Here is a 57,671-nt window from a genome sequence, read left to right as displayed (position 1 = left end):
GTTTCTCTTTATCGTAGTCTGATGTTGCTTCTTCGATTTGTGCTTTAATTTGTGAAACACGACCGCTAATACCCGCTTCTTCACCAGCACCATCAATGATTGTTGTATCATCTTTAGTGATAATTACGCGCTTAGCTGTACCTAGGTCTTCAACTGTTGCTTTTTCAAGCTCTAAGCCGATTTCTTCAGAAATAACAGTACCGCCAGTTAATACAGCGATATCTTGTAGCATTGCTTTACGACGATCGCCAAAGCCAGGTGCTTTAACAGCTGATACTTTAACAATACCGCGCATGTTATTAACTACTAATGTAGCTAGTGCTTCGCCTTCAAGGTCTTCTGCAATGATTAGTAGTGGTTTACTTGCTTTAGCAACCGCTTCTAATGTTGGCAATAATTCACGGATGTTAGATATTTTTTTATCTACAAGTAGAATAAATGGGTTATCTAGTTCAACAGTGCCTTTTTCTGGGCTGTTGATAAAGTAAGGAGATAAGTAACCACGGTCAAACTGCATGCCTTCAACAACATCTAGTTCGTTTTCAAGTGATTGACCTTCTTCTACAGTAATAACACCACTGTTGCGGCCTACTTTTTCCATTGCTTGAGCAATGATATTACCAATCTCTTGATCAGAGTTAGCTGAAATAGTACCTACTTGTGCAATTGCTTTAGTATCAGAACAAGGAACAGATAACGCTTTAAGCTCTGCAACAGCAGCAATAACTGCTTTGTCGATGCCGCGCTTAAGATCCATTGGATTCATGCCTGCTGCAACAGCTTTAAGGCCTTCATTAACAATAGACTGTGCAAGTACTGTAGCGGTAGTTGTACCATCGCCGGCTGCATCATTTGCTTTAGATGCAACTTCTTTAACCATTTGTGCGCCCATGTTCTCAAACTTGTCTTCAAGTTCGATTTCTTTTGCTACAGATACACCATCTTTAGTGATAACTGGAGAGCCAAATGATTTATCTAGTACAACGTTACGGCCTTTAGGACCTAATGTAACTTTTACTGCGTTTGCCAGGATGTTTACGCCAGTTAGCATTTTAGCGCGTGCGTCACCTGCAAAAAGTACTTCTTTTGCTGCCATGTTTTAAATTCCTCTAAATTCTTAAATGTTTATAAACGAAAAGTAGGTTTAGCCTACAATGCCTAAAATATTATCTTCACGCATGATCAGGTACTCTTGACCTTCGATCTTTTCAACTTTTTCAACATATGAGCCAAATAACACAGTGTCACCGGCTTTAACTTCTAACGCTCTCACGTCACCGTTTTCTAAAACGCGACCATTACCTACGGCTACAACTTCTCCGCGAGTTGATTTTTCAGCTGCAGAGCCAGTTAATACAATACCGCCAGCAGATTTTGTTTCTTCTTCTAGACGTTTAACGATTACGCGATCTTGTAAAGGACGAATGTTCATGTTTTTTAGTTCTCCTAACAGTTTCTGAACAGTACAGAAAAAAGCTTTTCTAATTTGCATTCATTAATGGGGGTAGAGTGAAAAATTCCAAGAGAAAAAACGATAAATTTTTAATCTTTTCGCTCATATTCACCATCAATAGTGGTCGGCTGGTCCATTTGCTGCTGTTCACGCGGTGAATGTGGTTGTTGAGCAAACGGTGATGGCCCTTGTTGCATGCCTGCGCTCATTCTAACAGTTGCTTGGCTAGCAAGGCCTGCTGCCAATTTGTTACGAATGGCAGGGGTTAATAATAGTAGCCCAAATACGTCAGTCATAATGCCAGGAGTAAGTAGTAATACACCTGCAATGACCACACATATTCCGGTAAATAATTCTTTAGCTGGCATTTGCCCTTGTGCCATTTGCGTTTGCACATTTTGTAGTGCACTCATACCTTGTTGTTTAACCATTTTGGCACCTAAAATAGCAGTAATAACAACAAGTGCGATTGTTGCAAACCCACCAATTACGTCGCTTACTTGAATTAGTAAGGCGATTTCGATAATAGGCACGATGATAAACAACACAAATAAAAATCTAAACATAACGCTCTCTAAATAATGACACTCAAAAGAGTTGATGAAATATAAATGAGGGTGACGAGGTCTCTTTTCAAGGTTAGGGCATAGGTATCGTCATTTTACTGATATTTAAGCGTCTACACATTGTATCGGCTATCAGATACTATGAAGCTAGACACTGTTAAATAAGTAAAGGTTCACAATGACTACGCAATTTAAACTGATTTTCACGATCTGCAAAGACGAAGACGAAGCACGTATACTTGCAAGGGCATTAGTTGAGCAAAAGCTTGCTGCTTGTGTAAATATTTTACCCAATGTGGAATCTATTTATATGTGGGAAGGCGAAGTGGCTGAAGCGACTGAAACTAAACTACTTATAAAAACGAAATCAGACAAAATGAACGATGTGTTTGTAACAATAAAAGCAATGCATAGTTATGAAGTTCCAGAGATACAAGTTATTGATGTTGCAACTGGAAACTTAGCATATTTTAATTGGATGGATGAGGTACTGAATTAATGCGTTTTTTCTTTTTATTATTGGTAACGCTATTAACTGCGCCTGTAAAGGCTACAACTAATAATGTGCTTGATGATCTACTTGGGCCTCCTCAACAGACTTTTTTACCTGTAGACCAAGCGTTTATGTTTGACTTTGATCAGCAAGGCAGCACCTTGTTTGTAGGTTGGGATATAGCGCCAGACTATTATTTATATAAAAAGAAAATAGAAATTATTGCCAAAGGCGCAAACATTCAAGTGGGTGACTTGGGTACAGGCGAAATTATTGAAGATGAGTTTTTTGGTAAAACAGAAGTCTTTTTTAACGCTGTAAGTGTAATAAGCAAATTAAGTAATGTTACCGACGGTGCCGTAGTTAAAGTGCGTTACCAAGGCTGTGCTAAAGCAGGGCTTTGTTATCCGCCAGAAGTGATTAGCATTCCACTTAGTGTAATTAGTGGCGCACAGATTAAGAATGTAGATCGAAATAGCGCTTCTGGTGAAGCCGCAACAGCGCAAAGTACATTTGCAGCACTCAATGAGCCTGCCACTGAACCTACAACAAATTCTGGTAACACCGAAAAAGAACTTACTTTTACTGAGCAATTAGCAAGTCAGAGCTTAATAACTAATTTACTCATATTTTTTGTCGTTGGTGTTGGCCTTGCTTTTACGCCGTGCGTATTCCCTATGTTCCCTATTTTGTCGAGCTTAATTGCGGGTCAGCAAAACCTTTCAACTAAAAAAGCCTTCGCGTTATCGTTTGTATATATACAAGGCATGGCAGTTACCTATGCAGCGCTTGGTTTAGTTGTTGCTGCTCTTGGTGGGCAAGTGCAGGGATATTTACAGCATCCATTGGTGTTAATCAGCTTTAGTTTATTGTTTGTATTATTGGCTATGTCGATGTTTGGCTGGTACGAAATAAAACTGCCAAGCAGTATGATGAGCAAGCTAACCCAAGTAAGTAATAATCAAAAAGGCGGCAACTACGTTGGCGTATTTTTAATGGGCGTGCTTTCGGGGTTAATTGCATCACCTTGTACTACTGCGCCACTGTCGGCTGCACTATTATTTGTAGCGCAAAGTGGCGATTACCTAGTAGGTGGTTTAACGCTGTACGTGCTCAGTTTAGGTATGGGATTACCACTTTTATTACTTGGTACATCTGGCGGTAAATTACTACCTAAAGCGGGTGGTTGGATGGAGCAAGTTAAAACCTTATTTGGTTTTGTAATGTTAATAGTGCCGCTTATATTACTTGAGCGACTAATCAGCGCAGACATTATATTATTAATGGCAGGTGTGCTTGCATTAGCAACGGCACTTTACCTACATCATTGGCAAAGTAGCCAAACACAAAGCAAGTTAAAAACTGCATTGTGGTTTGCTGCAACGCTATTAGTTATTACAGGCTTTACGTTAACAAAAAACTACTTTTGGCCGGTACAAGCGGTGCAAGTAAGCTCGCAAAGTAATGAGTTTAAAAAGGTGGCTGATTTAGCTGAACTAAAAGAAGCAGTTGCACAAGCAAACGACGAAGGTCGAATGGTTATGGTCGACTTATATGCTGACTGGTGTGTGGCGTGTAAAGAGTTTGAGCATTACACGTTTCCAGATGCCAAAGTGCAAAGTGAATTTAGCCATTACCAGCTAATTCAAGTTGATTTAACTAACAGTGACAATAAAACAATTGAGCTAATGGAAGAGTACACCGTGTTTGGTTTACCTAGTATTTTGTTTTTTAATACTCAAGGGCAAGAGCTTAGTATGCAACGAGTGACTGGCTTTTTAAACGCTGATGATTTTGCTAAACACCTAGCTATAGTGCGCGCCAGCGCACAATAATAGTGCAATAGTGCCACCTATACTGATTAAGTGGCACCTTCTTTATTCTTCTGATACCTGTACCCATCACACTGATAAGACCAGTATTTTGCTGCTATTTACGTCGAAATCACTATAATAGTTGGTTAACGTGAGAAATTGTTGCTACATTGCTTTTTTTACTTACTTAAAAGTGAGAAATTAGTTAGTAACCGCTTAACTCATTACTTATAGGATATATCGCGTATTATGGCTGCAAAATTTAACCTTTTAGTTATAAATGGTCCAAATTTAAACATGCTTGGCAAACGTGAACCGGACAAATACGGTTTTCAGACGCTCAGTGAGATTATGAACGAACTAACCAGTGCTGCTGATAGTCTAGATGTTAAGTTAACGCATTTTCAAAGTAATAGTGAGCAAGTACTCATCGAACGAATTCACGATGCTTGGCAAGCGGTTGATTACATAATTATCAACCCAGCTGCATTTACGCATACTAGCGTCGCATTACGTGATGCACTGTTAAGTGTTGATATTCCGTTTTTTGAGGTGCACTTAAGTAACGTGCACGCACGTGAAGCCTTTCGTCATCATTCGTATTTTTCTGATGTGGCACAAGGCGTGATATGTGGATTAGGTGCAATGGGTTATCACGCAGCATTAAATGCAGCAGTTAACCGGTTGCAAAACGCAATTTAATTTTAAATTAACACACAAACTAACAGGCGGGTCGTGTAATGGATATTCGCAAGATAAAGAAGCTTATCGAATTAGTAGAAGAATCAGGTATTGCTGAGCTAGAAATCACTGAAGGTGAAGAATCAGTACGTATTAACCGTAACAATATGAGCGCAGGCCCAGGTTACCCGCAATTTGCTCCACAGCAATATGCACCAGCGCCAGCAGCACCAGTTGCAGCGGCTCCTGTAGCTGTTGAAGCAGCAGCACCAGCTGAGCCTATGGGTCATCAAGTTAAATCACCAATGGTTGGTTCTTTTTACTCAGCTGCGTCCCCTGAAGCGCCAGCATATGTAGAAGTAGGTCAGCAAGTTAAAGTTGGCGATACACTTTGTATTATCGAAGCTATGAAAATGATGAACCAAATTGAATCAGATAAAGCCGGTACAGTAAGAGCTATCTTAGCTGAAAATGGCGAGCCAATAGAATTTGATCAACCCCTATTCATCATTGAATAATAGCGTAACCTAAAAGGCCAACTCTAATGTTAGATAAAGTAGTCATTGCAAACCGAGGTGAAATTGCACTTCGTATATTGCGCGCCTGCAAAGAGCTTGGGATCAAAACGGTTGCTGTGCATTCAACGGCAGATCGCGATCTTAAGCATGTATTGCTTGCAGATGAAACCATCTGTATTGGTAGACCTTCAGCAACTGAAAGTTATTTAGATATTCCGCGCATTATTGCTGCGGCTGAAATAACTGACGCTGTAGCGATTCATCCTGGTTACGGTTTCCTTGCAGAAAATGCTGATTTTGCCGACCAAGTTGAGCAAAGTGGTTTTGTATTTATTGGCCCTCGTGGCGACACTATTCGTCTTATGGGTGATAAAGTGTCTGCTATCGCAGCAATGCGTAAAGCAGGCGTTCCATGTGTTCCCGGCTCTGACGGCCCAGTATCAGATGATAAAGAACGCAACATGCAAATCGCTAAGCGTATCGGTTACCCGGTAATCATCAAAGCTGCTGGTGGCGGTGGTGGTCGTGGTATGCGTGTTGTTCGCAGCGAAGCTGAACTTATTGATTCAATTGCATTAACACAGCAAGAAGCTAAGCAATTCTTTGGTAATAGCATGGTTTACATGGAAAAATTCCTTGAAAACCCACGCCATATCGAAGTTCAAGTATTAGCAGACGGCCAAGGTAATGCAGTACATTTAGGTGAACGTGATTGTTCTATGCAACGTCGTCACCAAAAAGTAGTTGAAGAAGCGCCAGCACCAGGAATTACTGCTGAAACGCGTAAATTCATTGGCGAGCGCTGTACACGTGCATGTATCGAAATTGGATACCGCGGTGCAGGTACGTTTGAGTTTTTATACGAAAACGGCGAGTTTTACTTCATCGAAATGAATACACGTATTCAGGTTGAACACCCTGTAACTGAAATGGTTACTGGTATCGATTTAGTGAAAGAGCAGTTAAAAATTGCAGCGGGTCAGCCATTATCATTCACTCAAGACGACGTTGTTATTCGTGGTCATGCTATTGAGTGTCGTATTAATGCTGAAGATCCTGAAACGTTTATCCCGTCACCGGGTAAAATTACCCGTTTCCATCCAGCGGGTGGTTTAGGTATTCGTTGGGACAGCCATATTTACGCTGACTACACGGTTCCACCGCATTACGATTCAATGATTGGTAAGTTAATTACTTACGGTGAAAACCGTGACGTAGCTATTGCCCGCGCGCGCAATGCACTTAACGAGCTAGTAATTGACGGAATTAAAACTAATACTCCTTTGCATAAGAGAATACTTGCAGATGAAAACTTCCAAAATGGTGGCACTAACATCCACTATCTTGAGAAGAAATTAGGGTTATAATTCTAGCGTTTTAAAAAACCGGCTTAGGCCGGTTTTTTTATGCCTGAAACTGCAATTTATCGCCTTAAATAAATATTCTGGTATGATTGGCAAACATGCGCTTTTAAGTAAATTTTTGAGGTAGTAATGACGCGTAGTTTTGAATCACACCTAAATGATGAAGTGGCAACCGTTACTATGGGGAACCAAGTTGCAGCTATTATAGAGCAAGGTGCGGTGATTTATTTACATGGCGATTTAGGTGCTGGTAAAACCACGTTTACCCGTGGCGTAGTGCAAGGCTTTGGCCATGCTGGTAAGGTTAAAAGCCCCACATATACGTTAGTAGAACCTTATGAGCTTGAACGAGCAAATGTTTATCATTTTGATTTATACCGTTTAGGCGACCCTGAAGAACTCGAATACATGGGAATACGCGATTATTTTTCAGCAAATGCAATTTGTGTTGTTGAATGGCCTGAAAAAGGTGGCGAATTTATTCCTGTGCCTGATTTAGATATTACCCTAAGCTATGTGGGTAACGAACGTAAAATTGTTATTAATAGTGCGAGTGATCGCGGTGTAGCAATTGTCGAAAAACTAAATAAAAAACAATAAAATAGTGAAGGCAGTAATTATCAAATGAGTCGAGGTGCAGTTAAACTCTTTATTTACCTTATGGTTATTACCATAAGCCTGCCGCTGTGGGCGAAAAATACGATTAATAGCGTACGTGTATGGCCATCACCAGACAGTACGCGTGTGGTGTTTGATTTAAATGACAAGCCCGACTTTAGTTATTTTATGCTAAAAAGCCCTAGCCGCTTAGTGGTCGATTTAGAAAATACTAGCGAGTTAAAAATACTGCCAGGTGTACCACCAAAACATCAAATAGTGAGCAAGCTACGCTACTCAAAGCCTAAAAATAAGTACAGTGTACGGTTAGTGTTTGAATTAAACGCACCAGTAAAACCTGTTGTGTTTGCTTTAGCACCTACTGGTCCTTATAAAAATAGACTCGTTGTTGATTTATATAATAAGAGCCAAGCAAAAACTGTTGTATCACCTGCACAAACAGCGGCTAAAAATCGCCAATTAAGTCAAGAACGCGACATTGTTATTGCAATTGATGCAGGCCATGGCGGCGAAGATCCTGGCTCCATAGGTCCATCAGGCACGTACGAAAAAACAGTCACATTGCAAATAGCAAAGCGATTAGAGCGTATGATCGACGGTGAGCGCGGTATGATTTCACGTATGGTACGAAGCGGTGATTATTTTGTAAAACTCAATACGCGTACTAATCGAGCGCGTGAAAAAAAGGCCGATTTTTTTGTTTCTATTCATGCAGATGCATTTACAAGCCCAGGACCAAATGGTGCCTCTGTTTGGGTGTTATCATTAAGGCGTGCTAATTCAGAAATAGGTAAATGGATAGAAGATAAAGAAAAGCACTCTGAGCTTTTAGGTGGTGCTGCTGATGTAATGAAAGATGCCGCTAATGAAAAATATCTAGCACAAGCATTGCTTGATATGTCGATGGACCACTCGATGAAAACTGGCTTAAGTGTAGCCGACGAGGTGGTTAAAGAGTTGCGTAAAGTTGCCAAACTGCATAAAAAAGATCCGCAACACGCGAGCCTTGCTGTACTTAAGTCACCAGACATTCCATCTATTTTGGTAGAAACGGGGTTTATATCTAACCCGCGAGAAGAAAAATTACTTAAAAGCGCTAATCATCAAGAGCGTTTAGCTAAAGCGATATTTACTTCAATTAAAAATTATTATTTAAAAAATCCACCTGATGATTCTTTATTTGCCAAATTAAAGTCGCAATACCCAACAAAACATAAAGTACGCCCTGGAGAGTCTTTGAGTATGTTGGCAAGTCGTTATGGCATTACGGTCAGTAAATTAAAGCAAGTTAATAAACTAAGCTCTAATACTTTATTTATTGGGCAAGAGCTTGATATACCGCAAAGTTAGTCATTATTATCAGCGCAATGTTTGCTAGGAAGTTCCATGAATATTGAAATATTACCCGCGCGTTTAGCCAACCAAATAGCTGCAGGCGAAGTGGTCGAGCGTCCAGCGTCGGTAGTAAAAGAGCTAGTCGAAAATAGTTTAGATGCTGGTGCTAACCGTATTCAAATAGATATAGAGCGCGGCGGCCATAAGCTTATTCGTATTCGTGATAATGGCGCTGGGATAAGTAAAGATGAGCTAACGCTCGCGCTTTCTCGCCACGCAACAAGTAAATTAAAATCACTTGATGACCTTGAAAACATTTGCTCACTTGGTTTTAGAGGGGAAGCACTTGCGTCAATTAGCTCTGTGTCGCGTTTAACGCTGAGCTCAAAACCAAAAGAGCAAGAAGCAGCTTGGCAAGCTTTTGCAGAAGGCCGCGACATGGCCGTGCAAGTAAAGCCAGTAGCGCACCCCGATGGCACAACCATTGAAGTAAAAGATTTATTTTTTAACACCCCAGCACGTCGTAAATTTTTACGCACCGAAAAAACTGAATTCAGCCATATTGATGAGTTGATAAAGCGTATTGCGCTTAGTCGCTTCGATGTCTCTATTACACTAACTCACAACGAAAAAGTAGTAAGGCAGTATCGTGCCAAAACTGATCCCTCTCAGGCTATAACACGCGTAGCACAAGTTGCAGGCAAGGCCTTTGCCGAGCAAGGTTTGCATATTCAATCAGGAGAAGGCGGTTTACAGTTGCATGGTTGGGTGCTGCCTGTAGGCTCAGCGAATACTACTCAGTACTCTTATGTGAATAATCGCATGATGCGCGATAAGCTTATTTTACATGCGATACGCCAAGCGTTTGAAGAGGTGAGTGGGACGCAAGAGCTACCTGGGTTTGTTATTTATATTGATATTGACCCACGACAGGTCGATGTAAATGTTCACCCTGCTAAGCATGAAGTGCGTTTTCATCAAGGGCGATTAATTCATGATTTTATATTGCAAGCTATTAAGCAAGTTGTAGTACCTTTGCAAGGTGAGTTTGTTAGCGAGTCAGTAAGCACTGAAACTGAATTTTCTTCTGTGTTCACAAGCCCAACACATAGTAGCGGTAATAATATAGAGAGCGATGGAGTATTTGATTACCCTAAATCGCAATTACAGCCCTCTTACTCTGGAAGTGCTGGTAGCTCAAGTTCGTCCTCAGGTACTAGAAGTGTTGGCGGTGCATACCGTGCAGCACCAAGTACGAGCCATCATGACGTAAATGCGTTTTATCAAGGAGTGAGTGAGCAACACGCTGCGCATTTTGACAATACAGTAAACATACCTGCTGTACAACAGCCGTTAGAGCCAGCACAAACGCATAATACTTTACAGATGGTTTCTATCATTAGTGTTAATGAAGGAGTGTGTGTCTTTAGTGAAGAGCAGCAATTGTATTGCTCACATTTTAAATATGCATTAGTTGATGATTGGCATAATCAAATTAAAGAGTTCGGAAGTTTAGAAGGGAAAGCCCTTTTGTTACCTGTGCGGGTAAGCCTAGACAAAGAAGATTGCTTGCTTATAAAGGCTCAGCAATCGTGGTTTACATTACTTGGTTTTGAACTCGTAATAGAAAAACAGTTTGTAATGGTTAAAAAATTACCAGCGTGTTTATATTTACTTGATGTAAGTACAGCAATAGGTGAGCTGCTTGATGCATGTAAAGCGGGACTCGAAAATATAGAGAACTGGTTAGCGTGGCAGATGAAATGTGTACCAACTCGATTTTATTTGAGCAATGTATTTTTAGCGCAACAAATACGCTTACAAAATAATCCGCAAACTATTGAACGCTTACGCGAAAAAGCAGTTAAAATAGAGTTAAATCACTATTTAACGCAATTAGATTAAGGTATCAGTGTTGAGTAATTTACCAGTTATATTTTTAATGGGTCCAACTGCTGCTGGTAAAACAGCATTGGCTATCTCACTGTGCGAGCATTTAAATACAGAAATAATCAGCGTTGATTCAGCGTTAGTGTATAAAGATATGAACATTGGAACTGCAAAACCCGATGCAGAAGAACTTGTTAAAGCTCCACATCATTTAATTGATCTACTTGACCCGAGTGAAACGTATTCAGTTGCAGATTTTAGGCGCGATGCAGTGCAAAAAATTGACGAATTCCATAGACAAGGTAAAGTGCCTGTATTGGTTGGGGGTACAATGTTGTACTTCAAATCTTTAATTGATGGTTTATCGCCTTTGCCTGAAGCAGATGCAGTAATAAGAGCAGAATTAGAAGCACAAGCTAAAGAATTTGGCTGGCCTCATTTATATAAAGAATTAGCTAAAGTTGACCCTAAAGCAGCTGAAAAAATGAGTGAAAATGATTCACAAAGAATTAATCGCGCTTTAGAAGTTTACCGATTAACTGGTAAAACCATGACTGAGTTGCAAAAGCAAAAACAGCCACCTTTACCTTATACTTTTCATCAATTTGCGATTGCACCGCAAGAACGCAGTGAATTACATGCGCGAATTGAAGAAAGGTTTAAAATAATGATTGATCAGGGGTTTGAAAATGAAGTTTCGACCCTATATCTACGTAAGGATTTACACCCCAATATGCCTTCTATTCGTTGTGTAGGTTATAGACAAATGTGGGATTACCTTGCGGGTGAGATAGACCATGATGAAATGGTTTTTCGCGGCATCGCTGCTACACGTCAATTGGCCAAACGTCAATTAACTTGGTTGAGAAGCTGGCCTGATGTTACTTGGTTAACAACAGGTGATGAAGAAAACTTGCATCGTGTAGTAAGTTCGCTAAGCTAGTAGTAGTTGAACAAAATTTAGCTTTGTTAAATAAGTTCAGCCACTTAATTATAATAACACCTAGAACGAAGGAATAATAACATGGCAAAAGGCCAATCGTTACAAGACCCATTTTTGAATGCACTACGTCGTGAGCGCATTCCAGTATCAATCTTTTTGGTAAATGGCATAAAATTACAAGGTAAAATTCAGTCATTTGACCAATTTGTTATTTTACTTGAAAACACTGTAAACCAAATGGTGTATAAACACGCAATTTCAACAGTTGTACCTGCTCGCGCAGTCAACTTCCAAGGTGTTCAAGGGGATGAGAGCACTGAAGAGCCAGAAGCTGGAAACTTTTAATTAGGAGCGTAATGCTTGTTTGACCGCTATGAATCCGGCGAACAGGCAATTTTAGTTCATATCGACTTACCTAAAGAAGGAGATCGTGAAGATCTTCATGAATTAGAAATGTTGGTATCCTCTGCTGGTGTTAGTAGTTTGGCGGTTGTGCAAGGCAGCCGTCAAGCACCACATCCGAAACTATTCGTCGGTACCGGTAAAGCAGAAGAAATAGCTGAAATTGTCAAAATCCACAATGCAGATGTCGTTATTTTTAATCATCAACTCAGACCGTCACAAGAGCGTAACTTAGAACGCGTTTGTGAGTGTCGTGTACTTGATAGAACGACGCTAATTCTTGATATTTTTGCCCAACGTGCACGTACCCATGAAGGTAAGCTGCAGGTTGAATTGGCACAACTTCGCCATATGTCAACTCGATTAATTCGAGGCTGGACCCATCTTGAACGTCAAAAAGGCGGGATTGGCTTGCGTGGGCCAGGTGAAACCCAACTTGAAACCGACAGACGATTACTTCGTGCTCGTATTCAAAATATTCGTGCGCGTTTGGCTAAAGTAGCTGTACAGCGCGAACAAGGTAGGCGAGCTCGTACACGTAATGAAATACCTACTGTATCGTTAGTGGGTTACACGAATGCGGGTAAATCTACGTTATTTAATCGTATTACACACTCAGACGTATATGCGGCCGATCAGTTGTTTGCAACGCTTGATCCAACTTTACGCAAGCTTGAATTAGGTGATGTTGGCCCCGTTATTTTAGCGGATACGGTTGGTTTTATTCGTCATTTACCGCATGACTTAGTCGCGGCTTTTAAAGCAACGCTTACTGAAACTCGTGAAGCTGATTTACAGCTACATGTAATTGACGCAGCAGACTCTCGTCTTCAAGAAAATATTGAACAAGTACAATCGGTGCTTAAAGAAATTGAAGCCGATGAAGTACCACAGCTATTAATTTATAATAAAATTGATGCGCTAGATAACGTAGCTCCCCGTATTGATCGCGATGACGAAGGACAACCTATAAGGGTGTGGCTTAGCGCCCAGACTGGTGAAGGCTGTGAATTACTTAGTGAGGCCATTAGTGAGTTACTTGCTAAGAAAATGTTTAACGAAACCTTATTTCTTACGCCATTGTATGGTCGCCTAAGGGCTGCATTATTTAGTTTAAATGCAGTGCATGAAGAGCGATTTGATGATCAAGGTAATTGGCTGTTAGATGTTAGAATGCCTATGGTTGAGTGGAATCGTTTAATTAAAGAATTTGGTCCTGAAATTGCTGGTTTTATCAGCCGTAATTAAAAATTGACGTTTAAATGTCGGTTTTTGTATGAGAAACGCGGTAGATTTGTTAGATTTAACACAATTTCCTAATTTATTTAGATAACAATGGAGTATAGCTATGGCCTGGAATGAACCGGGTAATAATGGCAATGACAAAGATCCGTGGAATAATAAAGGCGGACGTGATCAAGGCCCACCTGATTTAGACGAGGTGTTCCGTAAATTTAGTAACAAGTTCGGCGGCTTATTTGGCGGGAAAAAATCCGGCAATGGTAGCGGTGGTGGACTTGGCGGAGCCGGTATTTCATTTATACTTATTATCGCTGTTATTGTATGGGCGTTAAGTGGTATTTACACGGTAAAAGAAGCCGAGCGTGGTGTGGTTCTTCAATTTGGCAAATATGACCGAATTGCAGATCCAGGTCTGCGTTGGAAAATGACGTTTATTGAAACAGTGATCCCAGTCGATATTGAAGCAGTTCGTTCACTATCAGCTACTGGCTTTATGTTAACTGAAGACGAAAATGTAGTAAGCGTTGAGTTTCAGGTGCAATACCGAGTTATTGACCCATACCTTTACAAATTTAGTGTAACTAATGCTGATAGCAGTTTAGAAGAAGCTTTAGATAGTGCACTGCGCTATGTTGTGGGCCATGCCAAAATGGACCAAGTTTTGACTAATGGCCGTGAGGTTGTTCGTCAAAATACATGGGATGAGCTTAATAAGATTATCGAACCATATAACTTGGGTTTAATTGTAACTGACGTTAACTTTAAAGATTCTCGTCCGCCAACTGAAGTTAAAGATGCATTTGATGATGCAATTGCTGCACAAGAAGATGAAGAACGTTTCATTCGTGAAGCAGAGGCCTACGCCCGTGAAATTGAGCCTCGTGCACGTGGTCAAGTAACACGTATGACGCAGGAAGCTGAAGGTTACCAAGAGCGTATAACTTTAGAAGCACAGGGTGAAGTGGCTCGGTTTGAAAAGTTATTACCTGAATATCAAGCAGCTAAAGAAGTTACTCGTGAGCGCTTATACATTGATGCAATGGAAGAAGTGTTAGGGAGTAGTTCTAAAGTATTGGTTGATGTGAAAGGTGGTAATAACATGATTTATTTACCGCTTGATAAGATCATGGATAAGCAAGGCACAGCAACACGTGTTGCTCTACCAAGCTCAAGTGATATTCAAGATTTACGTAATAAAGTGAATACATCACGCAATAGCACTGTTAATGGTGGTAATGACCGCTTTAACAATGATCGCTTTAATGAAGGGAGATAAGCATAATGAAAAACTTTAGTTTAGTAATACTATTAGCTGCCATTGTGATGTCTTTCTCGTCAGTCTTTGTTGTACCTGAAGGGCAAAAAGCAATTGTTTTGCTATTTAGCAAAGTACAAAAAGACAGTGAAGACAGTGCTGTTGTTTACAGCCCTGGTTTACACTTTAAAGTACCGTTTTTTAGCCAAGTACGACGTATTGATGCGCGTATTCAAACATTAGATGGTACGCCAGACCGCTTTGTTACAAGTGAAAAGAAAGACTTAATTGTTGATTCATTTGTAAAATGGCGTGTAAACGATTTTAGCACTTTTTACTTACGTGCTCGTGGCGATAAGCAATATGCTGAAACGTTACTTGAACAAAAAGTAAATAATGGCTTGCGTACTAACTTTGGTACGCGAACTATTCGCGAAATTGTATCAGGTGAGCGTAGCGAGTTAATGGAAGAGGCGTTAGTACAAGCTTCTGAAAGTGCACGCGAGTTAGGTATTGAAGTACTTGATGTGCGTGTTAAGCAAATCAACTTACCTCAAGAAGTCAGTAGCTCTATTTATCAACGTATGCGCGCTGAGCGTACTGCCGTTGCAAAAGAGCATCGTTCTGAAGGTCAAGAAAAAGCAGAAACTATTCGTGCCGGTGTCGATCGCCGTGTAACGGTTATGCTTGCTGATGCAGAGCGTAATTCTCGTTCTGTACGTGGTCAAGGTGATGCAGACGCTGCTGGGATTTATGCAAATGCATATAATAAAGACCCTGAGTTCTTTAGTTTTGTACGCTCGCTAGAAGCATATAAAAAGACTTTTAAAAATAAGCAAGACGTTATGGTGCTTTCACCAGATAGCGACTTCTTCCAATATATGAAAGGTGCTAAAGCTCAATAAGCTTTACATTAAGTATTTAAAAGTTAAAAGCCTCGCATTTGCGGGGCTTTTTGTTAATGGGTATTTAATAGTTTAAATTACTGTTATTTATGTGGTTATTAGCTATCGTTTAGGTTTAAAAAAAACTACGCGGAAAAAATAAGCTGAACAGGGGTGATCTTTACTTTAGTTTTCTGGTAAAATCTCGTCCTAATTTTCTCTAAGTGAATTTACAATGGGTAAAAACGTTGTTGTATTAGGCACCCAATGGGGTGACGAAGGTAAGGGTAAGGTAGTTGACCTCCTTACGGACAAAGCATCTTTAGTAGTTCGTTATCAAGGTGGCCACAATGCGGGTCATACTTTAGTTATCGAAGGTGAAAAGACGGTTCTACACCTTATTCCATCGGGTGTATTACGTGACAATGTTAAATGTGTGATTGGTAATGGTGTAGTTTTATCACCAGAAGCGCTAATGAGAGAAATTGGCATGCTTGAAGAGCGCGGCGTACCAGTACGCGAGCGTCTTTTAATAAGCGAAGCATGTCCACTAATCTTGCCTTTCCATGTTGCATTAGATGTAGCCCGCGAAACTGCTCGTGGCGATAAGCCAATTGGAACTACCGGTCGTGGTATCGGTCCAGCGTACGAAGATAAAGTGGCGCGCCGTGGTTTACGTGTAGGTGACTTGTTTAATCCGGAATTATTTGCAACTAAATTAAAAGAAGTTCTTGAATACCATAACTTCACTTTAGTTAACTACTACAAAGTAGATGCTGTAGATTTCCAAAAAACGTTTGATGATGCAATGGCTGTTGCTGATATCTTAAAAGCAATGGTTGTAGATGTAACTGAGCTTTTAGATCAAACGCGTTTAGCAGGCGAAAACATTTTATTTGAAGGTGCACAAGGTACGTTACTTGATATCGATCACGGTACTTACCCTTATGTAACGTCTTCAAATACTACCGCTGGTGGCGTTGCGACGGGTGCAGGTTTTGGTCCATTAAACCTTGATTACGTTCTAGGTATTATTAAAGCGTACACGACACGTGTTGGTTCAGGTCCTTTCCCTACAGAGCTTTACGATGGTCTTGATAAACAAGATCCAGTTGGTAAGCATTTAGGCGATAAAGGCCATGAGTTTGGCGCAACAACAGGTCGACTTCGTCGTACTGGTTGGTTAGATGCAGTGGCTATGCGCCGTGCAGTTCAAATCAACAGTATTTCAGGTTTTTGTTTAACTAAGCTTGACGTTTTAGATGGTTTAGAAACACTTAAAATCTGTATTGGTTACAAGCTCGAAGATGGTACAGTTACTAACGTAACGCCATTAGCAGCTGAAGGTTACGATAAAGTAACACCAGTATACGAAGAGATGCCAGGTTGGTCAGAGAACACAGTTGGTGTAACAAGTCTTGACGGTTTACCAAAAGCTGCAATTGACTACATCAAGCGTATTGAAGAAATTACGGGTGTTCCAATTGATATTATTTCTACAGGTCCTGATCGTGTAGAGACTATGGTACTTCGCAACCCGTTTGCGTAATTACTATTAGATTAAAAAAAGCTGCCTAGTGCAGCTTTTTTTGTGCCTAAAATTCACTTTGGAACGATCTTTGTATAGTATTTTGTAGATATCATTTTTATATGTGGCGAATATGCGTTTATTATTTTGTAATTCAATGTTGGCAATATCGCTAACATCACTCTCTTTACTCATAAGTGGCAATAGCTTAGCTGAGGAAACATCTGCTGCTGTGCCGTTGTACACTGAGCCTGAGTTGATTGCATTGATAAATAAAAATGTCCATTTACAGCGCGTAAAGGCTGATGATTGCCAGTTAGTGCAAGATATAGAAGCACGAGCCAATAAAATGGCGTTACCGTCTTATCAGTTTTTATATGGCGATATGCTGGCTTATAACGTATGCGTTGATCGAAATGTAGAGTTAGGTGTGTATTATATGCGTAAAGCTGCTCAGCAGGGCTTAGCGGCAGCATTAGAGCAACTAGGACGTTACTACGACACTGGCCGATTAGTGCAACAAGATAAAGCGATGGCAATTACGTATTTACGTGAAGCTTCATCGCAAGGCAATTTAAAAGCTCAGTTGCGCTTGGTTAAATTATTTAATGATGGCTTTGGTAGTCCACGAGACTTTGAAGATGCGTATCGATGGTTGTTTAACTCTATGGTAGCAGATAAAGCAACCCATCAAAAAATTGAACAATCACTTACTCAATTAGCTGAAAAAATGCCAGCAAGTGTGGTTGCTCGAGCTCGTCTTCCTATTTAATGGCTTTAAAAAACAAAACCCTAACTTTTTAAGTTAGGGTTTTTTAGTTTTTACAGACTGTAAAAGTATTTAACTGTCTTCTTTAGCCTTTGTTTGCGGGTCTTTTAAAACTGACATTTTAGGCGGCTGTAATGCAACAACGCGTTCGCCTTCTTGCGGCGGTTTTTCCATGTTGATTGTAAACGGTCTGAGCTTAATTGGTGTATCCTCATCACTGTCTTTATCACCAATGAGAATAAACAGTGGTATAGCCTCAGGGTTCATTTCTAGATATTGCTCCCAGCTAAATTCATCAGAAATACGTGTTGAACTAACTTTACCACCTTTAGCTATAATGCTGCTTAAGCGTGCATATGACCCTTCGTCACCAAAAAGTATTTGTCGTGATAAAAACGTTGCGCTGTCTTTATTTGCTTTTGCGTGCGACGTTGAAGAGCGCAATGAGAATACATTTTTCTCATTAAGTAAGTGAGAAAAATATTGGACGCCCAACGCGTTGTGATGACGATTAGGTGAGAGTGCTAGTACACTGCGAATAGTAGTTAGTGGTAAATAGCGTTCGGCGTGCTCCGATTGCGGGTTACCGTAATAACACGCTAAGCCATCCATACGTGCCATTCTACAGTTTTCCCATGCTGGGTCTGATAAATGAACAGGAATATTTTGATCTTTTAAGCCTCGGCCAATGGCACGTGCAACATGGTTTGCACCAATAATCAAAATCGTATTAGGCGACGGTTGGCGTACACCTAAAAGTTTAGCAACAGGAATCGCAGTTAAGCTCTGTAGTACAACGGTAATTATAATTACTGTAAATATAAGAGGTACCATTTTTTCAGCATCAGCAACACCAGACTCCATCATACTAAGCGCAAATACCGATCCAACGGCAGCGGCGACTATACCGCGTGGAGCTATCCAAGCAAGTACCAAGCGAGACTTCATTGGTAGGTCAGTACCAAAGGTCGAAATAGCAATACATAATGGGCGTGCAACAAAAAGTACGATGGCTAAAAATATAAATACATCGCTGTCGAGCATCATTAAATCAGAGAGCTGTAAGCGTGCTGCAAGTAAAATAAACAGCGTTGATATTAATATCATCGACAAGTCTTCTTTGAACTCCAGTACAGAATCTATTTCTAAATCGTCTTGGTTAGCAAGCCAAATACCAAATACTGTCACAGCTAAAAGACCCGATTCATGGCTTAAATAGTTTGATACAGAAAAACTAATGAGTACTAACGCTAAAATTCCAAACTTATGTAATTCAAATGGTAGCCATTCGCGGCGCATTAATAGTGTTGTTAGCCAGCCTGCAGCAACACCAATACTTAAACCAACGCCGAGGGTTTTAACTAAAGCAATAATAGTGTGGCTAAATACTTCGCCTTGGCCTACAAGCATTACGGCTTCAAATACTAATACAGCAAACAATGCGCCGATTGGGTCTATTACAATACCTTCCCAGCGTAGTATGCGGTCAATGTCTTGTGTTGGGCGCATTGAGTTTAATAGCGGTGCTATCACAGTAGGGCCTGTTACAACTAACACTGCACCTAAGACTGCAGCTACACGCCAATTAAGCTCAAGTAACCAATAGGCGCTTAGGCTAATAATAATACAGGTAGTAAGCATGCCGATTGAGCAAAGGTTTCTTACAACTTTTCCAATCCCTTTTAATTCTCTGAAATGCAGAGTAAGAGAACCTTCAAATAAAATGATTGCAACGCTTAGTGATACAACTGGAAACAGTAAATCACCTAACAATGCATCAGGGTCTAAAACACCACTAAATGGCCCAAGTAAAAGACCAGTAAGCAATAAAAAAAGAATAGCGGGTACTCTAAATGCCCACGCGACCCACTGGGCAAGTACAGAGCAAAGTGCGATACCGGCTATATAAATTGCTGACATAGATTAAGAATTCCTTATTTATGACGATATATTTTAAAAGTATAACTTTTGTTAATTATTAATACAGGGGTATACACGGGAAATTCAAATATTACTAATCAATTTTAGCTGCTAATAAAAGATTAGTGATCTTTAATTTTGGTTCTTGGATGCAAAGACTTTATAAAAGCACATTAACTACTATTATCTTGTTGATTTATAATGAAAATATATATTTTATTATTAATGTGTAATAGCTCTGTTTGAATTTTAGCCTTGATCTTACTGTGTAATTTAGCGTATTATACTTCGAGTTCGAATTATTAGTTATCTAATTAAGATTGTTGGTTGAAATAGTTGAGCGTTAATACTACGGTCATTTTTACTGCTTATAATCATGTTTTGGATACTAAATTAGTATCTGAACGTTAAAATTTTATTTTCCGAATTCTTAAGTATGGTTTTACTGGACAAGTTTGTTTATTTTATTTAACAAATAAAGGTTTGAGTTGAACTATTACTTTTCAATATTTAATCCCCATCGTGGCGATTAAATCTCGGTCCTTGAGTCTTCACCCTATCTGTTGGTGTATCAGACTCTAGAGGCTCTATGTATGTTGTTAATAGAAAAGCCACACACAGCTTTTTACAGCGATGCATAAACAATACTTTTAAACTTTCTTATTGGTACTGCTCATAACACTGGGTGGGTGCTACTTTATATCTGAGCTTAAATTTAAAACAACGTTTTAGATTTGGCCTTTTTGTGTGCGTTTAAAAGTGCTGTCAAACGATAAATAAATTCGAAGCAAGGTTTTATACCTAGCTACTTAGTTTTAGCTCACGAGTAGTGAGCGCAAATAAAATGAAAAGTTGAGCATTTATGCAAAAGTTAAATTGGCGACGCATTGTACTTAAAGTAGGCAGCGCTTTAATTGCACCGGATCACGATGGCTGCCGTTCACGTTATATATTAACCATCGCACAGTTTATTGTTCGTTGCCGTGCGCGTGGTATTGAGGTGATCCTGGTTTCGTCTGGTTCGGTAGCGGCTGGCGCGCACTTGTTTCCATCAGATAAACCACGTTCAGTTGTAATGAAAAAGGCAATGGCGGCAGCAGGCCAAACAGAAATGATTGCCATGTGGGACCGTTTTTTCGACTTTCCATCTGCGCAATTACTACTAACTCATGGTGACTTACGTGATCATGAGCGTTATCAAAGTATTCGGGAAACCGTATTTACGTTACTTGAGCACGGTGTGCTACCAATCATCAATGAAAATGATGCTGTGACAACAGACGATTTACGAGTAGGTGATAACGATAATTTATCCGCTATGGTTGCCGCTGCAGCAGATGCAGATGCTTTACTGATTTTTTCGGATGTTGATGGGTTATATGATAAAAATCCTAATTTGCACGACGATGCTGTTTTATTACCTGAAATAAAATCAATTGATGAATCTATTTATGCTATGGCAGGATGTGCTACGAGTGCTGTAGGCACCGGTGGTATGAAAACCAAAATAGAGGCTGCGGAAAAGGCAACATCACACGGTATAGCCACTTATATTATTAATGGCTTTAAAGAAGAAACATTTACTCGATTATTAGCTGGAGAAAATCCAGGTACTATTTTTTCGCCATACGAAAAGCCAATGCAAGATTCTGTACATTGGATGACACATACAGCAAACGAGCAAGGTGAAGTTGTTGTTGATGGGTCGTTTGATGAGTCATTAGAAGGTGAAACTGGGTGTATTCGCGGCGATGAGATCGTTGAAGTACACGGTGAATTTGCTATCGGTGATACCATTTTAGTACGAAGTGAAGACGGTACGCGTCTAGCTAAAGCGACCGCAAATTACAGTAGCTGTTTGTTAAACTTTATTGCAGACAACGAACAGAGTGAATTCAGCGAAAAAATGCAGGATTCAATTGGACCAGTTATATCTGAAAAACATATCGCATTATTGGAGAAGTCATGAGTTTAATTACGGACATTTCACGTCAGGCAGCTAAAGCTGCACATACACTTGCTTTACTCGATACCGAGACTAAAAACCAAGTATTAGTTGAAATGGCAGCGGCATTAAGAGAGCAAAAAGCATTTATAATAAAAGAAAATGAAAGTGATTTAAGCGCAGCACGCGACAATAACTTAGCTGCCTCAATGATCGACCGCTTAACGTTAAACGATGAGCGTATTGAATCAATGGCACAAGGCATTGAAGTTATAGTAAGCCTTGATGATCCTGTTGGTCAGCTACGAGATATTACCGAGCGTCCAAACGGTATCAAAATTCGTAAAATGCGCGTACCTCTTGGCGTTGTATGTATGATTTACGAAGCACGCCCGAATGTGACAGCAGACGCTGGTGCATTATGTTTTAAATCAGGTAATGGCGTAATTTTACGTGGCGGTAAAGAAGCACTTAGAAGTTCACAAGCTATCGCAAGTGTGATGCATAGCGTACTTGAAAAGCATAACTTACCAGTATCACTTATTTCAGTGATTCCAGATCCAGATCGTGCGCTATTAATGGAGTTAATGCAGCAACGCGAAAGTATTGATTTAATTATTCCACGTGGCGGCGAAGGCTTAATCAACTTTGTTACTGAAAACAGTACGATTCCTGTAATTCAGCATTACAAAGGTGTTTGTCATCTATATGTGGATAAAGATGCAGATCTAGAAGTAGCCCTTAACTTACTACTTAATGGTAAAACGCAGCGTACCGGTGTTTGTAATGCACTAGAGGGCTTAGTTGTTCATCAAGATGTGGCAGATGAGTTTTTAAATCTGTGTGCAGTCGTATTACGCCAAGAAGGTGTGAAAATAAATGCAGACAGTTTTGCAGCTAAATATTTTGATAACGCAACCGTTTTAGCTGATGATGAATTTGGTGAAGAGTATCTAGATTTAGAAATTGCTATTCGCGTTGTTCCAAGCTTTACGGCAGCAGTTGAGCATATTGCACAGTTCGGTTCAAACCACACCGAAGTGATTTGTACTAAAAATCAAACTGCCGCAGAGTTATTTCAACGCAGTGTTGATGCTTCTGTAGTAATGGTTAACGCGTCATCTCGCTTTTCTGATGGCTCACAATTGGGTCTAGGTGCGGAGATTGGTATAGCGACCTCCAAGCTTCATGCATACGGTCCAATGGGGCTTGAATCACTCACTACTGAGAAGTACTTAGTAAATGGCGAAGGCCAAGTTCGTGAATAAATTAACGATGTAAGTAATAAAGCCGAGCATTGCTCGGCTTTGCTGTATTTGTGGTTTATTTTAATTTTTTTATCCAATCACTTGCTGGTTCTGGCTTATGCAAATGATAGCCTTGCATAATTACTTCAGGGTACTCTTGGAATAAATCAAAGTGGGACTGATTCTCTACTCCTTCGGCAACAACTTTCAACTGAAATAGCTTTCCTAAGCTAACAATCATATCAATAATTAATTTATCGTTGTTATCAGTCGGCGCATCAAACACAAATGAGCGGTCTATCTTCAATTCTTGAATAGGCAATTGTTTGAGGTAGGTAAGGCTTGAATAACCCGTACCAAAGTCATCAATGGATACACGAACACCTAAGTTTTTTAGGTATTGTACCGCCTCAATGGCGGACTCTATGTGATTGAGTAAGGTGCCTTCAATAATTTCGATAGTTAACTGGTTTGGTTTTATTTCGTAAAACTCTATTTTAGTTTTTAATAATGATAGGAAACGTGCTTCATGAAAGTGTCTACCACTAATATTTACCGATAAGCTCAGTGTTGAATGACGATCATCTAACTGTTGAATAAGCGACAAAGAATTTGTAAGTACCCATGAGTCTAGTTCATAAATAATGTCTGACTCTTCAGCAATAGGAATAAACTCAGCGGGGCTAATAAAGCCTTTCTCAGGATGCATCCACCGTAAGAGCACTTCGCCACCTTTTAACTTTTGCTGACTATCAAATTGAGACTGAACATAAAGTGTTAATTCATTTTGCGATATTGCTTTTCGTAAGTCTTGTTCAATTTCAAAGCGGCGCTTTGCCTGTTCACCAAAAGAGTTATCAAAGAAAGTGACTCTATTACCGCCTTTTTCTTTTGCTTTATAACAAGCAGCTTCGCAGTTTCTGATCGTTTCAATCGCATTTTCCCACTGATCTTCTCTAGGGAAAATATAGGTGCCGATGCTAATTGTAATACTTATTTGTTGATCATCAATTATGAAAGGCTCGTTAATAACTCTTAATAGCTCTTGTGCCTTATGTTCTGCAATTTCTTGTGATCTTAGTCGACCAACGCCTTTGTCAACACTACTCAAAGCGGCAAATTCATCGCTGCCTAAGCGTGCAATAACATCTTTTTTATCAAGTTTATTATGGATACGATTGGCAAGTTCTTTAAGAACTTTGTCGCCTGCTAACAAACCAAGGCCATCATTAATTGAGTGAAAGCTGTCTATGTCTATTATATAAATATAAGCATAGTTATTGTCTAAAGAACATCGCTGTAATTGTTGTTCTAGCTGCTTTAGAAAACCGTTTCGGTTAGGTAAAGCGGTTAGTTCGTCATGCCAAGTAAGGTAGTCAATGCGTTCTTGAGTTACTTTCAAACTCGAAATATCACTAAATACACCAATGAAATGAACATTTGAGTCTTGTTCACCTTTTACCATACTTAGTGTCAGTAATTCAGGATATAGCTCACCATTTTTACGACGCGTAACGAGCTCTCCGCTCCAATAGCCGGCTTTGTTTGCGTGGAGCCAAACATTATTAAAACTAATGCCAGGTTGATTATTTTGTTTTAGCTTATGTAACTTAATATCTAGCGCTTCGGCTTCAGTAAAGCCTGTGATACGGCAAAATGAAGGGTTAACGGCAATTATTTTTCCATCGGAATCAGTAATAACAACACCATCGGCAGTACTCACCAACGCCTGATAGAAAAGTTTTTGTTTAGATGATAATTGCTTAAGCTCCTCTTCTCTTTCACTTAATTCTTGTGCTAGAGATTCTATTTCAAGGAGCTTATCGTGCAGGTCAAAGTTCTTCTCTATAAGTCGGTCTAACATACCTTGCGATGTTATGTGAGTACGAATTCTGGCTCTTACTAAAGCAAGTTTATAAGGCTTGTGGATATAATCAATAGCACCTAATTCAAACCCATGTTCTTCTGAGTCTTCAGTGGTCAGTGCTGTCACAAAAATAATGGGGATTCCTTTGGTATTTTGGCGTGATTTTAATATTTCACATACTTCATAGCCATCCATACCCGGCATCATTATATCAAGCAGAATTAAATCAGGGCGTGTTGATTCTATAAAAGTTAGGGCTTGTTCGCCGCTAATAGATACTCTTACGTCATAGTCAGCAAGTAACCCTTCAACTAATACATGAAGATTATTTGGCTCATCATCAACAATTAACACTAAGGGTTTGTGTTTTTTATCTTGAGCTTCACTAATATTTTTAGCCGGATACATCGAATGCACATTCAATCCTTTTGAGTCTTTAATATCTAATCTAGCTTAGTTTTTTACGCTTGGCTAATTTAAATTGTCATCACGAAATTGGCTTATCAACTCTAATACTAATTGATAGTCAAATTGATTTATTGCCGACTTAAGTCCGAGTAAAGGATGGGGAGATTTCAAAGTGAAGCCATTTAAGCTTCTTACTAAGCTGCTAGGAATTGGCTTTGAGTTAATTGTTAATTCATAAATTTTATCAATAAGGGTTGTAAGTTCGCTTGCATTTTCATTGCCCTCTAAATTGACATCTTCGCTAAGGCGTTGAGTTGTTAGATACTGTTTAATTGCATGCAAAGTAATTACAAATTGCTCACTAAACAGTGAAAATGAAACAACTTCTTTATTGCGTATTTGAGATTCAATTTTTTTAGCTAGCTGCTCTAAAACTTCTAATCCTAAAGTGCCCGCTAAACCCTTTATTGCATGAACATGGCGAGCAAGTTCAATATTATTATTAGTTTCTTGTAGCTTTTGAAACTTTACAATAAAGTTTTCATAGTCTATCGCGAACTGTGTAATCAATTTATTTAGCAAACGTTCATTATTATCTAAGTTATCAAGTGCTAGAGGGATATTAATGAGTAAACCACTTTGGGGCGTTGATAAATTCTTTTCAAGGCTTTGAAATAGCATATCAAAAATGAGGGGCTTGGTTAAAAAGTCATTCATACCTGCATCAATAGCTGCCTTTTTATCCTCAGGAAGTACTGCCGCGGTTAATGCAACTATTGGTAGCGTTTCACCATTTTCTCTAATTTTACTGGTGGCTAAAATACCATCCATTACTGGCATTTGAATATCCATAAAAATAATGTCGAATATATTGTTTTTAACACACTCAACGGCTTCCAGCCCGTTCATTGCCGTTACAATGTCTAGATCTAATTTTTTTAACATTGCAGAGGTGATTTCTATATTCAGAGGGTTATCGTCAACAATGAGTGCTTTTATACCAGTAAATTTAATCAAGTTATCAGGCTTTGGGGTGATGCTTGCTTTGCTTTCAGATGCAAGTAATTTTAAGATATCCGACTGTTTGTAACTGTTATTTATAATATGTACATTTTTTTGTGTTGGCTGGGGGTGAGGCTGATCGGTATCCGTAATTATTATGATGATTTTTAAATTGTTTTTAGATAGCTGACTGCTTTCAGTGAGTTTTTGAAGAATAATACTGTTTTGGGCTTCTTCTTGTGTCAATGACAAAATGACAATATCAAAAGGAGAGCTTGGTTGAGATATTTTAGCGAGAGCGCGTAGCGGCTCTTCTGTTGTTTCGGGTGTTATTCCAACACTGCTGAGTAAAGACACAAGTTGGGCAGCTTGTTCTTTTTGTGGCGTAATGAGTAAGGCTCGTTTTTTTTGTCTGTGTTGTGGTGAAAGTTTAAATGGTAAGGTGAAATAAAACTCACTGCCTTTATCTTTTTCGCTTCGAATTTGAATTTTTCCACCGAGTACTTTTGTAAATTGTTGGCTAATAGTTAACCCAAGCCCCGTGCCACCGTATTTGCGAGTAATAGAAGCATCACCTTGATAAAAAGAGTTAAATACTTTCTCGACCTGTTCAGGTTCAATTCCTACGCCTGTATCTTTAATACAAAACCTTAAATCAATTATGTTTTTTTGTTGGGATATTGTTTCTACAATTAACTGAATTTTCCCATGTTCAGTGAATTTTATTGCGTTTCCGACGCAATTATTGATGATTTGGTTCAGATGAAATGGATCCCCTATCAGCTCTAAATGTGGGTCAGCATGTAGATTAAATTCAAGTGCTAAGCCTTTTTGATTCGCGGTATCTTTAAATAAATTGCCCGTGTTTTTTACAATAGAGTCGAGAGTAAATGGTATTTCTTCTATTTTTATTTTTTTTGATTCAAGTTTAGAAAAATCTAAAATATTATTCAGGATATGCAGTAAATTATGTGCACTTGAATATGCTTTGTCTGCGTAATGTTGCTGTTTAGTAGGTAAAGTACTGTCTCTTAAAAGCTGTAGCATACCTAATACGCCATTCATTGGTGTTCGCAGCTCGTGACTCATATTTGCCACAAAGTCACTTTTTGTTTTGTTAGCACTTTTGGCTTGTGCTATCGCAACTGTAAGCTCTTTGTTCATAGTCTCCATTTGGATATTTAACGCCTGCGTTTCAATCAGTAACTCTTTGGTTTGCTGATTTTTTTGATACAACATATTTGCTGCTTTTATTACTGCGGATATCTCGCTTTGATTATGATGGTTTTTATTGAGCGTAACTTGTTTTTCATTACTCATATCGTTTAGTAAAGTGGTTAACTGAGTAATTGGTTTAATGACCGATCTAAAAATAAAGTAGCCGACTGATATAACAATAATCGTAATTAATAAAGCGAATAAATTCGCTTGTTCTGTGTAGCTTATTAGGTGGGAGCTGAGCTGTTTTTCAGTTTCATTAAATTTCAGTTTTTCAGTTTTTTTGACTTGATTAGCTAAATAGAGTAATTCGTTTTCAATACCAGTAAGCACAACATTAATCGAAAAAGTGTAGCTACGTGTCAGCAGCATTAATTGGCTGTAAGCTTTCTTTAAGTTTGTAATCGTGTTCATGGAGACACTGCTTATGCTAGGTGCTTTCGCTAATTTTGAGTGTAAATGCTCAAGGTTTTTATTAACATTTTGTGCTTCGTCAAAATTAGGTTTATACAGGTAACTTACTACCGCGTGCTCTAGGTTGCTTATAGTAAGCAATATATCGCTAAAAATAGCTTTGCTTTTAGGGGAAGCTTGCGTTTCTAATTTCGTTATCTGTATTTTTAGATCTGTAATAGGTTGTTTAAATTGCGTTATGTAAAGTTGCTCTCGTTTAGTTCGATTCATCACAATTTGATTGAACGTGTCTTGATAGTTACTTAGGTAGTCACCAAGTCTGTTTAGTGCACTTTGATACTCTAAAGAATGCTCTACAGAATTGCTTTTTAAGAGATTGAGGTTTTTATTTGCTTCATTTAAATAAAGGTCGAATTTTTCGATTGTATTTTGATTTGCTTTATCAACATAAGCAATCGCCTGACTTTGCAGTGAAATAACATCGTTTTCTAAACGCGTTACACTTTCATTTTGCATCAGTGCATTGTGTTGTGCTTTTTGTAAGTTTAATAATGATTTTTGTGAATAATTAAATAAATAGCTTTGCAGTACTAATAAGCTCATAAGTAAGCACAAAGCTAAAATTATTTTTGATTTTATCGAACGAATTTTCATTAGCGACTAATTAACTCATGCCATTTTTGCAAACTGTAATCGTAGGTTGGCATAACACTGTTCCATACTGCAACATTACTGAAACGTTTGAGATAACTACCTCCATTTCGTTCCTCTCCTGCTTTTATCGTTATATCACCGTTGGTATTTCGTAAGTCTATTTCAGTTGCTTTACCATCGTACCAGTAGTCCCATTCAGAAGAACTCAGTAGTGGCTTTGAGCGTTCAGGGTTGCTAATGTAATAACCTTGACGAGCTATAAAAGCCCCCGGCCAACCTGATAACCACCAATTCATATAATCGTAAGCAGCATCTTTAACGCTATTTTGTGTTTGTGACGATAAGCACATCACACCGTGCCAGCCTCTGTAACCCTCTTTTGGAGCGGCAAAGCGCACATTAACACCTTGGCTATTAAGCGCGGCTACTGCTGGTGAGAACATGCTCTCTATATGCGCACGTTTGCTCTTCATAAACTCGATTGATTCTGGCACAGAGTTCCAGTACCCACTAAAGTGACCTTGGCGTTTAAAATCAAGTAATATACTAAAGAGTCGATCCATTTCTGAACGCGTTATTGAACCGATCTTATTAAATTTTATGAGGCCTTTGCTTTGTGCAGCTAAGGCCAAATCGAATAATCCGATAGTAGGGGCATTTACAATGGCTACTTTTCCTCGGTTCGTATCATCTAATAGCCAACTCCAGCTTTCTGTTTCGTAAGCTATACCTGGTTTGATGAAATCAGTGTTGTAACCAAAAGAGTCAACATTGTGCACATAAGGCAAAAAGCTTATGTGATCGCTTTCGTGCTCGCTTAATGTACCATCGGGTTGGACATTTAATAATTTATACGGAGCATCGCCTGCACCAATATTTGCATTTTCGGTGAGCTTTCCTGTTTTAGTAAGGTTGTTAATTTCATTAAAGTAAGTGAGTCGTTTTTTTTCTATTGGCTGTATAGAGCCTGCATTCCACAGCACATTTATGCTATTTGACCATTGTTCGTATAGATCAAAGGAGCTTGGGGCCATTGACGCTCTTTGTAAAACGGCTGCACTGCCTGCGGGTGTAAATTCGATATTAATACCCAAGTCGCTCATCGCTTGTTTTCGAATAGCATCTTGTAATGTGACATGTGTACCAAGGACTCTTAAAGTGACTTTTTTTCGGGCAAAAACATAAGGAGCTTGCGTAATCGCGCCAGCAGTCAAACCAATAACAGCAAGTTTTTTTAACGTTGAGCGCTTAGGGGTGTCCATGATAAGCCTAAAGCATTAATACATATGACATTATATATAGCTAATAAGTTGTAAAGACTCAAGTTGAAAGTTATAAAAATTAGTTAGAAAAGAAAGTAATTAACACTACGAAAAAATAGTTTTTGTTTTTTGATGAGGAGTTAGGAAAGTGGTGGAGCTAAGCAGGATCGAACTGCTGACCTCCTGCGTGCAAGGCAGGCGCTCTCCCAGCTGAGCTATAGCCCCACATTCCTAAATTACGATTTACGTAATTACTTGGCTGCTGAGTTCCAAGCGGGACGAACTTTAAATTTTTTTATAAATTTGGTCAAGTATTTTTTCGCTAATTTTTACTGTTTATGACAAATTTTGATAGACTCGGCTTAATTACAAACTAAAACGACAAAAAACATGAAAAAAAGTGTTCTAGTGATGATGGTTTTACTCGCAGGTTGTGCGTCAAGTGACGGGCCTCCTTTTGAAATAAACAACAAACAGTTTCATGAAAAAAAAGATGCGCAAGGTAATAAAATTTTTGCTTATGTTGTTTCAGTAAAAGCTAAGCATCGTGAAAACTTTAATCTTGACCGTGGTCCTAATAACAGACCAAGTCGTGGTGAGGTTAAGCAATATATTGAGCAAGAGCATTTTGAAGAGTCGAGTGTTTTAAAGTTGCAGCTAGAAGACCAAGCTGTTGAGTTATTAAATCAAGAGCTAAAAGAGCGTCAGTATTGCGATAACGAACACGAAGTCAATGACGTTATATGGCGAGATTTGAGTGTGCAATTAAGAGGACGTTGTTTGTAATATGTTGGCTGATAAAACTAAGTTAGCAGAGCTTTTAGCGCACCTAGATATTAATTACGATGTAATAGAGCATCCGCCGCTGCATACTAGCTTAGCGGCTGATGAGTTTATGATTGAGCGCCCAGGTACACGTCTTAAAAATTTATTTTTACGTGACAATGAGGGTAAGCGACATTTTTTAGTTATTACAGCGCACGATAAACAACTCGACTTAAAGGTATTGTCAAAGCAGCAAGGTCTTTCACGCTTAGGGTTTGCATCAAGTGAGCGGCTAGCTAAATATTTAAAAGTGGCTCCTGGGTGTGTATCTATGTTGGCTCTTTTAAATGATAAGCAAAACGAAGTGAGCTTATGGGTTGACCAAGATATTTGGGGTGGCGATTTGTTCCATTGTCATCCATTTGAAAATACCCAAACATGGTTGCTTAGCAAGGCTGACTTAGAAACTTTTTTTAATTACACAAAGCATCAACCGCGAGTTGTATTTTTACCCTCAAAATAAGCCCACACAATTAACGATAAACCGCATAAGCAAACCGCAAGCAGCGTAAACATAAACGCTGTTTGCCCATAATGTTGGTATACCACACCGGGTAATAACGACCCTAATGCACCACCACTGTAATAAAATGATACATACCCGCCATTGGTTACGCTTGGTGGGGCTTTACTTATTTTGTTAACGAGCGGCGCTGCAGTTGAATGGATTACAAACATTGCCCCACAAAACAAAGTAAATGCGATTAAAAATAAGCTAAGTTGGTGGCTCATTAATAAAATGATACTCACACTATAAAAACTAAATACAGCGACTAAAAGATGCCAAGCTGAAGGTGTTTTTTTAAGCAACCAAGGTGCAGTAATAGAGGCGAGTGCACCAATTAAATAACCACTGTAAACTAAACCTATGTCACGAGTATTGGTAATTAAAAACGTGTTTTGTAATATAAACGGTAAGTAATTAAGTAGTGCAGCGAAACAAAAAAACATACAAAAAACGGCGCCATACACTTTAAGTACAGCACCTTCTTTAAGTTGTTTAAGGTAATCTAGAGGGGAGAGCTGCGACGGTGTAGCTGGGTTTGAAAAGCGAGAATGCTTAATTGTTAAAGCAAAAAAAATAAGCATAAAAGCAATAACATAATAAAAACTTTGCCAATGCCACAAATCGCTAAACAAAGCGGCGAGTACGCGGCCAAAGTAACCTCCAACTATACTGCTACCAATATACAGAGTCATATTTTTTTGAAGGGCATCTGCGCTGTAGCTCATGCCTATATAGCTGGTCATTGCTGTTAAAGCTGCTGGAAGCGTTAAACCTTGTAGAAATCTAACCAAGAGCAAAAGTTCAAAGCTCGGTACATAAATGAAAAGCAGGCTACTAAGTCCTAAAAATACCATTGCAATACGCAATACGAGTAATGGGTTGCGTTTTGCTAAAAGTACACCATAAACAAGTGGTGCAATGGCCAAGGGCAGCATAGTTGCGGTCATTAAGCTGCCAGCTACCGCAGGGGCTACATTAAACTCATTCGCAAAAAGACTGAGTAAGGGCTGTGGCGCATAAAGTACAAAAAATATAAATACCGAGCAAACGAGTAGGTGAGGTAAACGCATTTATGCCTTGTACATTTGCTGATTGGTTAGGCGGCATTGTATTAAAAATTGCTTTTAATTCATAATTAAAAGCACGCTCTTTGCGCTATATCATGGTTTGTTTTAACTAGTTTGTTAGATTAATGTCGATAGCGCTGTTATTTAGACTCGTTGGTGATTAAAATAACCTTAATATTAGTTTTTAGTGGAACAAAGCCATGGGTTCATTACAAGACCAATTGCTTCAAGCAGGATTAACAACATCGCATAATGCTAAAGTTGCTAAATCAGAAAAACGTAAGCAACAAAAAAAGCAAAAGAAAGGGGCTACTAGTAACCCAAGTGATCTGCAAAAGCACATCCAACAAACCAAGCTAGAGCAGCAAAAAAAGGCTGAAGAGCTTAACCAAACACGCCAAGTTAGCTTAAAGCAGCGCGAACAAGAAGCGCGTGTTAAACAAATTTTAGAGCATCACAACCAAGACGCTATTCGTGGTGAGCGCACGTTTAATTTTACTTATCAAAACAAAGTAAAAAATATCGATGTGAACGAGAAAACGCAAAAAGCGTTATCGGGTGGTCGTTTAGCTATCTGTGTACTAGAAGGGCAATTTTACGTTTTAGACGATGAACCTGCGCGTAAAGTGGCTGAAGTTGACGAAAAGTATATTGTTTTTCATGTAGAGCCTGAAAACAAGCCAAAAGATGAAGACGACCCATATGCAGACTTTGAAGTACCAGATGATATAGTTTGGTAATAAGTTATTAAGGGGAAGCTCATTTTTGTTTGTTAAGATAGATAACGAGTAGAAACGGGTTAGCAGTTTTTGGTTAAGTTGATCGTCTAGCGTCGTTTCGTACGTATGCTTTTTATTTGATTGTTTACTACAATCAATAGAACAGTTTTTTCTAACCGTCAAAAAAGAAGAGTAAATACAATGAGCAAGATGAAAACACTACTATTAGGTGCAGGTATTACTTTAGCTGCAAGCTTTTCGTTTAATGCAGCTGCTGCTGATGGCGCTGCACTTTATACCGCTAAAAATTGTCAAACCTGTCATGGCGCTGAAGGTAAAGCACCAATTATGGGTATGTACCCTAAGCTAAATGGTCAAAATAAAGACTACTTAGTAGCGCAAATGAAAGACATTAAATCAGGTGCACGTAACAACGGTATGACCATGGCCATGAAAGCCATGGTTGCAACAGTAACAGATGAAGAGTTTGACGCAATTGCAGATTACCTCGCTAACGTAAAATAATTTACGCAGTTATACCATTTGAATGCAATTGGTATTTTAGCTTTATAAACAGCCACACAATAGTGTGGCTGTTTTGTTTGGTGTTTGCTATAAAATAGAGACTGCTTTAGACTTCTAAACATCTGTTCGTACAGATTGATAATGTACGTTTTAAAAGGCTTATTATGTTTGATTTACCCCAACTCGATTTAAAAAATAAAGTATCAGCACAAGAGTGGCAACTTCGTGTTGATTTAGCCGCATGTTATAGACTGGTAGAGCACTTTCGTTGGGGGGATTTAATCTATACGCATTTATCAGCACGTTTGCCTGGCACCGACCACTACTTAGTGAATGCCTTTGGTTTAACCTTTGATGAAGTAACTGCCTCTAATTTAGTGAAGGTCGACTTAGACGGCAACATTATTGACGATACGCCATTTAGTATTAATCCAGCTGGTTTTACTATTCACAGTGCGATTCACGAGGTACGCGAAGACGCTCATTGTGTTATTCACCTTCATACTAAAGAAACAATCGCAGTCGCTACACAAAAAAATGGTTTATTACCGCTTAGCCAATATTCAATGTTTTCACTGCCATCGCTTTCTTATCATGGCTACGAAGGGCTTGCAGTAAACGACGACGAGCGAAAAGTGCTGCAAGATGATTTGGGCAGCACTAACCATATGTTATTGGTAAATCACGGTGGCTTAACAGTAGGCCCAACGGTAGGCGATGCGTTTATGCGCTTTTATGATTTACAGCGAGCGTGTGAAATTCAACTAGCGCTACAATCAAGCTCGCAAGAGGTGATTGAAGTACCGCAACCTATAATCGACAATATTTATAATCAAGCAAACGTAGTACACAGTGGCAGCACCGGCGGGCAACTTGCGTGGCCTGCAATGTTACGAAAAGCGTATCGACTTGACCCTAGTTTTGCAAAATAACCCATAGCGGTTAATAAGGAATTTTAATGAAAGTAAATCGCGTTGAAGTATTTGATATTCACTGTCCTGATAGGCCTTCTTGGACACCTGTGTTTGTACGAATTCATACTGACGAAGGTATTAGTGGTGTTGGCGAAGCCGGCCTTGCTTACGATTTAGGCCACAGTGCTGCAGCGGCTATGATTAAAGAAATGGCCGACGCCTTTTTAATCGGCCACGACCCATTTCAAACAGAAAAACTATGGTCACGTATGTTACGTGAAAGCTTTTGGGGTTTAGGCGGCGGACCTGTTGTATATGCTGCAATGAGCGCAATTGATACCGCACTTTGGGATATAAAAGGTAAAGCGCTTGGTTTACCTGTATACCAGTTATTAGGCGGTAAAGTTAACGACAAACTACGCACTTACGCATCGCAATTACAGTTTGACTGGGATAGCGAATTTAAAGCGCTAGTACAACCGCAAGAATATGCAGAAGCGGCTTTAAAGGCGATGGCCGAAGGTTACGATGCAGTAAAAGTAGATCCAATTCAGTACGATAAAGACGGTAATACTTATTATGACCGTACAAAAATAATTTCACGTACTGAAATGAAGCTATACCGTGCGCGCATGCAAGCTATTCGCGAAGCAGTAGGCGACGAAGTAGACATTATTTTTGAATGCCACAGTTTACCAGGCGTGACAACAGCCATTCAGTTGGGTGAAATTGCAGAAGAATTTGACTGTATGTACTTTGAAGAGCCAGTTAACTACCTAAACCATTCATTGCATGCAAAAGTAGCAGATAAAGTTAATGTGCCAATTGCTGGTGGTGAACGTTTGTATAATCGCTGGGGTGTGCGCCCGTATTTAGAAGATCAAAGTATTGATGTTCTGCAACCTGATATTGGTTTATGTGGTGGCTTTACCGAAACTAAAAAAGTATGTGATTACGCAGATATCTTTGATGTGCGTATTCAGGCTCACGTATGTGGCGGGCCTGTTGCAACAGCAGCATCACTGCACTTAGAAACGGCTATCCCTAACTTTTTGATTCATGAGCACCACACTTATGCGATTAAAAAGTGGAACCGCGAGTTATGTTTACAAGACCCACAACCTAAAAATGGTTTCTTTGAAGTGTCAGAAGAGCCAGGGTTGGGTATTGAGCTAAATGACGAGATTGTTATGCGCTCTCAGCGAGTTGAAATTAAGTAGCCAATGCGTTGAGATTGATAATATTACACTTTAAAAAATAAACTATTAAAAATAAGTTAGACCGACTATTTCAGCCGGTCTAATTTATTACTAAAAATGTCACTAGTGCTTTTTATTGTATGATCTGCTGCTCACTCTACATTGTCTTCTAAATTTGAAGACTCTATTTTTTTTCCTTTATAAATAGTAAACGTTTTTCCGCCAAAGCGGACTTTTCCGCGTTTACGTTCTATCAATGCACTGGGTATTATTTCATTATTAAGTATTTCAACAAATTGCTTTCGTGCGCGATGGATTTGAATATTAACGTGACTTTCACTAATACCTAAATCTTTTGCTAGTTTTTTTACTTGCACCCAACCCTGTACATCAGCCTCAAAATTATTTTGCATGTCATTTAATTTATATCGTGCTAATAGCAAGGTTAAATAATGATGAGAACGCACATCAAAGTCTAATGTAACTTTATTTTTTTTGATTTTTAGTTCGGCTAATTCTTCATCGAGGCTTAGGCTAAAAATGAACTCTAAATTATTATTAGGCTGTCTTTTGAGTTCAACTGTTTTTTCTTGCATGGTGGATTCAGCCTGAAATAAGTACCAACTTTGTCCGCCAATATATAAATTTTGACCATCACTCATTAGGGTCAGAAGGTGATCTTGCATAGTTTCATAATACCAACAGTGCTGCTGTGAGTCGAAAAAGACAATCACTTCAGGTTGCTTATTGTCAGGTAAAAAATGGTATTGCTCTAGAAAAATGACGTCTTCATGCGAGGCATTTTCTGGTAACAATAAGTCTCTTGGTGGGTCGACGCAAATAACTTGATACACCGCATTATTTACTTCAGAAAAACGGATATTATCGCCTTTTTTTAAAGGTATATTTTGATTTTTACTGATTTTTTTATCGTTTAACCAAACGCCATTTTTGCTTAAATCATTTATACACCATTGCTCATTTAGCCATTCAATTACGGCATGAATACGTGTAATTTCAGGAAAATCAAGCAAAGTATCTACAGAGTGTACTAATCTACCAAAGCGGTGGAAAGCACGTAAATAGAATTTACTCTGGGATTCTATATGTTTTAAAACAGCCATGGTTCATCCGTTTTTTCTTATTGATATAATTTATTATACTTAAATAATATCAATAGATTGTAATTATTTAATCTTTGAAGTTACACTAACCATTAAAATGTAAATATTATTGAGTTGCAGTGTGTTTAAATTAGAAGAGCATTACCATAAGCTAAACGTTTTAGCACAAGGAGGTATGAGCAAAGTCTACCTTGCTACTGATTTAAAGTTAGATCGCCAAGTTGCGCTCAAAGTAATCGATTTATCATCTTCAGTTACAGATCAAATACTATTAGAGGCTAAATTATTAGCTTGTTTTAATCATCCAAACATAGTCCAGATTTATAAGACCATCCAGTATGGTGAGCAATTGGTTCTTGAAATGGAATATGTTAAAGGTACAACACTTGAACGTTTGTTAAAAAAACAAGTATTAACTGCACAAGAAAAGCTAGCATTATTAATTGATATAAGTGAAGGGTTGTTAACCATTCACCAGCAAAATATTTTGCACCTTGATTTGAAGCCAAGCAACGTTTTGGTCAATGAAAGTGGTTCAGCTAAAATCGCTGATTTTGGTATTTCACAGATAAAAGATACTTTGCAATCGGAAGAAAACATGAGCTTTGGCAGTTTAACAGCAATGTCTCCAGAGCAGCTAAATGATCAACCGTTAGACTTTAGAAGTGATTTGTTTTCATTTGGATTAATTGCTTATCAATTATTCGCTAATCAACATCCATATAGTGCGCAGTCTTCTGACCTTACTAATAAGTCTATAGCAGAGCAAATAAAAAATAATAAATGCAGCGCTAATGCATGCGCTATTACGGGTATCCCAGAACCATTGGGGCTACTTATAAACCGTCTTCTTTCTTATAATGTAAAACACCGACCGTCATCTTGCGTAGAAGTTACTGATGAATTAAAACGTATTTTATTGTCGTTAAATGGTAATAGTGAAACTATTTCTATGGCAGACATTCATTTAGCTAGCAAACACAAACAAAGGAATAAGTGGGGCATTTTTGCATTATTGTCATGTATTACCATCAGTTTACTCAGTGTGAGCATTTGGTATTGGCAAGCAAATAAACCCAAAACTTACGTTGCAGTGTTACCTGTCGAATTTAGTAAAACAACCAAACTCTTAGATGCTCAAAAGCAAGTGCTTAACTTGGCAATTAATGATGCTATAGCGCATTACTTATTAAATCACTCTGATTATGCATTAATCTCAAAAACTGAAATACGACAAACTCAAAAATTATTAGGCAAAGACACAAATTTAGCCACTTTAGGCCAAGCACTTAATTCGGATCAATTACTTGTTACGCACTTAGATTGCACTCCACTTTCTTGTGATATCAACTTAAGCCTACTGAATGGGGGAAATGCGACGCTAATTCGTGAAGAAAGAAGTGCAAGTGATACTGAAAATTACATGGGAATTTATAATTTAGCGAGTAGTTTTGTTGAAAAATTATACACAGGTAATGTTGCGAGTAGGCAAACACTAAAAAAAGAGAGTGAGTTTTTAGATCAATATGTGAATTTAGTACGCGTAGTGTCAAATAATTCACGTGATGCGGAATCTTTAATGGCAGATGCTGAGAATTTGATTTTACACAGTCCCGAGTTTACACCTCTATATCCACTGTATCGTAAAATCGTACTTCGTCAGTATGATAAAACACATGATCCCGAAATTATAAAAAAATTAAAACAAACCTTAAATACTTTACCTCGTACTTATCGTAATAGTGCTGCTTACTTAATTGATATGTTAGAAGTTCATCAGCATGTTAAAGATAAGTATAATGCGGAAATTGTGATACAAAAAATTCAGGAGTCAGATCTTGAAGAGTTTCAAAAACAAACATTACTAGCAATTTACTATAAAAGAAATGGTGATTTAGCGCGTTCCTTAACGCATGCAAAGCTCGCTTATAAAATAAGGCCAACACTTGTTGCAACACGGAATCTAGCTATTGCCCACCTTATGCAAGGCAATAATCAAAAAGCAGCAGAGTATTTATCAAAAATACTTACCTACACACCTAATGATTTTATTACGCTACAAACGCTCGCAGATATTTCATTGTTATCAGGTGACCTAGCGGAAGCTGAAATTAACTACCAGCGATTAATTTCAGCAGGGACTGCTATTTCATCAACATATTCAAATTACTCTATTGTGTTGTCTTTAAAAGGGGAGTTAAAAGATGCATTACACCATGCCCAAAAGGCAGCAGAACTCTCCTCTATAAATAGTACGCAACAGCTCAATCTAGCTGATATTTTATATATGTTAGATAAAAAGGAACTGGCTTTTGATATTTATAAAAAGATAGATCGACAGATAGCAGACGATACACAAGTTGTTGAGTTATTATTAGAAAAAGCGCAAGCCCAGGTTCATTTGAATAAAGGGCAAGAAGCGATGATCAGTATCGATCGTGCTTTAGCTCAAAGTTCTGAATTAAGCGAAGTATACTTTGTGAAAGCTATGATTCAGGCCATTTTAGGAGAGAAGTACTCAGCGGTTGCATCTGTAGAGCAAAGTATTAAAAAGGGATGGAGCCCCACTTTTTATCGACTTGGTTGGTTTAAACCGTTATGTACAGAGAGTAAGTTTCAAAAACTCTTAGGCAAAGAGAATTATGATTCTCTCTGTACATAAAATTCCTAGTGTGGTTCCATGTCTTGAAGAATCACTCGCGGATCTTGAGAAAAATAACGCATTGTTGGTTCTTGATTAGCTGTGTTTTTAGCGACAAGACGGAAGTTTACTTCATAGTCTGCGCTCTCACTTAGCATACCTGAAACAGCTTCGTCTGGATTGTTAGCAAGTTCTGTTGCTAGCTGAGCAGGTAATGCGTGGGCAGGAATGATACTTGAGATAGACACTATAAGTGATTGACCGCTATTGGCCACTATACTTGTTAATTGATAATTAAAATTATCTTTAGCATCAGAGAAATAGGTGCCATTTTCAGCGAATTCCCATCCTAGACAATCAACCAATTCATAATATAAATTGACGGCTTGGCCTGCCTTTAATGCTTTATAATCAATACAAATATTTTCACTCTCTCCGCCCGTAGGGCTAAAAATGTTCCATTGTCCATTTTCTGTAGGAATAACTCGAAAGCTAAGATTATTCATTTTAATATCCTGTTTTAGGGTTAATAAATGTCATTATAGTTGTTTTACAGGTTAAATAACCTGCGCTTAGGTAAAACATATACTCCAGTGAGCATAGCGTTTTTTATACATAAATTGCCATTGAGCAAACTAGTTATTTACTCGGCAATTAACATCATTTATGACTTTGGTTGCCTTACTATCAAGGTGACGTACAAAACATTGCTCGTTTTTAATCATTAACTCAAATTGATCGGGCATGTTGAGTTGCTTGCCTATAATCGGGTTACCCAAAGTGTCTTTTTGATTAAGTCTATCGAGCGTTACCGTACTACTTGTTAAAAATACGTCATCAGCTAATTGTATCTGCTGACTATGAAGTAGTAGAGCTATAACCTCGGCTACAGCCTCACTATTTGGCTCTACCAATAATGCATGTTGCAGCTTAGGTGTCGACTCAGAGCTTTGTGCTGAGCACCCAGTAAGCGTACACATTATGATAGCTGTGATTATTAGTAAACGCATTTGCATAGCCTACCTTATGTTATCGCTGAGAATAATATTTTGATTAAGCATGGTTTGCACTCGGGTATCTTCTACCTTTGGTGAATCATCTACAATTGATGGAGCAAAACCCTGCTTGCTACTGGTAGAGCTTGGCGCAGGACAGCTTTCTGTTGTGCGATAGCTAAGTGCCGTTTTGAGTAGTGCTTCATTAGCATCACCTAAGGAAGTAGTAAAATCATCTGCAACGGCACAGCCTGCTATTAATACAGGCTGGAGTGCGTTATCTAATGTATTTTGTGGTGCAAAACCATCTGAAAATTCACCAAAGCCTTTATTGTTCTCGCCGGTAAATTGAATGGTGAAATAAGTTGTATCGCAATTATCTGTTGGGTAAAAGCCATATGGTTTTCCACAAGTACCTGAACCCACTTGAATCACCTCTACATCTGCGCCGCGTAGACCATTAATAATGGCTTCACTGGCAGAGCAAGTGCTGCTGGTTGTAAGCACAAATACACGATTTAAGTTAAGTGTTGGCAAAGGTGTACCCGGTGTAATACTTGGGTTGCTCTCAAATCCCACAAATTGATTGGTAAAAGACATTGGGGTAAGTGCTTGCCCTGTTATTGGGTTGGTATTTGGGTTTTTATCGTTAAAAATAGTACGTTCAAAAACCTTACCTTGTGTATTACTATTACCTGCAATCATATAAGCAATTTGGCTTGCCATTTGTAAAAGCCCACCACCGTTATAGCGTATATCGATGACTAAGTCTTTAATGTCGCTTGCAGCAAGTTGGTTAAATGCGTTGTATAGTTGCTCTTCAGCAATTGCATTATGGCTATTAAATTGAAAATATCCAACCTCTCCATTTGCTAAGTCAGTCCGTACATTACTTACCGGTTGCGAGGTTATATTTTGCGACGTGAGGGTAACAGTACGGTTTTCGTTGGTGTTGATATCTTTAAATACAAACTCAGTTACTTTACCTGTTTGCGTAGGGAATAAACCTGCATTAATAACACTAACATCATTTGATGAGTTGGTATTTACAAAATCAATACCATCTACTTCAACTAACTCAAATCCACGTGTTAGGTTTTGGTTACTTGCCGGAGTATTGGGCTGCGTATAACTTATTATGGCTTGGCGAGGTGCGCTAGACGCTAGAATTTTTATATTGAAACCGTAGCCATAACTTACGCCTGCTTGATTTTGGCGTTCCCACTCATCGGTAGGTAAATTAAAATGAAAGTTATCCTTTTTTGCACCCGATTCGGTGAGTTCATTGGTTTTTAGTTGTTCAAAGTAATCAAGGACTCCACTCGTAAGAGCTGGGTCAGTGTCGATAATTTCATCATACCAAAGGTATGTTTCGTTACTCCATGAACGTAGCCAGTTCTTCTCATCACTTGCTTGGCACTGGCCTTTAAATTGACTAGCGCGAGCAAATTCATTGGCGGTCCAAGTTGTTGTATTTGAGCCAATAGGAGTGACACTATTACTGTCATTTAAACTTCCGCCACCGCCACATGCGCTTAAGATGCTAATAAGTGTTAAAGGCAGAATGGTTTTTGCAATATTTAACTTCGTAGGAATGAACATGTGAAGGCTCGCTTTTTATACTATTACGTAAATATAGCGGTTTTTATTTATACTAGATAGAGATGTTTGGCATTTTTGTAGCTTAAATGGTGCCAGATGTGATCGCTGTTACACAACCCCAAATGAGCATGCCATAAATTGTTATAGCTGGAGTTAATTTGGCAAACGGGGAAATTACTGGCAAACATAATCCGTTGCTCACCAAAATGCTGAAAAATAATATCAAAACACGTAATTTGCTGTTGGTTATTTAGCGACAGAAGCTCAAACCCTGAAAACTTAATTGCAACGTTACAATTTTTGGCTAATAGTTCAATACCTTGTTGCCAAAGTATTATATTGCTTGGTAATCCAGCATGATTAATTACAATCTGTAGATGTGGGAGTTGCTTCGCGTAATACGCTAATTTTTTTACTATTGGTATATTTTCAAGCTCAAGCTGCGCTTCAAAATGCAGATTCAAGTGGCTTAATATTTTAAGATTATCTAAGCAAAAACTGTTTAATAAGCGTGCTGCATCATTGCCTTCGGTAATATCTCGGATCCCGGCTAACGTTGGGTGTATAAGGTTTTTTAGCGTACGTTCAAATGACTCACTGTCTTGATCAATTTGTATAAAGCTAATCGCTTTATAGGCAATATTACTTAAGTGTTTATCAAGCCATTTTAACTCATTAATAGGTGCGCTGTTATCAAATCCAGCTTCTATATGCACTAAGCCAGAAAGTTCGAAATCAGTGCTTTCAATAAGTTGTTCTGCGCTAATTTGCTGTTTTATTTTATCTAAATTTGTCCATGTTGGCGGATTGGCGCCCTGCAACCATAAATACTGACCCTCAATTAAATTAAAGAAATGGACATGCGGGTCAATTATTTTTTTACTCATTGGGCAGTATAGCCACCGTCAATACTTTGTAGGCTGCCAGTAATAAAGCTGGCATCGTCGCTTGCTAAAAAGCTCACAAGAGCGGCAACTTCGTCGGCTTGCCCCAATCGGTTAAGCGGTTGAAGGCTTGCTTCTTCGGCAACTATCTCGGCCTTGTTTGCACCACTTTTTTTACAGTACGCATCTATTGCGTTATGAAATAGCGGGGTCTCTATCGTGCCAGGGCATACGGCATTTGCTCTAATATTGAAACTCGCGTAATCAAGCGCTGTTGTTTTTGCCATAGAGGCAAGGGCGTGTTTGGTCAGGTTATACGCAAAAGAGTTTTGCTTACCTATAAGCGCCTGATCGGAAGCGACTAATATAATAACGCCGTTATTTTGCGCTTTCATGCTAGGCAATACACTTTGTACTGCCGCATAAGCGCCTTTAACATTAAGCGCAAACAGTGCATCGAGAGTTTGCTCGTCGGTGCTTTGTATATTTGCGCTTAAATGCTTTCCTGCATTAGAAACAAGTACGTCTATTCGTTGCGATTGCTCGTATATAATATTAATACAGCTACGTACGGCTGTTACATCACTGACATCGCACTGATGGAATATACCGTATTCACTAGGCTCTATATCGAGGTTATGAACTTGGTAACCACTGTTTAGCAAGCGTTTAATTACTGCTAAACCAATGCCTTTTGTTCCGCCAGTAACAATAGCAACTTTAGCCATATTTGATCCTAATTAGTAAAGGTGATTAGTGAGAGTGGCCACAGCCGCCTTCAGCGTGCACATGTCCGTGAGAAACTTCTTCACTTGTTGCTTCACGTACAGAGATGATTTCCACATCAAATGTTAGCGTTTTACCCGCAAATGGGTGGTTTAAATCACAATCTGCGTTAAAGCGACCTACTTTAACAATAGTCACTTGATGACGACCTTGGTTAGAACTTACCATTGCTGTCATACCTGGTTTCCATACTTTAACGTCGCCTTGTAAGTGCTTAAGCGGGATGCGTTGAATTAAGTCATCAACACGCTCGCCGTACGATTCACTTGGCTCTAGCGTTACACTAAACTTCTCACCAGCTTGTTTGCCTTCAAGTGCTTTTTCTAAACCAGGAAGCATGCCTTCGCTACCATGAATGTAAGTGAGTGGTGCTTCGTTTGTGCTGCTTTCTACTTGTTCAGTGCCTTCACTGAGTGTGTAGTGAAATTCAACAGCTGAATTTTTACTGATTTGCATGCTTATCTCTTTAAATTTGACTATGTTGAGGCTGATTTTACGCGAAATATACTTGTTTATAAACTTAACGTGGCTGATTTAGTGTTTTTTGTAAATCTAGCAGTAAATCTTTTTTTATTGGTGCTGCTTTTTGCTTTTCAGCCTGGGGTATAAACAGCACTAATTGAGTGCCTGGCTTTAAAATGCTTGATGCAGAGAGCTTATTCCATTTTGCCAAGTCGCTATGAGGGACATCATAAAGCTGACTTATACTCCAAAGGCTATCGCCTGACTTAACTTCGTAATCTATTTCAATGGTGGGAATCGCAATCTCTTGGTGCTCTAAATAAGGGCTAATTTTGTAATCAACAGTTAATGTGCTTGGCAGAGTTTTAGGTTGTCCAACTAATAACTTTTCTCCAACGCCGATTAAATTATTATTTTTATTATTAAGTTGTTTTAGAGCTTTTACCGACATACTAAAACGCTTAGCGATACCATAAAGCGTGTCGTTTTGTTTAACGATGTACTCTCCAGCAAAGTTTGATTTAAAAAACTGACTTTTTAATAATGCCTCTTGCCCTATAGGAAGCAGTAAAGTGTGCGGCCCGTTAGGTGAGCTTTGATTTTTTAAGTACCCCTGATTGATTGCATGTAACTGCTTGGAGCCTATACCAGAGAGCTTAGCAATAACTGAAAAGTCAAACTGCTGGCCTATATTCATCTGTGTTGTAAATGGCTTATATGCAAGCTTTGGGCGCTTAATGCCTTTTTGTGGGTGTTTAACTAAATAGCTTAAAGCGAGTAACTTGGGGACGTAGTCAGCGGTTTCTTTTGGTAGGCTTAGCGACCAGTAATCGGTGCTTTTACCGCGCTTTTTGTTTTTTTCGATTGCGCGTTTAACACGGCCCTCACCACTGTTATAAGCGGCCAAAGCGTGTAGCCAATTACCATCAAAGCGTTTATGTAAGTAACTTAAGTAATCAAGTGCAGCATCGGTTGAAGCAAGTACGTCTTGGCGGCCGTCGTACCATTGGTCTGACTTAACACCAAAGTGATGCGCCGTTGCGCCAACTAACTGCCAAACACCAACAGCTTGCTGTGATGAGGCTATCGTTGGTCTAAAATCGCTTTCTACAAATGGTAGTAAAGCGAGCTCCATAGGTAGTTGCTTTTGCTCAATTTTTTTTACGATGTGATACAGGTACGGCGCTGCGCGTTTGTTTACAGCACGTAAGTAATTGGGTTGCTTTAAATACCAATTTATACGTTGCTTTAAAGCTCGGTTTTGATCAATTTTAAAATGCAGGTTCTCGGCAATGTGAACCCATAAGTCAGTTGCTTTGGGAGATGGCTTTTTAATGTTTACTTTTTTATGTAGTAATACTGTGTTCTGAGGCTTTACTTGAGCATCTTCAATTATGCGTTGATCCGATTTGTCTAAAAAAGTGTGTTTTGGCTCAAAGTGAGTAAATATTTTTGGCGTTTCTTGAATTTCTGATTCAGTTGTTTCACAACCGAATAGAAATAAAACTAAAAAACAGAGAGACAAGCTGCGCATAATATTCACTTTTGTAAATTCCTTTTACTATTTTAACACAGTCCATTGTGTTGGGTTATTTTGCGTTTTTCGCGCGAGCTAATCCTGATTGCAAAAACAAATTGCTCGATTTTGCATTTAAAGATTCTTCTGTGTAAGGTTTCATTACTTTTTCAGGAAACGATAACACAAGTTGTTCTATCGTTTGATCGTTGTTTTTGTTCACATGCTCAGTAATAGCGGTTAGAAATGCTAACGGCTGTTTGAGTTGAGCTCTATCAAGTATACCACCATGCCCTGGTATAATCAGCGCAAGATTTTCATCGTCAATGTATTGTTTAAGCAGCGTTTGCCAGCTTTTAAATTCGCCGTGCCCAGGATAAGGGAGCCAGTCAACAATGTCGCCACCAATTAAAACACGACCGCTATTAGTTGTGAGTGTTAAGTCACCACTTGTGTGGGCTTTATGGGCGTTTAAGGTTACTTTAAAACCCCCTAAATCAAGTGTTTTATTTTCATCAATAATAATTTCTGGCGACTTTAGTTGATATTCTTGCCAGCGAAAAAGGCGTTTTTTTGCAAGCTCCAACTTTTCACGCCATTGTGCTTGTTCTGCTTTTGAAATACCGGCTAAGCGTTGGTAACTCAGCTCTATACTTTTTTCGTAACTATCGAGTTGGTCATTAAATGCTTTTTGATAGCGATTAAAATCGCTATTTACTTGCTGATGCACAATTAGTTTTGCATCAGGGTAGAAGTGTTGCATAACCGCCATACCGAGTAAATGATCATCGTGGTAATGCGAAGCAACTAAGTAGCATAATGGTGTTTTTAGGTGTTTTTTTAGGTCATTAGCTAGCTGTTCCACAGCAGCAAAATTACCGCTTGCATCAACAAGTAGTGCACACTTGTCACCTTCGATAAGTACTTGGTTAGAGTCGTAAAAACGCAGCTTTTTTTCTTGTTCTAAAAATTGGATATTAGCATTAATAGTTACCCAATTGACTGCGCCATAAGTTGTTGGCGCTACGAGTAATAAAGAACATGCTAGTAGTAAGTATTTACATGAAGCGATTATATAAGATAGGTTTAACTTCATCCTGTGTCTCTACGCTATTATTTAATTATGCTAATAATAAACAAAAAGCGCAGTTTGCGCTTTTTATTTTTGATGTGTGGGGTCACTTGCCAAATGCTGACTTAGTTTGTCAACGAGTTGGTCTTGTTGCTGCTGCTCAACTGTAGCCTGTGTTTTTGCTTCTAGCAATTCGTGGCTTAAGTTTAACGCTGCCATAAGTAAGGCTTTTTGATCATTTCGAACTGAAGAGCGTTGTTTCATTTGCTCCACCAAATCATTAAGGTTTTTAGCTGCTGCTATTAGTGCCTCTTCTTGTCCTTCAGGACAAGCAAATTGCTGCTCTTGACCTAGCAACTCAACAGTGACCCGCTGGTTTTGCAGCTCAGACATTAGCTAGCCTGTTGTGCACTTTGTAATTTATCAAGAAGACCAGATAAAGTTGTGCTGGCATCTTTTTGTTTTTCTTCGTTTTCAATAGCTTCTAGCTGTAATAGTTCGTTTTCATCTGCTAGTTTGCTATTTTGTTCTTTTAAGTTTGAAACATCAGTTAGCAATTGATTATTACGATCAATTAGTGAATCGATCAGTTGTTCGAGTTGTTGAAGAGTATTGTTATTCATAAAGGCGCTCATATAACTGTAATTAATGTCATGCAAATGTAAAGCAAAGTGTATTGATTTGCCAGCATTTACGGTGGTTTTAGCTGATTTTTCTTCTGCGTTAAGGGATAATTCAGCGTGAAGGCTTTTTCATTCATAAATGGTTCACTCTCAGTTGCCAAAGTATAGTGCTTATGGTTCACTGTTTTTTATTAAATAGCGTATGGCGAAAATAAATAATGCTTAGTTATAGACACTCATTTCATGCTGGTAACCCTGCCGATGTACTCAAACATTTAGTGTTAGCGCAAGTACTAGGTTATCAAACAATTAAAGATAAACCACTTGATTACATAGACACACACTCAGGCGCAGGTTTTTTTGAATTAGCCGCAGCTGATTCGCAAAAAACACAAGAATATCAAGATGGTATAGAAAAGTTGTGGCAGCATAAAAGTGAACACGCTGCGCTTAATGAATATATAGCGTTAATTAAATCGTTTAATGAAACAGATGAACTTGCATTTTATCCGGGCTCACCAAAGATTGCTGAGCACTTTTTACGTCGTCACGATAAAGGATGGTTTTTTGAGCTGCATCCGCGCGATTTGTTATTACTTGAAGAGAATATGCAAGGTAAACGATCTATTCGTGTACGTGGTGAGAATGGATTTACTGGATTGGTAGGCCTTTTGCCACCTGCTTCACGCAGAGCATGTGTATTGATCGACCCACCATATGAAATTAAGGATGATTATGAAACGGTTGTTACTACTTTAATCAAAGCGTACCAGCGTTTTTCGACAGGTACTTATATGATTTGGTATCCTGTAGTGGATAGGGAACGTATTGATAATATGGAGCAAGGTTTAATAGATTCAGGTATGCGTAATATTCAATTATTTGAATTGGGCACTGAAGATGACACCGATGTACACGGCATGACCGCATCTGGCATGATAGTCATTAATCCGCCATGGAAACTAAAGCAAACTATGGATGCAGTGCTACCAGAGCTCATGACTTTATTAAGCAAGCCGAGTGGCTTTTATCGTAGTGAACAATTAGTAAATGAATAGCTGAAATGTTAAATAAAAAGCGCTGTGCAATACAGCGCTTATTTTTATGCCTTATTTTTTAACGTATTTAGTTAAAATAACAATACGTTGACCATCAACTCGCCCTTCAATATGTTCAGGATTACTCGTTAAGCCAATATTGCGTACTGCGGTACCGCGTTTAGCGGTAAGGCTACTGCCTTTAACGTCTAAATCTTTAATAAGTGTAACGGTATCGCCAGCTTGAAGTACCACACCGTTGCTATCAACATGTTTAACATCGTCATCTTCCGCAAGTGCTTTTTTAGCCCAAGCAAGTGTATCTTCTTCAAGGTAAATCATGTCGAGTGCGTCTTGTGCCCAGCCATTATCAGGCGCTAAGCGCGAAAGCATTCTGTAAGCTACAACTTGTACTGCGGGTGTTTGGCTCCACATGCTGTCATTTAAACAGTGCCAATGTGTTGGTGTTAATTCGCTACTGTTTTCGATTTGATCTTTACAGGTTTGACATGTGTAAATACATTTATCTGAATGAGTTTCTGTCACAGGAGGTACTTCGTATACAGAAAGGTTTTCGGTTGCTGCACATAATTCACATTGATTACTACTGCGTTCAATTAAGGCTTTTTCAATACTCATGAAGGTTCTTATTTAAGTGAAGTTTACATTTGGCGTTATTATACCCTAGCAGGGCTGCTGAACGCTATAAGCCCCTTGGTTTTGTAAGGGTATATTATTCATGCGGGGGTTTTTAATTTCTGAACCCTAGGTCTGCTTATCTTTCGAGGTTAAATTTACAGCAGTCAGTTTGGTATTTAGGCGAGGCAGAGCCTATGGTGTGTGGTTATTCTCATAAATAGCCCCACGATTGAACAAATTTCAATCCACAAAGGTCAACAAGCCCAGTTGTTTATTCTTTTTGTAAGGCGTTTATGCAATATGTGTAATGTGTCTGCGGGAGGTTTGATAATAAAAACGATGGCAATAGATCGCTATTTTATATTTAGTTGAGCATCCTTTTATATGATTTACTTTTAGTTGTTTGCAATGATTAAGATATTTTTACTATACTTTTAATTTGTCACATGTATTAAAGTAACTATATAAGTGCTAATTGCACACATGAACTTACAGGCTAAACCTATTGAAAGTGTCTAATACACCAACTTTAACTCCTACTCTTACGCTTACGCAGTATGTAGCAAGACAACCCATATTTAATGCTGAAAAAGAGGTTTTTGCGTATGAGTTGCTGTATAGGAATTCATCAAATAACGCCTTTCCAGTAGGTACAAGTGATGAACATGCAACGAGCCGTTTATTTTTTAATACGCTTATGTTGGTAGGTGCTGAAAAGCTTACTGCGCATCAACTGGCATTTATTAATTTATCAACGGATGCATTACTCGATGACTTCCCTAAATTATTAAATCCTGAAATGACGGTTATTGAAATTGTAGAACGCACAGTGAATATAGATGAAGTAGCTAAACGTGTTACGTCATTAAAAAAAGAGGGATACACTTTTGCACTTGATGATTATGATGGCGATGCAAAGTGGGAGCCATTATTAGCACTTGTTAGTTATATAAAAATAGAGGCCGATGAGCCCATAATAAAAACTAATATGCACGTAAAAAAGCTTAAGCGTAAATACCCTCACTGTAAAATTATTGTTGAGCGTATAGAGACACACGAGCAGTTTAAAGTACTAAAAACTGCTGGATGTGACTTATTTCAGGGATTCTTTTTTGCTCGTCCAGAAATGCTAACTTACAGTGGTATCGATCCTTCAAAAGTTACTGTGTTTGATTTACTTAAATCAACGTCAAAAGAGTCTTTATGTTTTGAGGAGATACATCAGCGTGTAGCGAGAGATGTTGGTATTACCACGCGTATTTTGAAATTAGCTAATGCACGCTCAGGAAATAGTAATTTAGTAATTACGTCTATTTCGCAAGCTGTAGTGTATCTAGGCGAAGACGTTATTCGCCAGTTTGTCCGCGTACTAGCTCTCAGTGACTTAGGTATAGATAAACCGACGGAGCTCACTAAATTTGCACTTGTGCGAGCAAGGTTAATAGAGTTAATTTTAACTGAAGAAAGTCGTGATTTGGCTCAGCAAGGCTATTTAGTTGGGTTGTTCTCAATGCTTGATGCCATTTTGGATATTGAATTAAATAGTATTGTTAAAGAATTTACACTAAACAAAGATATCACTGATGCCTTATTATATGGCTCTGGGGTGCTAGGCGATTGCTTAATCCTTGCCAAAGCTATTGAAAATAAAAACTGGTCATTAGTTGATACAACCTTAAAAGAAATCAATCCACAGCTCCCAATTGAGAAACTTTATAACTTTGTTTTAGAGTCGATGCTTTATAGTGATGATGTAATAGAGGTTGTGGTTGATTAAATATGCGTAATTGGTTGTCGGTTATAAGTGTAGTGGTTGCTCTTTGTTTATTGTTTCCTGGTATTACAAAACCAGTATTAACAATAGAGGGCAACATAGATAAATCAAAGTTAGCGCAAGCGGGTATTGAAATGCTGGCTGAAGAGGGCGATGGCCGGACTCGCAGCATGCTAATGATGTTCTCGAATATGCTAGGGCTTGATAAGTTAGAGGGCGAGATTAGCGCCTATAACAAAACACAAAGTATTTTAGGTACAGTTAAAGAACTTGCTAATAATAACAATTTACTTGTAGCTGCTTTAGTGGGGTTGTTTTCTATTGTTATTCCAAGCTTGAAGCTGCTATTACAATTGCTTTATTGTTGCCTACCTTTGAATGGGTTTAAGCAAAAGCTCGGTCTGGTTATTTGTGCATTAAGTAAGTGGAGCATGGTTGATGTATTTGTTATTGCATTAATAGTGACTTATCTAGCAGGTAACGCTCATGGTAAAAGTGGTGAGCTACTTGTTATGAATGCACAATTTGGTGAGGGCTTTTGGTATTTTAGCGCATATTGTATATTTGCAATTATAGCGAGTAACTTAATTAAAACACCTGATAAACCGCAGTTTACATAATTAAAGTATTTGTGGTTGCCGTTAGGTTATCTTACAATCATTTTAAAATTTATTAAAAGGCATAATGTTGCAACGTTTTTACTCTAGTTTACTCATGATAACTTTACTGCTCATTTTTGTGGGTCAGGCAGTTGCGTCTGTAGCTATGGTATGCGAAATGCCACATATGCCAACGAAAACAGCAATGCATGCCCAAATGCCAATGACACAAAGTAGTGATACAACAGCTGTCGCTAGCATGTCTGAAAATATGATGCAGATGGATTGTTGCGACGACGAAAGTACGCCACAAAATGATTGCAAATGCCCTATTAGTGGCTGCGCTGCTAATTCAATGGTTAATGTTGATACTTTATTTCGCGTTATTTTACTTGAATCTGAAAAAGTAAATATAAGTGTATTTACTACACAAATTAATATACCTCGTTCACTCTACCGCCCTCCTATGTCTGCTTAATAGCAGGATAGGTGTAATATCAATTTTATTGAAAACATGCTCATTCTCGCGAGTTAAATACCTCTCTAACTGCGTTAAAAATTACTTATATAAAGTAACTATACTGCGTAATTTTTTCCTTGTTATAGAGCTATTTTCCTACCGCAATAATAGATTATTAATTCAATGCAATTGATATAAAAGGTTTTTGTAAAACTCCTAAACACCTTTTTTGCTTCCTAATTTAAGAATTTCTTTTATTTTTAGATGGAGCAGGTGATGAACCACGCTGTAAGTATTAAAGCCGTATTATGTAGTGTTGTGTTATTTAGCACAGCTGTTAATGCGCAAAAAAATTCAAATAACCTAAATATCGATACGCTAAAGCAAGCCCGCAATGAGCAAACGCTTAGCTTAACGCAAGCGCTTAATTATGCACTAACGCATGAGCCATGGCTAAAAGCGAGTGGCTACCAAGAAGATGCCGCAATAGCGCAAAGTATTGCCGCAGGCACCTTACCCGATCCTGTTTTAACGGTTGGCTTACTTAACTTGCCTACTAACGGTTATGCATTTGATCAAGAAGGGATGACGCAGCTTAAAGTCGATTTGAGCCAAAAGTTTAGCCGAGGGAATAGTTTAGCACTTAAACAAAAGGCATTAGCTCAGTCTGCTCAACAATATCCTTGGCAGCGCGCCGATCGCCTAGCACAAGTAAAAGCAATTGTGATTGAGTCGTGGTTAAACGCGTATCGTGCTCAGCGAAGTATTGCTTTAATTGAGCAAGATAAAGGATTATTTACTCAGCTTATTGAAATTACCGAAGCAAGCTACGCAAGTACCTTAGGTAAAACACGCCAGCAAGATATTATTCGTGCGCAATTAGAACTCACTCGCCTTGAAGATAAGCTGGTTATGCTTGAGCAGCAATTTGAAAGTGCTAAAAACCGTTTAGCACAGTGGTTACCTATGAATATGCTTATGCAGCCTTTAAATGCCGAATTTACTAAAACCACAGGGCTGGTTGATTTTGCAAACCTTGAATTTGATAAATTAATACAGTTGCTTATGGCGCATCCCGCAATTATTGCGATAGACAAAACCGTCACCGCAAAGCAAACCGAAGTTGCACTCGCCAAGCAAAGTTACAAACCTCAAATGGGCGTTAATGTGGGTTATGGTTACCGAGATGATACGCCGATGGGGGAGTCGCGAGCTGATTTACTTTCAGTAGGATTTAGCATTGATTTGCCATTGTTTACTGATAACAGACAAGATCAACAGGTTAAATCGGCTATTGCTAGTGCAGAAGCTACTAAAACACAAAAGCTGGTGGCGCTTCAAAAACTCAAAGGCATGTACTTTAAGGAGTTTAGCCAACTCGCTCGTTTGCAAAAACGCGATGCGCTTTATCAAAGTACGTTATTACCGCAAATGTCAGAGCAATCTCAAGCAACACTTAATGCTTATACGCGCGACGATGGGGATTTTTCTGACGTGATGCGCGCGCGTATTAGTGAGCTTAACGCCAAAATAGACGCGCTTAATATTCAAGTAGATCAGCATATTATTACCGCTCGCCTTAATTATTATGCAAGTAGCTTAGACCCCCAAGTAATGAGCGAGCAAACTGGAGAATTACACAATGAATACTAATTTAAAGTTACTTGTTGCTGCCTTAGTTGGTGCGGGCGCATTTGCGTTAATTGGCGCCTTAGTAATGCAGTTTTTACCTAGTAACTCGGCAATGCATGAACAGCAAAGTGCTGAAAAACAGCCCTTATATTGGGTAGCCCCTATGGATAGTAATTACAGGCGTGACGCGCCAGGGCTGTCGCCAATGGGAATGGATTTAGTCCCTGTATATGAAAACGATAGCAATGCTCAGGATGGACCAGGTGCAGTAACTATTTCGCCTGCAGTAGTTAATAACTTGGGGGTAAGAACCGCCAAAGTGCAGCTTAAAACACTTCACAGCGATATAAATACTGTAGGGTATGTGCAATATAACCAAGACCAACTTATTCACATTCATCCGCGTGTAGAGGGCTGGATTGAAAGCTTGTACGTTAAAGCGCAAGGAGCACAAGTTAAAGCCGGTGAGCCTTTATATACTTTGTATTCACCACAATTGGTGAATGCACAGGAAGAGTTTTTATTGGCGGTGAATCGTAATAATACCGTGTTAATTCGCGCAGCAAAGGCACGTTTAGAGTCGTTAAATGTGTCTGATGGATTTATCGAGCGCTTACAAAAAAATAAAAAGATAATGCAAAACATTACTTTTTACGCAAAGCAAAGTGGTGTGGTAGATGAGCTAACAGTACGAGAAGGCTTTTACGTTAAACCAGGCACATCAATGATGAGTATTGCTCAGCTTGATGAAATTTGGGTAGAGGCAGAAGTATTCGAGCGCCAATCAGAACAGGTTAGCGTGGGCTTGCCCGTTACAATGACGCTTGATTACTTAAAAGGTCAAAAGTGGGAAGGCAAGGTTGATTACATTTACCCCGCGCTTGATGCTAAAAACCGAACGCTGCGTGTAAGGCTTAGGTTTGAAAATGCAGATCATCGGTTAAAACCAAATATGTTTGCACAAGTGAGCATTCACGCTAAAGCGAGTAAGGCGCAATTTACAGTACCAAAAGAAGCGGTAATTCGCACGCAGCATCAAAACCGTGTAGTTATTGCATTAGGTGGGGGTCGTTTTAAATCGGTAGAAGTCGAAGTTGGGCAAATTAATAGTAATGAAGCGGTCATTTTGTCAGGCGTGACGACAGGTGACACGGTAGTGACCTCAGCGCAATTTTTAATAGATTCTGAGTCGAGTAAAAGCTCCGACTTTAAACGAATGGAAATACCTAGTTCTGGTATTAGCTCAGGTATGGGGTCGGATTCTGGTTCAGGCTCTAATATGAACATGGATATGCAGCCACAAAGCGCCACGGTTAACGGCACTATTAATGCCATAGATATACAAAATCGCATTATAAATATTAGTCGAGAAGCCATTGAAAAATGGAATCGAGAACCCGCCACAATGGACTTTGTATTAGCGCCAGATATTGATATTAGTCAGTTTGAAAATGCCCAGTATATTAATTTTACTTTTAGCATTATTAACGATGAATTTGTAATTACTAAAGCGCAAAACGCAGAGCTGATTGATCATTCTACTATGCAACCTATGCAACCTATGCAACCTATGCAACCTATGCAACCTATGCAACCTATGCAACACAGTTCTCACTAGGAGCCATTATGATAACTGCCATTATTCGCTGGTCTGTTGGCAATCGCTTTTTTGTGTTGTTGCTTACATTAATTTTACTAGGTGGAGGGTTGTTTGCGATAAAAAATACGCCCGTGGATGCCTTGCCTGACTTATCTGATGTTCAGGTCATTATAAAAACTACTTACCCGGGGCAAGCGCCGCAAGTAGTGCAAGACCAAGTCACATTTCCGCTCACCACTGCAATGCTTTCTGTGCCGGGTGCACAAACTGTAAGGGGTTTTTCGTTTTTTGGTGACTCGTACGTTTACGTTATTTTTGATGAAAAAACTGATTTGTATTGGGCGCGTAGCCGAGTACAAGAATACCTAAGCCAAGCAGCAAACCGATTACCCGATAGCGCTACGCCAGAGCTTGGCCCTGATGCAACAGGCGTAGGTTGGATTTACTTATACGCACTAATTGATAAAACAAATAAACACGATATTAGTCAGCTACGAAGCTTACAAGATTGGTTTTTAAAGTTTGAGCTACAAACCGTATCAGGAGTCTCTGAAGTGGCTGCTGTTGGTGGCATGGTTAAGCAATATCAAGTTAATGTAGAGCCTGATAAATTACGTGCTTATGGTATCCCGCTTAGCCTTATTCAAACGGCGATTCAACAAGGCAACCAAGAGATGGGTGCCTCAGTAGTTGAAATGGCTGAAGCTGAATACATGGTAACAAGCACAGGCTACATTAAAAGTGTTGCCGATTTGGAAGCTATTCCGCTTGGTGTAAACGCTAATGGTACTGCGCTGCAATTGCGTGATGTAGCCGATATTAGAGTCGGGCCGCAAATGCGCCGTGGTATTGCAGAGCTTAATGGCGAAGGCGAAGTAACCGGTGGCATCGTTATTATGCGCTATGGCGAAAATGCACAAAAAACCATTGAGCTGGTAAAAGCAAAATTAGAATCGCTTAAAAAGGGATTGCCAGAGGGCGTTGAAATAGTCCCTGTGTACGATCGCTCCAACTTAATAAATAACGCGGTAGATAATCTAACAAGTAAGCTAATTGAAGAGCTGATTGTAGTTGCTTTAGTGTGTGTGGTGTTTTTGTTTCATGTGCGCTCATCATTGGTGGCAATTATTACGTTACCGCTTGGCATTTTAACGGCATTTATAATTATGTATTGGCAGGGGATTAACGCCAATATTATGTCTTTAGGGGGAATTGCAATAGCGATAGGCGCAATGACCGACGGCGCTATCGTCATGATTGAAAATATGCACAAACATATGGAAAAAACGCCACTTACCAGCGAAAACCGCTGGGAAGTTGTGGCTAAATCGGCGAGTGAAGTGGGTCCTGCATTATTTTTTAGTTTATTAATTATTACCGTCAGCTTTATGCCGGTATTTATTTTAGAAGCGCAAGAAGGACGTATGTTTGCGCCACTGGCTTACACTAAAACCTATGCTATGGCAGCGTCTGCTGGGCTTGCGATTACCTTAGTGCCGGTATTAATGGGTTACTTTATTAGAGGTAAAGTTATTTCGGAGCAAAAAAATCCAGTTAACCGATTACTCGTCGCAGCGTATCGCCCACTACTTAACTGGGTGCTTAAATCTCCAAAAATGACATTGGTACTCGCGGTGGTTGTTTCTGTTATTGGCTTTTACCCGGTAAACAAAATAGGCAGTGAATTTATTCCGCCACTCGATGAGGGCGATTTAATGTATATGCCCACAACGTATCCTGGTTTATCGGTAGGTAAAGCGCGCGAAATACTACAGCAAACCGACAAGCTAATTGCCACAGTACCCGAGGTTAAAACAGTATTTGGTAAAGTTGGGCGAGCAGAAACAGCAACAGATCCTGCACCGCTTACAATGATAGAGACGTTTATTCAGTTAAAACCAAAAAACGAATGGCGCGAGGGTATGACCCTTGAAAAACTAAAAAAAGAACTCGACGGTTTGGTTAAGTTTCCGGGGTTGACGAACGCGTGGGTAATGCCAATTAAAACACGTATTGATATGCTCGCAACCGGTATTAAAACCCCTGTGGGCATTAAAGTTGCGGGACCAAAGTTGAGTGAAATTCAAAAAATTGGTCAACAAATAGAAGTGCTTTTAAAAGATGTGCAAGGCACCGCATCGGTTTACTCAGAGCGAGTAGCAGGTGGGCGTTATATAAAAGTAGATATAAATCGTGAAAAAGCGGCGCGTTATAGTTTAAACATTAGCGACGTACAGCAAGTTGTATCTACAGCAATTGGTGGTACAAACGTAACACAAACCGTAGAAGGGCAAGAGCGCTACCCAGTTAATTTGCGTTACCCGCAAGCATACAGAGACTCGCCAGAAGAACTAATGTTGTTACCCATTGTAACGCCTACAGGGCAGCGTATAGCACTTGGTGATGTAGCCAATGTATTTATTGAAGATGGACCGCCTGGTATAAAAAGCGAAAATGCACGTTTAAACGGTTGGAGCTTTATTGATATAGATGGCGTTGATATTGGTACTTACGTTGAGCACGCTCAGCAAGTGCTCGATAAAGACCTAATACTACCAGCTGGCTACTCAATTACGTGGGCTGGGCAGTATGAATACATGCAGCGCGCTAAAGACAAACTGACTTATGTATTACCACTTACATTAGCAATAATTATTGTGTTGCTTTACCTTAATTTTAGAAGCTTTGCTGAGGTCACTATTATTATGGCTACGTTGCCACTGGCAATGATTGGTGGCGTATGGCTAATGTATTTAGAGGGCTTTAACTTTTCAGT

General features: G+C 39.0%; 51 protein-coding genes and 1 tRNA gene (1 of these 52 running past the window's edge). 31 read left to right on the top strand and 21 right to left on the bottom strand.

Going from position 1 to position 57,671, the window contains the following annotated elements:
- The 3 genes from groL to DC53_RS07540 all read right to left on the bottom strand — a co-directional run.
- Nucleotides 1-1,096, bottom strand: partial view of a chaperonin GroEL gene (gene groL, locus DC53_RS07530; RefSeq protein WP_033030478.1) — the 5' portion only. Its footprint begins 554 nt before the window's first position; only the first 1,096 of its 1,650 coding nucleotides appear in the window; it begins with the start codon at nucleotides 1,094-1,096; the stop codon falls past the left edge of the window.
- A gap of 48 nt (nucleotides 1,097-1,144) precedes the next feature.
- Nucleotides 1,145-1,432, bottom strand: a complete 288-nt coding sequence (locus DC53_RS07535) for a co-chaperone GroES (RefSeq protein ID WP_007580032.1) — start codon at nucleotides 1,430-1,432, stop codon at nucleotides 1,145-1,147.
- A 110-nt stretch (nucleotides 1,433-1,542) separates the two neighbouring features.
- Nucleotides 1,543-2,019, bottom strand: coding sequence for an FxsA family protein (locus DC53_RS07540; RefSeq protein ID WP_008138824.1), 477 nt, complete (start codon nucleotides 2,017-2,019; stop codon nucleotides 1,543-1,545).
- Nucleotides 2,020-2,197: 178 nt separating this feature from the next.
- Here DC53_RS07540 and cutA point away from each other — a divergent pair, with 178 nt between their 5' ends.
- The 15 genes from cutA to DC53_RS07615 all read left to right on the top strand — a co-directional run bounded on the left by cutA (nucleotide 2,198) and on the right by DC53_RS07615 (nucleotide 17,758).
- Nucleotides 2,198-2,518 carry a divalent-cation tolerance protein CutA gene (cutA, locus tag DC53_RS07545; RefSeq protein ID WP_008138826.1) on the top strand — a complete coding sequence of 107 codons (321 nt, stop codon included), beginning with the start codon at nucleotides 2,198-2,200 and terminating at the stop codon, nucleotides 2,516-2,518.
- A complete protein-coding gene (locus DC53_RS07550) occupies nucleotides 2,518-4,347 on the top strand; it encodes a protein-disulfide reductase DsbD (protein ID WP_033030476.1) in 1,830 nt (609 codons plus the stop codon). Before cutA ends, DC53_RS07550 begins: the two co-directional genes overlap by 1 nt.
- Nucleotides 4,348-4,575: 228 nt before the next feature.
- A complete protein-coding gene (gene aroQ, locus DC53_RS07555) occupies nucleotides 4,576-5,028 on the top strand; it encodes a type II 3-dehydroquinate dehydratase (RefSeq protein ID WP_007375932.1) in 453 nt (150 codons plus the stop codon).
- A gap of 38 nt (nucleotides 5,029-5,066) precedes the next feature.
- The gene (gene accB / locus DC53_RS07560) at nucleotides 5,067-5,525 is read left to right on the top strand and encodes an acetyl-CoA carboxylase biotin carboxyl carrier protein (RefSeq protein WP_007375933.1); all 459 of its coding nucleotides are present in this window, start codon (nucleotides 5,067-5,069) and stop codon (nucleotides 5,523-5,525) included.
- A gap of 26 nt (nucleotides 5,526-5,551) precedes the next feature.
- The gene (gene accC / locus DC53_RS07565) at nucleotides 5,552-6,892 is read left to right on the top strand and encodes an acetyl-CoA carboxylase biotin carboxylase subunit (protein WP_007375934.1); all 1,341 of its coding nucleotides are present in this window, start codon (nucleotides 5,552-5,554) and stop codon (nucleotides 6,890-6,892) included.
- A 126-nt stretch (nucleotides 6,893-7,018) separates the two neighbouring features.
- On the top strand, nucleotides 7,019-7,489 hold the full coding sequence (tsaE, locus tag DC53_RS07570; RefSeq protein WP_033030470.1) for a tRNA (adenosine(37)-N6)-threonylcarbamoyltransferase complex ATPase subunit type 1 TsaE: 471 nt from the start codon (nucleotides 7,019-7,021) through the stop codon (nucleotides 7,487-7,489).
- Nucleotides 7,490-7,513: 24 nt separating this feature from the next.
- Nucleotides 7,514-8,857, top strand: a complete 1,344-nt coding sequence (locus DC53_RS07575) for an N-acetylmuramoyl-L-alanine amidase (protein WP_033030468.1) — start codon at nucleotides 7,514-7,516, stop codon at nucleotides 8,855-8,857.
- Nucleotides 8,858-8,893: 36 nt separating this feature from the next.
- A complete protein-coding gene (gene mutL / locus DC53_RS07580) occupies nucleotides 8,894-10,747 on the top strand; it encodes a DNA mismatch repair endonuclease MutL (RefSeq protein ID WP_033030466.1) in 1,854 nt (617 codons plus the stop codon).
- A gap of 10 nt (nucleotides 10,748-10,757) precedes the next feature.
- Entirely contained in the window at nucleotides 10,758-11,675 is a 918-nt protein-coding gene (miaA, locus tag DC53_RS07585) for a tRNA (adenosine(37)-N6)-dimethylallyltransferase MiaA (protein ID WP_007375938.1), read from the top strand.
- A gap of 81 nt (nucleotides 11,676-11,756) precedes the next feature.
- Entirely contained in the window at nucleotides 11,757-12,020 is a 264-nt protein-coding gene (gene hfq, locus DC53_RS07590; protein ID WP_007375939.1) for an RNA chaperone Hfq, read from the top strand.
- A gap of 15 nt (nucleotides 12,021-12,035) precedes the next feature.
- The gene (hflX, locus tag DC53_RS07595) at nucleotides 12,036-13,325 is read left to right on the top strand and encodes a ribosome rescue GTPase HflX (RefSeq protein WP_008138837.1); all 1,290 of its coding nucleotides are present in this window, start codon (nucleotides 12,036-12,038) and stop codon (nucleotides 13,323-13,325) included.
- A 100-nt stretch (nucleotides 13,326-13,425) separates the two neighbouring features.
- On the top strand, nucleotides 13,426-14,595 hold the full coding sequence (hflK, locus tag DC53_RS07600) for an FtsH protease activity modulator HflK (RefSeq protein ID WP_007375941.1): 1,170 nt from the start codon (nucleotides 13,426-13,428) through the stop codon (nucleotides 14,593-14,595).
- A gap of 5 nt (nucleotides 14,596-14,600) precedes the next feature.
- Nucleotides 14,601-15,479: a protease modulator HflC gene (gene hflC, locus DC53_RS07605; RefSeq protein WP_007375942.1), complete on the top strand. Its 879-nt coding sequence runs from the start codon at nucleotides 14,601-14,603 to the stop codon at nucleotides 15,477-15,479.
- Nucleotides 15,480-15,693: 214 nt separating this feature from the next.
- Nucleotides 15,694-17,007, top strand: coding sequence for an adenylosuccinate synthase (locus DC53_RS07610; protein WP_007375943.1), 1,314 nt, complete (start codon nucleotides 15,694-15,696; stop codon nucleotides 17,005-17,007).
- 112 nt (nucleotides 17,008-17,119) lie between these two features.
- Entirely contained in the window at nucleotides 17,120-17,758 is a 639-nt protein-coding gene (locus DC53_RS07615; RefSeq protein ID WP_007375944.1) for a tetratricopeptide repeat protein, read from the top strand.
- 69 nt (nucleotides 17,759-17,827) lie between these two features.
- On the opposite strand, the gene DC53_RS07620 is transcribed toward DC53_RS07615, so the two are convergent.
- Nucleotides 17,828-19,675, bottom strand: coding sequence for a cation:proton antiporter (locus DC53_RS07620; protein WP_007375945.1), 1,848 nt, complete (start codon nucleotides 19,673-19,675; stop codon nucleotides 17,828-17,830).
- A gap of 862 nt (nucleotides 19,676-20,537) precedes the next feature.
- On the opposite strand from DC53_RS07620, the gene proB reads away from it, so the two are divergent.
- Nucleotides 20,538-21,644, top strand: a complete 1,107-nt coding sequence (gene proB, locus DC53_RS07625) for a glutamate 5-kinase (RefSeq protein ID WP_007375946.1) — start codon at nucleotides 20,538-20,540, stop codon at nucleotides 21,642-21,644.
- The gene (locus DC53_RS07630; RefSeq protein WP_007375947.1) at nucleotides 21,641-22,888 is read left to right on the top strand and encodes a glutamate-5-semialdehyde dehydrogenase; all 1,248 of its coding nucleotides are present in this window, start codon (nucleotides 21,641-21,643) and stop codon (nucleotides 22,886-22,888) included. The genes proB and DC53_RS07630 overlap by 4 nt, the downstream gene beginning before the upstream one ends.
- Nucleotides 22,889-22,943: 55 nt before the next feature.
- Here DC53_RS07630 and DC53_RS07635 read toward each other — a convergent pair whose 3' ends face one another.
- The 4 genes from DC53_RS07635 to DC53_RS07650 form a co-directional block, all read right to left on the bottom strand.
- The gene (locus DC53_RS07635) at nucleotides 22,944-25,142 is read right to left on the bottom strand and encodes a two-component system response regulator (RefSeq protein ID WP_033030464.1); all 2,199 of its coding nucleotides are present in this window, start codon (nucleotides 25,140-25,142) and stop codon (nucleotides 22,944-22,946) included.
- Nucleotides 25,143-25,205: 63 nt separating this feature from the next.
- Entirely contained in the window at nucleotides 25,206-28,379 is a 3,174-nt protein-coding gene (locus DC53_RS07640) for a response regulator (protein WP_239462826.1), read from the bottom strand.
- A gap of 50 nt (nucleotides 28,380-28,429) precedes the next feature.
- Entirely contained in the window at nucleotides 28,430-29,692 is a 1,263-nt protein-coding gene (locus DC53_RS07645; protein ID WP_033030459.1) for an ABC transporter substrate-binding protein, read from the bottom strand.
- 149 nt (nucleotides 29,693-29,841) lie between these two features.
- Nucleotides 29,842-29,917 (bottom strand) — tRNA-Ala (locus tag DC53_RS07650).
- 165 nt (nucleotides 29,918-30,082) lie between these two features.
- On the opposite strand from DC53_RS07650, the gene DC53_RS07655 reads away from it, so the two are divergent.
- Nucleotides 30,083-30,478, top strand: coding sequence for a putative periplasmic lipoprotein (locus DC53_RS07655; protein ID WP_033023229.1), 396 nt, complete (start codon nucleotides 30,083-30,085; stop codon nucleotides 30,476-30,478).
- Nucleotide 30,479: 1 nt separating this feature from the next.
- A complete protein-coding gene (locus DC53_RS07660) occupies nucleotides 30,480-30,980 on the top strand; it encodes a prolyl-tRNA synthetase associated domain-containing protein (protein ID WP_008138855.1) in 501 nt (166 codons plus the stop codon).
- Here the strand turns inward: DC53_RS07660 and DC53_RS07665 are convergent.
- The gene (locus DC53_RS07665; protein ID WP_033030457.1) at nucleotides 30,947-32,095 is read right to left on the bottom strand and encodes an MFS transporter; all 1,149 of its coding nucleotides are present in this window, start codon (nucleotides 32,093-32,095) and stop codon (nucleotides 30,947-30,949) included. The genes DC53_RS07660 and DC53_RS07665 overlap by 34 nt on opposite strands.
- A 197-nt stretch (nucleotides 32,096-32,292) precedes the next feature.
- Between DC53_RS07665 and DC53_RS07670 the strand changes: the two genes are divergently transcribed.
- The 4 genes from DC53_RS07670 to DC53_RS07685 all read left to right on the top strand — a co-directional run bounded on the left by DC53_RS07670 (nucleotide 32,293) and on the right by DC53_RS07685 (nucleotide 35,470).
- Nucleotides 32,293-32,832 (top strand): DUF2058 domain-containing protein, encoded by a 540-nt coding sequence (locus DC53_RS07670; RefSeq protein WP_002957867.1) that lies wholly within the window; start codon nucleotides 32,293-32,295, stop codon nucleotides 32,830-32,832.
- Nucleotides 32,833-33,012: 180 nt separating this feature from the next.
- The gene (locus DC53_RS07675) at nucleotides 33,013-33,336 is read left to right on the top strand and encodes a c-type cytochrome (RefSeq protein WP_033016362.1); all 324 of its coding nucleotides are present in this window, start codon (nucleotides 33,013-33,015) and stop codon (nucleotides 33,334-33,336) included.
- A 164-nt stretch (nucleotides 33,337-33,500) separates the two neighbouring features.
- Nucleotides 33,501-34,268 (top strand): class II aldolase/adducin family protein, encoded by a 768-nt coding sequence (locus tag DC53_RS07680; protein WP_010554363.1) that lies wholly within the window; start codon nucleotides 33,501-33,503, stop codon nucleotides 34,266-34,268.
- Between the two features lie 26 nt (nucleotides 34,269-34,294).
- A complete protein-coding gene (locus tag DC53_RS07685; RefSeq protein WP_007375956.1) occupies nucleotides 34,295-35,470 on the top strand; it encodes a mandelate racemase/muconate lactonizing enzyme family protein in 1,176 nt (391 codons plus the stop codon).
- 131 nt (nucleotides 35,471-35,601) lie between these two features.
- Here DC53_RS07685 and DC53_RS07690 read toward each other — a convergent pair whose 3' ends face one another.
- Complete coding sequence (locus DC53_RS07690) at nucleotides 35,602-36,573, bottom strand: FHA domain-containing protein (RefSeq protein ID WP_033030455.1); 972 nt, start codon at nucleotides 36,571-36,573, stop codon at nucleotides 35,602-35,604.
- A 121-nt stretch (nucleotides 36,574-36,694) separates the two neighbouring features.
- On the opposite strand from DC53_RS07690, the gene DC53_RS07695 reads away from it, so the two are divergent.
- Nucleotides 36,695-39,235, top strand: coding sequence for a serine/threonine-protein kinase (locus DC53_RS07695; RefSeq protein ID WP_007375958.1), 2,541 nt, complete (start codon nucleotides 36,695-36,697; stop codon nucleotides 39,233-39,235).
- Between the two features lie 5 nt (nucleotides 39,236-39,240).
- Here DC53_RS07695 and DC53_RS07700 read toward each other — a convergent pair whose 3' ends face one another.
- The 10 genes from DC53_RS07700 to DC53_RS07745 form a co-directional block, all read right to left on the bottom strand.
- Nucleotides 39,241-39,720 carry a hypothetical protein gene (locus DC53_RS07700; RefSeq protein WP_007375959.1) on the bottom strand — a complete coding sequence of 160 codons (480 nt, stop codon included), beginning with the start codon at nucleotides 39,718-39,720 and terminating at the stop codon, nucleotides 39,241-39,243.
- Nucleotides 39,721-39,849: 129 nt separating this feature from the next.
- Entirely contained in the window at nucleotides 39,850-40,230 is a 381-nt protein-coding gene (locus tag DC53_RS07705; RefSeq protein ID WP_007375960.1) for a hypothetical protein, read from the bottom strand.
- Between the two features lie 3 nt (nucleotides 40,231-40,233).
- A complete protein-coding gene (locus DC53_RS07710; RefSeq protein WP_007375961.1) occupies nucleotides 40,234-41,811 on the bottom strand; it encodes a S41 family peptidase in 1,578 nt (525 codons plus the stop codon).
- 47 nt (nucleotides 41,812-41,858) lie between these two features.
- Nucleotides 41,859-42,698: an amidohydrolase family protein gene (locus tag DC53_RS07715; protein ID WP_007375962.1), complete on the bottom strand. Its 840-nt coding sequence runs from the start codon at nucleotides 42,696-42,698 to the stop codon at nucleotides 41,859-41,861.
- Nucleotides 42,695-43,423, bottom strand: a complete 729-nt coding sequence (locus DC53_RS07720) for an SDR family NAD(P)-dependent oxidoreductase (RefSeq protein ID WP_007375963.1) — start codon at nucleotides 43,421-43,423, stop codon at nucleotides 42,695-42,697. Before DC53_RS07720 ends, DC53_RS07715 begins: the two co-directional genes overlap by 4 nt.
- A gap of 25 nt (nucleotides 43,424-43,448) precedes the next feature.
- Nucleotides 43,449-43,937, bottom strand: coding sequence for an FKBP-type peptidyl-prolyl cis-trans isomerase (locus DC53_RS07725; RefSeq protein ID WP_007375964.1), 489 nt, complete (start codon nucleotides 43,935-43,937; stop codon nucleotides 43,449-43,451).
- A gap of 64 nt (nucleotides 43,938-44,001) precedes the next feature.
- Nucleotides 44,002-45,477 carry a LysM peptidoglycan-binding domain-containing protein gene (locus tag DC53_RS07730; RefSeq protein WP_033023267.1) on the bottom strand — a complete coding sequence of 492 codons (1,476 nt, stop codon included), beginning with the start codon at nucleotides 45,475-45,477 and terminating at the stop codon, nucleotides 44,002-44,004.
- A 55-nt stretch (nucleotides 45,478-45,532) separates the two neighbouring features.
- Complete coding sequence (locus DC53_RS07735) at nucleotides 45,533-46,555, bottom strand: MBL fold metallo-hydrolase (protein ID WP_033030452.1); 1,023 nt, start codon at nucleotides 46,553-46,555, stop codon at nucleotides 45,533-45,535.
- Nucleotides 46,556-46,618: 63 nt separating this feature from the next.
- Entirely contained in the window at nucleotides 46,619-46,924 is a 306-nt protein-coding gene (locus tag DC53_RS07740) for a cell division protein ZapA (RefSeq protein WP_007375967.1), read from the bottom strand.
- On the bottom strand, nucleotides 46,924-47,154 hold the full coding sequence (locus tag DC53_RS07745) for a cell division protein ZapB (protein ID WP_007375968.1): 231 nt from the start codon (nucleotides 47,152-47,154) through the stop codon (nucleotides 46,924-46,926). The genes DC53_RS07740 and DC53_RS07745 overlap by 1 nt, the downstream gene beginning before the upstream one ends.
- 218 nt (nucleotides 47,155-47,372) lie before the next feature.
- Between DC53_RS07745 and DC53_RS07750 the strand changes: the two genes are divergently transcribed.
- Entirely contained in the window at nucleotides 47,373-48,212 is an 840-nt protein-coding gene (locus DC53_RS07750; RefSeq protein WP_007375969.1) for a 23S rRNA (adenine(2030)-N(6))-methyltransferase RlmJ, read from the top strand.
- Between the two features lie 51 nt (nucleotides 48,213-48,263).
- On the opposite strand, the gene DC53_RS07755 is transcribed toward DC53_RS07750, so the two are convergent.
- The gene (locus DC53_RS07755) at nucleotides 48,264-48,830 is read right to left on the bottom strand and encodes a PhnA domain-containing protein (RefSeq protein ID WP_007375970.1); all 567 of its coding nucleotides are present in this window, start codon (nucleotides 48,828-48,830) and stop codon (nucleotides 48,264-48,266) included.
- 505 nt (nucleotides 48,831-49,335) lie between these two features.
- Here DC53_RS07755 and DC53_RS07760 point away from each other — a divergent pair.
- The 6 genes from DC53_RS07760 to DC53_RS07780 form a co-directional block, all read left to right on the top strand.
- Nucleotides 49,336-50,607: an EAL and HDOD domain-containing protein gene (locus DC53_RS07760; RefSeq protein WP_081824569.1), complete on the top strand. Its 1,272-nt coding sequence runs from the start codon at nucleotides 49,336-49,338 to the stop codon at nucleotides 50,605-50,607.
- Between the two features lie 2 nt (nucleotides 50,608-50,609).
- Nucleotides 50,610-51,224: a paraquat-inducible protein A gene (locus DC53_RS07765; protein ID WP_033030450.1), complete on the top strand. Its 615-nt coding sequence runs from the start codon at nucleotides 50,610-50,612 to the stop codon at nucleotides 51,222-51,224.
- Nucleotides 51,225-51,318: 94 nt separating this feature from the next.
- The gene (locus tag DC53_RS0120590; RefSeq protein WP_239462827.1) at nucleotides 51,319-51,681 is read left to right on the top strand and encodes a hypothetical protein; all 363 of its coding nucleotides are present in this window, start codon (nucleotides 51,319-51,321) and stop codon (nucleotides 51,679-51,681) included.
- A gap of 258 nt (nucleotides 51,682-51,939) precedes the next feature.
- The gene (locus DC53_RS07770; RefSeq protein ID WP_033030446.1) at nucleotides 51,940-53,316 is read left to right on the top strand and encodes a TolC family protein; all 1,377 of its coding nucleotides are present in this window, start codon (nucleotides 51,940-51,942) and stop codon (nucleotides 53,314-53,316) included.
- Nucleotides 53,306-54,913, top strand: a complete 1,608-nt coding sequence (locus DC53_RS07775) for an efflux RND transporter periplasmic adaptor subunit (RefSeq protein ID WP_033030444.1) — start codon at nucleotides 53,306-53,308, stop codon at nucleotides 54,911-54,913. The genes DC53_RS07770 and DC53_RS07775 overlap by 11 nt, the downstream gene beginning before the upstream one ends.
- 8 nt (nucleotides 54,914-54,921) lie before the next feature.
- Nucleotides 54,922-57,671 (top strand): efflux RND transporter permease subunit (locus DC53_RS07780; RefSeq protein WP_033030442.1); only part of this gene is annotated, 2,750 nt, incomplete at its 3' end.

Origin of the sequence: Pseudoalteromonas fuliginea, from assembly GCF_000690055.1 — a bacterium.
In the GTDB taxonomy this organism is placed as follows: domain Bacteria; phylum Pseudomonadota; class Gammaproteobacteria; order Enterobacterales; family Alteromonadaceae; genus Pseudoalteromonas; species Pseudoalteromonas fuliginea.
Note: the sequence above shows the minus strand (reverse complement) of the source record. Positions and strands in the feature narration are given on the sequence as shown.

Coding starts and splice junctions, on each gene's coding strand:
- DC53_RS07535 (WP_007580032.1), bottom strand. CDS start 1,432: ATGAACATTCGTCCTTTACAAGATCGCGTAATCGTTAAACGTCTAGAA.
- DC53_RS07540 (WP_008138824.1), bottom strand. CDS start 2,019: ATGTTTAGATTTTTATTTGTGTTGTTTATCATCGTGCCTATTATCGAA.
- cutA (WP_008138826.1), top strand. CDS start 2,198: ATGACTACGCAATTTAAACTGATTTTCACGATCTGCAAAGACGAAGAC.
- DC53_RS07550 (WP_033030476.1), top strand. CDS start 2,518: ATGCGTTTTTTCTTTTTATTATTGGTAACGCTATTAACTGCGCCTGTA.
- aroQ (WP_007375932.1), top strand. CDS start 4,576: ATGGCTGCAAAATTTAACCTTTTAGTTATAAATGGTCCAAATTTAAAC.
- accB (WP_007375933.1), top strand. CDS start 5,067: ATGGATATTCGCAAGATAAAGAAGCTTATCGAATTAGTAGAAGAATCA.
- accC (WP_007375934.1), top strand. CDS start 5,552: ATGTTAGATAAAGTAGTCATTGCAAACCGAGGTGAAATTGCACTTCGT.
- tsaE (WP_033030470.1), top strand. CDS start 7,019: ATGACGCGTAGTTTTGAATCACACCTAAATGATGAAGTGGCAACCGTT.
- DC53_RS07575 (WP_033030468.1), top strand. CDS start 7,514: ATGAGTCGAGGTGCAGTTAAACTCTTTATTTACCTTATGGTTATTACC.
- mutL (WP_033030466.1), top strand. CDS start 8,894: ATGAATATTGAAATATTACCCGCGCGTTTAGCCAACCAAATAGCTGCA.
- hfq (WP_007375939.1), top strand. CDS start 11,757: ATGGCAAAAGGCCAATCGTTACAAGACCCATTTTTGAATGCACTACGT.
- hflK (WP_007375941.1), top strand. CDS start 13,426: ATGGCCTGGAATGAACCGGGTAATAATGGCAATGACAAAGATCCGTGG.
- hflC (WP_007375942.1), top strand. CDS start 14,601: ATGAAAAACTTTAGTTTAGTAATACTATTAGCTGCCATTGTGATGTCT.
- DC53_RS07610 (WP_007375943.1), top strand. CDS start 15,694: ATGGGTAAAAACGTTGTTGTATTAGGCACCCAATGGGGTGACGAAGGT.
- DC53_RS07615 (WP_007375944.1), top strand. CDS start 17,120: ATGCGTTTATTATTTTGTAATTCAATGTTGGCAATATCGCTAACATCA.
- DC53_RS07620 (WP_007375945.1), bottom strand. CDS start 19,675: ATGTCAGCAATTTATATAGCCGGTATCGCACTTTGCTCTGTACTTGCC.
- proB (WP_007375946.1), top strand. CDS start 20,538: ATGCAAAAGTTAAATTGGCGACGCATTGTACTTAAAGTAGGCAGCGCT.
- DC53_RS07630 (WP_007375947.1), top strand. CDS start 21,641: ATGAGTTTAATTACGGACATTTCACGTCAGGCAGCTAAAGCTGCACAT.
- DC53_RS07635 (WP_033030464.1), bottom strand. CDS start 25,142: ATGTATCCGGCTAAAAATATTAGTGAAGCTCAAGATAAAAAACACAAA.
- DC53_RS07640 (WP_239462826.1), bottom strand. CDS start 28,379: ATGAGCTTATTAGTACTGCAAAGCTATTTATTTAATTATTCACAAAAA.
- DC53_RS07645 (WP_033030459.1), bottom strand. CDS start 29,692: ATGGACACCCCTAAGCGCTCAACGTTAAAAAAACTTGCTGTTATTGGT.
- DC53_RS07655 (WP_033023229.1), top strand. CDS start 30,083: ATGAAAAAAAGTGTTCTAGTGATGATGGTTTTACTCGCAGGTTGTGCG.
- DC53_RS07660 (WP_008138855.1), top strand. CDS start 30,480: ATGTTGGCTGATAAAACTAAGTTAGCAGAGCTTTTAGCGCACCTAGAT.
- DC53_RS07665 (WP_033030457.1), bottom strand. CDS start 32,095: ATGCGTTTACCTCACCTACTCGTTTGCTCGGTATTTATATTTTTTGTA.
- DC53_RS07670 (WP_002957867.1), top strand. CDS start 32,293: ATGGGTTCATTACAAGACCAATTGCTTCAAGCAGGATTAACAACATCG.
- DC53_RS07675 (WP_033016362.1), top strand. CDS start 33,013: ATGAGCAAGATGAAAACACTACTATTAGGTGCAGGTATTACTTTAGCT.
- DC53_RS07680 (WP_010554363.1), top strand. CDS start 33,501: ATGTTTGATTTACCCCAACTCGATTTAAAAAATAAAGTATCAGCACAA.
- DC53_RS07685 (WP_007375956.1), top strand. CDS start 34,295: ATGAAAGTAAATCGCGTTGAAGTATTTGATATTCACTGTCCTGATAGG.
- DC53_RS07690 (WP_033030455.1), bottom strand. CDS start 36,573: ATGGCTGTTTTAAAACATATAGAATCCCAGAGTAAATTCTATTTACGT.
- DC53_RS07700 (WP_007375959.1), bottom strand. CDS start 39,720: ATGAATAATCTTAGCTTTCGAGTTATTCCTACAGAAAATGGACAATGG.
- DC53_RS07705 (WP_007375960.1), bottom strand. CDS start 40,230: ATGCAAATGCGTTTACTAATAATCACAGCTATCATAATGTGTACGCTT.
- DC53_RS07710 (WP_007375961.1), bottom strand. CDS start 41,811: ATGTTCATTCCTACGAAGTTAAATATTGCAAAAACCATTCTGCCTTTA.
- DC53_RS07715 (WP_007375962.1), bottom strand. CDS start 42,698: ATGAGTAAAAAAATAATTGACCCGCATGTCCATTTCTTTAATTTAATT.
- DC53_RS07720 (WP_007375963.1), bottom strand. CDS start 43,423: ATGGCTAAAGTTGCTATTGTTACTGGCGGAACAAAAGGCATTGGTTTA.
- DC53_RS07725 (WP_007375964.1), bottom strand. CDS start 43,937: ATGCAAATCAGTAAAAATTCAGCTGTTGAATTTCACTACACACTCAGT.
- DC53_RS07730 (WP_033023267.1), bottom strand. CDS start 45,477: ATGCGCAGCTTGTCTCTCTGTTTTTTAGTTTTATTTCTATTCGGTTGT.
- DC53_RS07735 (WP_033030452.1), bottom strand. CDS start 46,555: ATGAAGTTAAACCTATCTTATATAATCGCTTCATGTAAATACTTACTA.
- DC53_RS07740 (WP_007375967.1), bottom strand. CDS start 46,924: ATGTCTGAGCTGCAAAACCAGCGGGTCACTGTTGAGTTGCTAGGTCAA.
- DC53_RS07745 (WP_007375968.1), bottom strand. CDS start 47,154: ATGAATAACAATACTCTTCAACAACTCGAACAACTGATCGATTCACTA.
- DC53_RS07750 (WP_007375969.1), top strand. CDS start 47,373: ATGCTTAGTTATAGACACTCATTTCATGCTGGTAACCCTGCCGATGTA.
- DC53_RS07755 (WP_007375970.1), bottom strand. CDS start 48,830: ATGAGTATTGAAAAAGCCTTAATTGAACGCAGTAGTAATCAATGTGAA.
- DC53_RS07765 (WP_033030450.1), top strand. CDS start 50,610: ATGCGTAATTGGTTGTCGGTTATAAGTGTAGTGGTTGCTCTTTGTTTA.
- DC53_RS0120590 (WP_239462827.1), top strand. CDS start 51,319: ATGATAACTTTACTGCTCATTTTTGTGGGTCAGGCAGTTGCGTCTGTA.
- DC53_RS07770 (WP_033030446.1), top strand. CDS start 51,940: ATGAACCACGCTGTAAGTATTAAAGCCGTATTATGTAGTGTTGTGTTA.
- DC53_RS07775 (WP_033030444.1), top strand. CDS start 53,306: ATGAATACTAATTTAAAGTTACTTGTTGCTGCCTTAGTTGGTGCGGGC.